The following is a 57,671-nucleotide window of genomic DNA, read 5'->3' on the forward strand; positions in this document are numbered from 1 at the left end:
CGCTGGCATCGCTCGTCGTGCGATGCAGGTCGTGATGGCGTTGGCGGCGGCTGCGATGCTGATGGCGGGCGTTCGTCCCGCGTTGGCGGCGCAGCAGATTCCGGAACTCGCGCCGATCGAAGTGGCGCAGGGTACGGCTGATCTGCCGATCTCGCTCAAGGGATTGCGTGGCGCGCACAGCGTGCGGGCCACGGTGCGGGTAACCACCGCCGATCCGGTCAATCCATTCTCGGTAGGGTCGTTCTCCTTCTCGGACGAGATGACCAAGCTCGCTACCGTGCGCGACGCGCAGGTGCAGAGCGAAGGCAATACCGATGTCTCCATTGTCGTATCGTCGGGCGATCAAGCGCTTGATGACGAAGGTGTGGTGACATTGGGTACCGTGCATCTGCTCGGTGACGCCAAGGATGCCGAGGTAACCGTGTCGATCACGGATCTGCAGGTGCTTGACGAGCGCTACGGCACGTTGGCGGAAGGGTCCACTGAGGACACCTTGCCCAAGCCGCAGGTGCTGAACGTCAATGTCACGAGCAACAACGACCAGGAGGAGGGCGGGCAGCAGCCTGACCCGGATCCCAATCCGAACCCCGGTCCGAACGACCCTGATGCGGGTGGCAACGGTGACTCTTCGTCCAAGGACAACGCATCGAAGTCCCAGCAGAGTGGCAAGGTGTCCGCAACTGGCGCTGCCGTAACTGCGGTGGTCGCCGTTGCTGCGTTCCTGGCGCTGCTGGGCGGTTCGGTGATGCTGACGAAGCGTCGCGGATAATGTCAGACGGTGTTGCCTGCACTGGCATGGTGCGGGCAACACCATGATTATGGTTAGAGGTGGCTCGTCGGTGCATCCGGCGGGCCACTTGCCGTTATGGAGCGCGATTTGGGCGGCGACACGCCGAAGCCACCATCGTCGCAGCCTACGAATACCATACCTATTCGTAAACCACAGACCGTTGGTTGAAGTCGCAAGGCTTCCGAAGTTTGGTTCGCCAAGCCAACGCAGGTTGCAGTATGAACCGTCGTTTGCGACGGATGCCCGTTACGGGTGTGTTGTGCTCTGCCTGCGTGCAGGGCTTTTTTGTTGCCCGGCGAATCTTTCTTGTCAACGGCCGACTTAGGAAGGAACGCCATGAAGAGGCCCGAAAAGGAAGCGGTGGTCGCCCAGCTTACGGCTCAGTTCCGTGAAGCCGACGCGATCTACCTCACCGAGTACCGCGGGCTTACCGTTCCGCAGATTTCCGATCTGCGTGAAAAGCTAGGCCGCGATACTTCCTACACTGTGGCGAAGAACACGCTGACTCGCATTGCCGCTAAGGAAGCTGGCATCGAGGGTCTCGACGAGATCCTCTCCGGCCCGACCGCGGTTACCTTCGTGAAGGGTGACTTCATCGAGGTGGCGAAGACCCTGCGTGATTTCGCCAAGGAAAACAAGGCACTCGTTGTCAAGGGCGGTTACGCTGATGGAACCGTCTACGACGCAGCCGGTGCCATGCAGCTCGCAGACCTCAAGTCTCGTCCGCAGCTGCTCTCCGAGATGGCTGGCGCGCTCAAGGGCACGATGGCCAAGGCCGCATACGTGTTCGTTGCGCTGCCGACCAAGGCGGTGCGCACGATGGACGCTCTGCGCGACAAGCAGGAGAAGGCTGCCTGATTGCGTGCGGCGTCAGCCGCGTCCGTAATCGACAACGTACCAATAAATCAATAAAAATTTCGGTAGCCGGCGCTCCAAGTCATCAGCCGGTTGCCACGAATGAAAGGAAGCCATCATGGCTAAGCTCACCAAGGACGAGCTCCTGGAAGCGTTCAAGGAAATGACCCTCGTCGAGCTCTCCGAGTTCGTGAAGGCGTTCGAAGAGGAATTCGACGTTGAGGCTGCCGCTCCGGTCGCCGCTGTCGCCGCTGCTCCGGCTGCTGGCGCTGCTGCCGCTGAGGAAGAGAAGGATGAGTTCGACGTCATCCTCGCTGCCGTCGGCGACAAGAAGATTCAGGTCATCAAGGCCGTGCGCGGCATCACCTCCTTGGGTCTGGCCGAAGCCAAGGCTCTGGTTGACGGTGCTCCGAAGCCGGTGCTCGAGCACGCCAAGAAGGAAGATGCCGAGAAGGCCAAGGCCGCTCTGGAAGAGGCTGGCGCCACCGTCGAGCTCAAGTAATGTGCGCGGCGTCAGCCGCACCCCATTACGTAGGGTGGGCCCCGTCATTGTTGTGACAATGACGGGGCCTTCCCATATTGCGACACGGCATATTGGCGAAGTCGCTATGATGATAGGGGGAATGGACCTCCGCATTGGTGGAGATTGTGTTCCGACGCGCGTTGTACAGCATTCATGGGTCAAACCATGACACAATGGCAGGTAATGCGTGTCCGTGAAAGGAAGGCCGGCATAGTGAGTGGTGAACGACAAACACAGCAGTGGGTGATTAAGGTCGATGGCGTTGATCTGACCAGCGTGCGTTCGGGAGAGCGCCTAGAGATTGGTCGTAAGCCGTTGCGTCCCTTGCTGTCCAACGGTATTGTGCGTTTGGAAGTTCCTGATGAGACACGCTCCATGTCGAAGCGTCACGCGCTGTTTTCGGTAAATGAGAGCGGTACGGCTACGTTGCGTGATTTGCATTCCACCAATGGCACGTATGTGGTGCAGGAACAAGGGGGGTTGGCGCGGTTGCCAATCGATGCGGATTTTGTGCTGCCTTCGTCATTGGTGCACGTGCAGTTCGGCGATGTGCCGGTTGATTTTATGCGTATGGATGTGGCACAGGACGTGCAGCCGAACGAATCGGTGACTGATTTGTTTGATTATGCGGCCAATGGCGCACGCCAGGAGCCGGATGCCTCGGATATGTCGGTGGATGAAATTCTTGACTTGCGTGCCGGTGAGCCGACCAGCATGTTCCGGGCTCAGGATGTGCGCCAGCAGGCGCAGCAGCTGCACGTGGATCCTTTGGATGCCGTGAAGCATGATTTGCCGGCTGATTTGCCCGATGCGGCCATTGCGTTGTTGCAGGCGCAGCAGCAGTCCGTAGAGGAATCGCTCAACGCCGCGCAGGATATGATTGCCGCCAGCGCTGTGGACGGTGATGTACACGCTCCGGTGGCTGAGCCGGAATCCCGAGCCTTGGATGTGGGCGAAGTGATGCCCAGCATCGATGTGCCGGTGGTGGCTCCGGCTGTCGAGGACGTGGCGGTTGATGATTTGTTTGAGACGGGTATGATTCAGCGGCAAGATACGGATGCGGCTACGGCTGCAGCCCCTCTGCCCGATGCGCCCATGACGAATGCGCCGATGGGCGTTCCTGTGGATGGATCCGGTATCTTGTCCACGCAGGAGTCCCCGATGTCGGAAGAGGACGTTGCCGTGTCTGACGGACCGGTGCTGGCTCAGGATTGGGTGGAGCGTCGCACGGGACCGTTGCCGGTATCGCAGGAAGCGACTCTTGCTGCGTCGTCCGTAACGTCGTCCTCGTCGAGTGCGTTGGCGCCGGTGGCGGCTGCTGCATCGGAGGGTATGACGGTGGAATCCGCGTCGCTTGCCGTATCGCAGCAAAACGACATGCAACCGCAGGCCATGGCGGAAGCGGCGAATCCGGTACCGGTGGAATCGGTTGCTTCGGTGTCCACAACGTCACTTGAAGATTTGCGTGGCGGTGAGCCGGTGTTTACAGCGTTGGACGATGCGCCACAAACGGATGACATGCAGGTTCCGCAGGATCATCAGGCGTATGTGCAGGGTCGAGGTCAGGTTTCTTCGGTATCTCAGGAGGAGACATATACCCCTGCGTTTGAGCCGGGTTCGGTATTCGAGCGTGTTTCCAAGGGCGAGTTCGCGGCGCAGGAGCCGGTGGTTGAGGTTGAGGGGCTTCACTCGGATGATGCCAAAACTACGACGGATTTCTCCACGCAGTTTGCCATGGCGCGTCATCCCGAACTGCTGCCGTTCCTGGCGATGAATCCGTCGTTGTATGACGATTTGTACGCGTGGCTGGCCGCGCAGGGCAATCAGGATATTGACGACGCCTTGTCACGCAATTCAGGATATGACCAGTATCGCAGATCAGTAGGGAAGTGAGCGCATTATGAGCGCACAGGCATCAGGGCAGAACGCGGCGTCGGGAGTGGATCGGCTGCGCGAATGGCGCGAGGAGTATCGCAAGGGGTTGGCACCGTCCGCCTTGCAGGACGTCGAGCAGCTTGGTGCACGGCTTGAGTTGACTCATGCGCATCCGTCGGGCATTGCGCGGCTGTTTGCCAGCGGTCAGGTGACGTTGAGCGCATTGTTCAGGGACAACGGCATGTTGCGTACCGCCGAACGTCGTTTGGACCGAGTGTTGGACGATCGTGCTGCCAAGGGGCGCATCGCCGGATTGGCGGAGCTGTCGCTGGTGGTGGGCGTGGCAACGTGGCGTCATCACCATATGCCGGTGCTGCTGTATCCAGTTGAGGCCAGTGGCAATTCCAAGGCGTCCGCGCATGATGCGTCGGTGACGTTTGTGGGACGTGTGCAATTGAATGCCGCGTTTGTCAGTGCTTTGCGCGAGCGTGGCGTGCGGCTTGATGAGCGCGCATTGTTTGACGGTTCGAATTATGCGTCCGGAACTCCGGAAACATCGGCGGTGTTCGCGGCTATTACCGAGCAGGCGTCGGGTGTGCTGGAGGATTTCTCGATCGAACGGCAGATTATTTTGGGCTGCTTCATGGATCCGGCCACACAACTGTTGGTGGAAAGCCAGACCTTGATTGCCGAATTGTCTGCCGGGGCTACGGGCAATACGTTAGTGGATGCCCTGGCTGGGTATGAGCAGGCCGATAAGGCGTTGCGTGAGGATGTGGTTGCCCAATACAGTCCTTTCGACGGCGATCCGCATGCCGAATACGCCGTGGGAGATGTGGACAACGCTGTGCGATATGCGGCGAATATAGCCGCGGCCGGGCACTCGCTGATGGTGGACTCATCACTGGGGGCCGATACCGCACAACAGGCGGCTGCCATTGCCTCCCGCTGTGTGATGGCGGGTAAGAGTGTGCTGTATGTGCCGGGTGTCGCCGATCAGCGCCGCAGGTTCACGCAGGTGATGAGCAAGCATGACTTGCAGGGATTGATACTGGATCTGTCTGAAGAGCAGATGGCGTCAAGTATTGATCGTCGGCTCATTGAGGCGGTGGGTTTCCGCGGCGGCAACGCCAAAGCCCGATTTGATCAGCTTTCCGATGAATTGGTAGGTGTACGTTCCCGTCTGACCCGCTATTTGGGCGACCTGCATGGGGTGAACGAGCGTTGGGGGGTATCGGCATATCAGACGATTCAGAATCTTGCCAATATTGCCAGCATGCCAACGCATCCGTGTACGCGCGTGCGGCTGACTCAGGATACTGCGCGTTCGATCGCCGGCCATATGGAAGATTGGGTTGGCAAACTGGAGCGTGCCGGCGAAGTTGGCGAATACACCATTACCGAGCAGGATACGGCATGGTTCAAAGCGTCGATTACCAGCGAGGATGAGGCGGTTGCCGTCTATCAGCGCGTGATGAATCTGTTGCAGCAGGTACTGCCTGCCACGCGCGAGCAAGTTACGTCCACGGTGCAGACGTGTGGCTTCTCCATTCCATCCACCGCGCAGGAGTGGGGACGTGAGGTTGCGGTATTGAAAAATCTTCGCCGTGTGCTGGATGTATTCCAGCCGGAGATTTTCGAACGCGACATTGCTGCCATGATCGAGGCCACACGATCCAAGGCCGATCGCAAGGCCAATGGTTCCTCCATGGGCTTCTGGGAACGTCGTCGCCATATGAAGGAAGCTCGCGGGTTGCTGCGCGTGGGCGCGCAGGTGGAGAACTTGCATGAGGCGCTGAAAGTGGTCGCAAAGCAGTCCGAGCAGTGGCATATGTTTGCGCCGCGTGGCGGCTGGCCGGTGTTACCGGGCAAGTTGGATGACATTGTGGCGACGCAGGAGGCGTTGTCCAGCAACATGACGGCGTTGAATGCGGTGTTGGCGACCACGCCGCAGGGCGGTAATTTGGAGACGGCGGACTTCAATGAGGTTGAGGCTCGTCTGAAACGGTTGTTGGATGACCATCGTTCGTTGGATACCTTACCGGAACGTTGTCGTTTGGAACGGGAATTCCAGACGGTGGGTTTGACCGCGTTGGTGGATGATTTGCGTGAGCGTGGCGTGAGCGTGGCTTCGGTGGGTGCCGAATTGCAGCTGGCATGGTGGACTACTGTGTTTGAGGATATCGTGCGCTCGTCGGCCATGATTTCCAATCAGGATGGGTCGGCGTTGCAAACTGCCGCCGATCGTTTCGCCCAAGTGGATGTGGAGCATGTGCGTTCGGTGGGTCCTATGGTGGCGCAGGAATCCATGCGTCGTCTGTGCGATATGCTGTTTGCGCATACGCAGGAAGCGAATGTGCTGCATACCGCGTTGGCGGGGCAGGGGCATGTCGCCTGGGCGCGGTTGCGTCGCGACCATCCGCAGATTATGGCGGCTGCCACACCGGTGTTGATGGCTACTCCCGCGACCTTAGCGGCATTGACCGAGCCTGCGATGATCGCGGATGTGGCGATTGTGGATGCGGGAGCGCATATGCCTTCCGTACAGTTGTTGGCCGTGTTGAGCCGTGTTCGTCACGTGGTGGTGCTGGGACATCGTGAAACGATGACGTGTGAGTCGTTGAAGACGTTGGTGGATATGCTGCCGCGTGTGCAGGTGGATGAGGGCATGGGCTTGCGTTCGCCGTTGGTCGGCGAGTTTTTGCAGGAGCATGGGTATGGTGCGGTGCGCTATGAGGTTGCTGTGGAAGGCAAGCGTGGCGCGGTGCGGTTCCATCAGGTGGAAGCGAATGGCATTCCGGTGATGTCCACTGGCTTGGTGGAAAGCAGCCAGCAGGAAGTCGACGAAGTGGTGCGCATCATTATGGCTCATGCCTCACGTTTCACCATTGTACCGGCGCAGTACACGCTGACGGTGGTGGCGTTGACCAGTGCTTTCCGTATGCGTTTGGGTGCTGATTTGAAGTCGTTGGCGGCGAAGAACCGTTCCATGGGCAAATTCTTACGGCATGTGCGTATTGTGGATATTGCCGATGTCGCCGGAGCATATGCCACTGATGTGATTATTGCTTGTAGCTATGCTAAGACGGCGCATGGTCGGCTGTTGCAACAGTTCGGTTCGATTGAGGGCGACTCAGGCTGCGGCATGCTGTTGGATGCGTTGGCTCTGGCACAGCGCCATGTCGATATTGTGGCGTCTTTCGATGCAGATGATATGGATGACGAGCGCATTCATCAACCCGGCCCGAAGCTGTTGAAGGATATGCTGCGTTGGGCGAAGCAGGCTGGCGAGACGAATGTTGAGGAACAGCTGTGTTCTCGCGGTGAGGATGATGTGCTATTTACGGATTTGGCACAGCGTTTGCGTGCGCGCGGCTTGTGCGCGCAGGTGGAGTATGGCTACGAGCACGGCGACCGGTTGGCGTTGGCGGTTGGTTTGCCGGATAAGCCGTTGATGTTGGCGGTGTTGACGGACAACGCCCAATTTATGGGCATGCAGTCGACACGTGAACGGCATCGTGTGGCGGCGGAGCGTTTGCATCGTTTGGGCTGGTCGGTGATGACGGTGTGGAGCGTTGGCTCGTTCGTCAATCCCGATAAGGAAGTTGATCGTATCGTGGCTCGGCTTGGCGAGCTGTATCGGGAAGCCTGAGGTGTGGAGGACGTTATGACTTCGTCGCATTATGATCCGAACCGGCGCACTGCGCGTGGGCATCGTCGTGTGGTGCGCCAAGGTACGGAGCGTTTTGATGCCGACGGTGTGAAATGGGAACCCTCGGATGTGCTGACCGCCGGTCAACGTGCGGCGGATGATGACCAGCGCATTTTAGGTGAGTTGCCTCCTCACTGGGCGCAGTTCAATTCACGGCGCTAGCCGTTGCCTAGTTGAGCGAACACATAGTGCACGTTACTGACGGCCGTCCTCAAGACGGCCGTTGTCATATTGACGGTCATCGTGGTGGTCGCTGGCGATAAACCAATGGGTGTCGCGTAACGATAGCGCGGTGACGGTGTCGTCGGCGGGCATGGCCAGGGTGAGTGTTGCTGATACATGCCAAGCATGCTCTGGCTCGGATGGCGAGTCATGGTCGTTGTGTGGGACGACGTGAATGCCGATGAGTATCGCATGGTCGCTGACGATACGTGTGTTGGCGTTTTCGTCATTGGTGTTCTCGCTGTGGGCGCGCTCTTCGTTGGTGCCCTCGTGGAGCTCTGCACTAGGGCCTGCGCTAGTGCCGGTCGATGCGTTGATATGAGGATGGGCACGGATGGTCAGCCTGCTGGCAATGGTAAGACCTTCGCTGGCGTTGGCGATGGGCAGATCAACGACGCTGTATCCTGTGGGAATGGCAGGCGCTGTGCTGACGGCACTATCGGGTATGGGGGTATTGGCGTACAATGTGATCAGTGCTGTGGTGCCTTGCGCCTGATCGGCGGAAACAAGCATATGTTTGCTGATGAGGCTGCGTGGCACATACATGGTGACGAGGTTGTCGGCGGTAAGTACATGGCCGCGTTCCACGGTGGTGCTGACGACGATGACGGGGGTGTTTTCTTGCGGCATGGCGATGACCTGCGCCAGCATGAGTGCGGATAATCCGGCAAGTACAGCGATGCAGAGTCGACGCGTGTTACGCCTGACTCGGCGTTGCCGCAAAGTGGCGGGTTCGCGGTAAGGGAAAATAAGCATGCGCTTATCCTGCCTTGGTGGCGCGAACCGTGGCAAGTATGATGGATGAATGTGGTCGAAGGCTTGTTGTTGGCGTGTCGCCGGTGGCGGCGGATGCGTTTATTGACGCATGTACGACCTTATTCCGACTTCGACGAGGACGACGAGGAATCCGTCCGATAGAAACCACTGCCCTTGAATGCGATCGGAACGGATGCATATACTTTGTGCACTTCCGGTTTGCCGCATTCGGGACACACGGTGATGGGAGCGTCATCAAACGACTGATGTTCGGTGAAATCGTATGCGCATTGCTTGCAACGGTAATGATAGGTAGGCAATGTTCTCCTCCGTGCATGTTCCTCGCGTGGCTGCGGGCTTATTCGTATAGTGACCGCTACATATCCTAGTCGGTGTCAAGACACGTGTGGCGGTGCGGTGCAAATGCCGCCCGCATGCGCAGCGTGGTGGCACAATGGAAGTCGTGTCTATGTTGCGTGGTTTGTGCTGGTCTCGTTCCTGTAGCGAGACATCATGGTCGTTGCCGCGGTCTTTGCGTACGTCGATGGGCGGACCTGCTGTTGTCTTACGCCCGCTGACGTTGGATGATGAGGATGAATGGTCGGCGGTACGATGGGATAATCGAGAGTGGTTGGCTCCGTGGGAATCTTCCGATCCGCAAGGTGGTGCCGGATTGTCGTATCGTGCGTGGATGCGCCGGCAGGAGATGATGGCGCGTACCGGGCAGGGCGCGGTGATGGCGATTACCTTGCAGGGACACATTGTGGGGCAGATTTCACTGGGCGCGGTTTCGTATGGTTCGTTGCGTTCCGGCATGGTGGGGTATTGGGTGGCGCAGGACTGCGCTGGGCAAGGGGTTGCCCCCATGGCGGTGGCGCTGATGGCCGATTGGGCGCTGCTTGATTCCAGAGGGCCGCAGTTGCATCGCATGGAAATCGCCATTATGCCGCATAATCTGCGCTCGCTGAGGGTGATGGATAAAGTGGGCGCGCATAGAGAAGGCGTAATGCGGCGCTATATGTACGTAGGTAATCAGTGGTGCGACCATGTGGTGTATACCATGATGTGTGAGGATGTTCCAGATGGTTTTGTCGCGCAATTATTGCTCCGACACGCCATAACACCAAGGACACGAAATATCCATAAAGTCCCCTATTCTTGTTGAATATGGATTACCAATCGCTCAGTACCCTCATTGTGCTGGCGATTGTTGTACTTGTTTTGGCTTGTTGGCTGCCCAATCGGACGGTGAACGGGATGAAACGGGTGATTCAACACCGTGAGGATCGATATTCTCCCTCGTTGCATCTTATTGATGCACACAGTGCGACTCGGTTCTCGGATGAGCGCACGCCGCGTGCGAAAGGGGCTATTATGCAGCCAACACAGTCATCTGCCACGTTGTCCCGTGCGCATATCGAGCATGTACGGCAGTTGCGTCGCTCGGCGGTTCGTCGCCGGCAGATGCTGGTGTTGTCATTGGCGCTGACGACATTGGCTGTGGTCGTCGCGGCGCTGGTATGGCATTTCTCTGCGTGGTTTGCACTGATTCCCGCGGTGTTGTTGGCGGTCGTGGTGACGTTGGGAATGCGCGCGTCGCGTCACGCGAGGGCGTGGGAGCGTCGTGTGGCTCAGCGGTCTCGTCTGTCGGCCCGTGGTCCAAAGGTTGCCGAACGATCCAAAGCCGGTCGGCAACCTCAAGTAGATGCTGTGACTACACATGGTGATGAGCGGGCGCAGCCGGTGGGGCCATTGAGCGAACCGGTAGCCACTTCTCGCGATGATACGCCGACGGATGTGATGGAACAGCGTGAGATTCGCCGTGCGTTACGCCAGGCGCGTGCCGAGGCTCAGGCTGCATTGGATCGTCGTCAGAGTTCGGCGTCCGATATGTCAGATGTGTGTGAAGATCAAGCGTTGCAAGCCCCGTTGGAGCAGGAGTCGACGACGCTGACGGTGCATGATGAAACGGTGGAGCGCGACGCCACCATTGAGCTTCACGAAGTGCATGCGGCTCGTGAGCTTGATGCGGTGGATATGACAAGCTGCCAAGATTTGATTTCGTTCTCGTTGGGAGCCCCGCGCGATGGCGTAGTGCCACAGGTTGCCGAGCCGCAGAGCTTGGAGATTCGCTCCTCTGCCAAGCAGGTAGCGCAGGCCGTGCCTGTGGAGGCCGAGGAAGCTCGTCGTATTGCCGAGTCGGTGCAGCGTGATGACGATTCGGATATGGTTGAGGATTGCGGTGAATTCCATGATCGTGAGACGCATGCGGATATCGACGCGCCGCAAGAGACTTCCGATTCGTTGGGGTCGGGGTTGGAAACCATTCTGGCACGTCGGAATTCCTGAGGTTTCACTCTCAGCGTTAGCACTCAAGTTGGCAGAGTGCTAACAATCGCGCTACGATGGTGTTTGGCGCGAGGGAACGGCGTGTTCGGTGTATACGTCAGCCGCCTGGCACATCGTTTCGTCGCGAATGGTATTGGTTCGTTTCTCTGAAGAAAGAGGAGGCACACCGTGTCGATCTCACTCACACCGTTGGAAGATAAGATTATCGTCAAGCAGGCGGAAGCCGAGACGCAGACCGCTTCCGGTCTGTTCATTCCGGACAATGCCAAGGAGAAGCCGCAGCAGGGTGAAGTCCTGGCGGTTGGCCCGGGTCGTCGTGACGACAAGGGCGAGCGCATCCCGATGGATGTCAAGGTTGGCGACAAGGTGCTGTATTCCAAGTATGGTGGTACCGAGGTGCGTTACGAAGGCGAGGACTACCTGATTGTCTCGTCTCGTGATGTGCTGGCCATTCTTGGCTGAGTGATTTATTCGCTGCATGCAGCGTAGACGGGGTCTGCCGGAGTCGGTAGGCCCCGTTTGTTATACGGTGATTTTGTTTTTTGTGCGGGGTGCTGCTCGCCGATACGGCGACGGTGCAAGAAGGGGAGTCGGGTCAATCCCGGGAAGCGGTCTTGCGTATCTGTAGCCGATGGGGTGCGCGGGGCGGAGGATGCGCTGCTCCGTCGATGCGGGTGTGTTGGGGCGTTGAAGGCGGCGTGTGTGTCGTAACGCCGTGGAGTGTTCGTCGTGGGAGGCGTCTCCGGCATCGGTAAGTGAGATGTATGCGGCGCGTTGCGGTTTTCCGCGCCTATGATGGCAGACATGACTTTCCGATATCGTTCCATCATCGACACTATTCCCTCCTACCGCCAGGGGCGTCCGGCGCCACAGCGCGAAGGGGTTCGCGCATACAAGATCTCCAGCAACGAAAATCCGTTCGCGCCGTTGCCGGGCGTGGTGGAGGCGATTGAAAACTCGGCGTTGGGCACCATCAACCGGTATCCCGACATGCGTGGCTGGGCGTTGGTGGAACGTTTGGCGGCGTTGCATGGTGTCGACCCAGAAGAAGTGGTGTTGGGCTGTGGATCTACGGAGGTCATCACCATGGTGGTGCGCTTGGTTGCCGGCCCCGGTGACGAGGTGGTGTATCCGTGGCGTAGTTTCGAGGCGTATCCGATTATTGTGGCTGACGCGGGGGCCACCAGTGTGCAGGTACCCAATCGTGCCGATGGCGGACATGATGTGGAGGGGATAATTGCCGCCTTGTCGCCGCGCACGCGATTGGTGGTGGTGAATAACCCCAATAATCCTACGTCGGTAAGCCTGACGCGACAGGAGATGGAGCGTATGGTGAGGGCGGTTCCCGAGGATGTGCTCATTGTGGTCGACGAGGCGTATGTACAGTTCAATACCGATCCGGACACCTGCGATGGTATGGCGTTGTTCGCCGAGCATCCGAACGTGGTGGTGGCGCGTACCTTCTCGAAGGCGTATGGTTTGGCTGGCTTGCGTGTCGGCTATGCCGTGGCTCGTCGGGAGATTATTGAGGGTATGCGTAAGGTGGCGTTGCCATTCGGCGTGTCTGATGTGGCGCAGTCAGCGGCCATCGCATCGTTGGATCAACAGGATGCCTTGAACGAGCGGGTTGAGGTCCTTGTACGTCGTCGGGAGTGGCTGGTGGACGAGCTGCGCCGTCAGGGGTGGACAGTGCCGCAGCCGTATGCGAACTTCGTCTGGCTGCCGGTGGGCGATCGCACCATGGATATGGCGGCTGCATGCGAGTGTCAAGGGTTGTCGGTTCGTGCGTTTGACGGTGAAGGCGTGCGCGTGTCCATTGGCGAAGTCGAGGCGTGCGAACGCTTTGTGTCAGTGTGTGCTGGGCTGCGCAGTCAATGGTATGGGGCGAGCGCATAATCGGGGATATGGTGATAGCCGACAGGTGAACCCCCTGCGATAGCAGGACTGTTTGGGGGGATTTGCGGGAGTTGTCATATCACGGCGTGTCGCAGGTTGCGTATGTCGCACTGCCGTGGCATGATAGCCAAGTTGCCGGTTGCGGCCTAGGTTGCACAGGTAACGCGGCGGATTTCCCAAGCGGTCAAAGGGACCTGACTGTAAATCAGGCGCTTCGTGCTTCAGTGGTTCGAATCCACTATCCGCCACGCCTCGATAGCTCAGTGGTAGAGCACTTCCTTGGTAAGGAAGAGGTCGTGAGTCCGATTCTCACTCGAGGCTCTCTGGCGGGATAGCTCAGCTGGCTAGAGCGTACGACTCATAATCGTAAGGTCAAGAGTTCGAGTCTCTTTCTCGCTACAAAGGTCGGCAACGGCCAATACACAACCAACAAGAGGTGAACGACATGGCAAGCAAGAGCGCCGACATCCGTCCGGGCATTACGCTCGCGTGCACTGAGTGCAAGGAGCGCAACTACATCACGACGAAGAACCGTCGCAATACGCCGGATCGTCTTGAGCTGAAGAAGTTCTGCTCCCGTTGTGGCAAGCAGACGCTCCACCGCGAGACTCGTTGATTGTTGCGTAGCGATACGCCGAAAACCCGACCAATCGGTCGGGTTTTTTGTTGTGCGATGCACGAGCTGTCCGCCATGATGGTGTAATGTCGTGTGGCGTGCGCGCGCCCGCTAGGGTGAACGTTTTACAATGGAGGAAGCGACGGCATGGTTGCCGCATTGGTGGGAGGTGCGATGTGTCGATGAAGGCGAATGAGATGCCGGACGAGGAGAATGTCCTGCTGCATACCGCGCTATTCAAACAAGTTTCGCCTGATCAGGCCGAGGAACTACTGCCTGCGTTGCAGCGTGCGGTGTTTGACAAGGGTGATTATATCTTCAGCGAAGGGGATACTGACCATCGTATCTATCTGCTGGAGGAGGGCAAAGTCAAGCTCATCCGCGAATCCAATGACAACCGTGTGCAGCTGATCAGCATCCACGCACGAGGCGAGGTGTTGGGTGAGATTCCGGTGTTCGATCCGCATGGCGGTCCTCGGACTGCGTCGGCGGTGGCGATGGGCAACGGCACCAGCGTGGTGTGGATGGAGCATCAGGCCTTGTTCGCCTGGTTGGATAAGTATCCGCGTGTGGCGGTGGACATGCTGCAGGTGCTGGCTAACCGTATGCGCGCCAATTACGAGCGCATCTCCGACTTGGTGTTCATGGATGTGCCGGCGCGTTTGGCAAAAACGTTGCTTAACCTTGCCGTACGATTTGGCGAACCGGTTGAGGAAGGCGTGAAGGTTCCCCATGATTTGACACAGGAGGAGATGGCGCAGTTGGTGGGCTCGTCGCGAGAGACCGTGAACAAGGCGTTGATGGATTTCGCCAATCGTGGCTGGATTGCCCGTCAGGGTCGTTCCATCATCATCTATCAGCCGGGCATGCTTATTCGGCGTTCTCGCCACTAAGTTTCAGCGAATATTCAGAGAAAATGGCTTTCTGTGGCGCTTCTGTAAGGAATATACGTGCTGATGGCGCAACGCGCCGGTTGGTAGACCCGCCCCTCTAGAATATTCAGCATGCCCAAGAAGAAGACCCTGCTTGTTCGACGTGTGTTTTCGCTCGTACTGTCTTACATCCTGCTGTGCGTCAGTGGCGGTGTGGTAGCCAGTCTGCTGGTAATGCCGGCGGTGCTGGGAATTAATAACGTGGTCAAGTCGGTGGCGCCGTCCTTACAGGTCCAGGGCGTGGATTTTGATGTGACGAATCTGCCGCAGCAGTCGCGGCTGTATGCCTCCGATGGGCAGACGGTAATTGCCACGTTCTATGCACAAAATCGTATCGTGGTGCCGCTTAAAGAGATTTCCAAGCCCATGCAGCACGCGGTGGTGGCGCGTGAGGACCGCCGTTTCTTCCAGCATTCCGGTGTGGATGTGCAAGGCGTGATGCGAGCGTTCGTGCAAACGTATATCAAGAAGGGCGATACGCAGGGTGGTTCGTCGCTTACGCAGCAGTATGTCAAGAACGTGCTGATGGTCAAGGCTCGGGAAGATAACGATCCCATTGCCGAATATCATGCTTCCGAAGACACCATCGCTCGTAAGCTGCGTGAGATGCTGATCGCCGTGCAGATGGAGAAGCAGTATTCCAAGCTGGAGATTTTGCAGGGTTATCTCAACATCGCGCAGTTCGGGAGCAATAATCTGTTTGGTGTGGAAATGGCGGCACGTCGCTATTTCAATACTAGCGCTGCTGACTTGAACATTGTGCAGGCAGCGACCATCGCGGCGATTACCAAGAACCCGGAACGCTACGATCCGTCCATCGAAGCCAATCGGAAGGAATCCGAAGAGCAGCGCAATATCGTGCTTGATCTGATGCTTGAGCAGGGGTATATCACTCAGGCCGAACATGACGAGGCGGTGAATACGCCTCTGGCCGATACCTTGAATATCCAGTCGGTGGAGGCTGGATGCCAGTCGGCGGGCGATGCGGCATTCTTCTGTGATTACGTCACCAACCAGATCCTTAACTCCAAGGAATTCGGTAAGAATGCCGAAGAGCGTGACAAGCTACTCAAAGAGGGTGGTCTTGATATCTACACCACGATGGATGTCAATGCTAATGCGGCTGCCATGAAAGCTGCCCGTGACACCATCCCGGAGAATGACCCATCGGGATTCGAGGTCATGATTGCTGCGATCAAACCGGGGACGGGCGAAGTGCTGGGGTTCGGTATCAACCGAACATATGATGCTACGTCTGCGGCGCAAAATGATCCGACGAAAACTTCCATGAATTATATGGTGGATGAGGCCGATGGCGGGGGAACGGGCTTCCCGACTGGATCGACCTGGAAGCCCATCAATTTAGTGGCGTGGATGCAGCAGGGACATTCCATCAACGAGGTGTTGAAAACCTCTACCCTCTACCAGCAGAGCAGTTTCAATTGCGCAGGTCATTCGTTTACGGGCAGTGCATGGTCGGTCCATAATTCCGAAGGTGGCACGGTGTATCAGGAAACTCCGTTGCAGGGTCTGGTGCGCTCGCACAACACCACGCAGGCGGCCATGGCCTCGCAGATTGGTCTGTGCGCGATTGCGGATGCGGCTAAAGAAGTGGGATACCATAATGCGGCCGCCAATGCGGAGGACGTGTATTCCACCAATTCCTTCCAGCCTCCGATGACCATTGGTACGGCGCAGGCTTCCCCGCTGACCATGGCGAATGTGTATGCCACTTTGGGTGCCAACGGTGTCGAATGCACTCCGGTTGCCATCACCAAGGTGACGAACCAGTCCGGTGAATCACTCAAGGTGCCGCAGGCGAACTGCCATCAGGCTATTGACCCGGACATCGCACAGACGGTGGCGTACGCGCTGAACCAAGGTGTGGTGCAGCCGAACGGCGAGGCGGCGGCCACCCAGTTGGACAATGGGCGCAAAACCTTTGCGAAGACGGGTACCAACGAGAACACCATGATGCTTACCGCCGGTTTCGTGCCGAATGAGGTGGCGGCGTTCGTGGCAGTCGGCGATGCCCAGAATCCGACCCGGAACACTTTTGACAACAAGACGATCAACGGGGTGTACCGTCGTTCGTGGTATGGCATGTATATTGCAACGCCGGCATGGAAAGAGTTTATGAACACGTATCTGGCTGCGGCGAACATACCGATTGACAATAGTTACGGTACGCCTGCCGAACAATATACGTCGACGTCCTCATCGCGTAGCAACGAGAATAAGAGCGATACGCAGAAGCAGGATAGTGGAGGCAATGACCAGCAAACGCAGGCTGACGCCGGGCAGGATGCCACGGATACCAGCCAGCAGCAGGCGACGGTACAACGAGACGAATAGCCTCCGCCTGGCTGTTTTCGCTACCTGATAATCATCGGTATATCGCGGTTGCGCAGCGCATGAGAGGTGCGTGGTATACACATGAACATTGGGCGAACGCTCGTCATGGTGGCGGGCGTTCGCGCATATGATGCGTAGAATTGCACTCGTGGCGGTTGCTGTGTAGGGCAGTAAGACGCCGTTCATCGATACAACAAGGAGGGGCGTGTGGCTGATCGTAATGGCGCGTTGTTATTCGAACCGATGACGTTGCGGGCGCTGACGGTGCGCAACCGTATCTGGTTGCCGCCTATGGATATGTATTCGGCGTATGACTGCGATGGCAAGCCCACGCCGTTCCATTACCAGCATTATGTGTCCCGTGCGCTTGGCGGGTTCGGCATGGTAATCGCCGAGGCGACTGCTGTCAGCGCCGAGGGGCGTATCTCGCCGCGCGATGTGGGGTTGTGGAACGATGATCAGGTTGAGGCATGGCGTTGGATTGTGCGCGATGTGCGGGCTGCCGGTGCGGCGATGGCAGTGCAGCTGAATCACGCCGGACGCAAGGCGTCTACGGGTTGCTTCGGCATCGGTTACGAGCAGGGGAGTGTGCCGCCGGAGGCGGGTGGCTGGCCTACGGTGGCGCCCAGCGCCGTACCGTTTGGCTCGCTGGCCATGCCGCGCGAGTTGCGCGGTGAAGAGATCGACGCTATTGTGTGTGATTTCGCCCAGGCCGCCGCCCGAGCGGTGGCTGCCGGTTTTGATGCGGTGCAGATTCACGCGGCGCATGGATATCTGCTGTCGCAGTTCCTTGACCCGTTGATCAACCAGCGTACGGATGACTATGGCGGCGATTTGCATGGGCGCATGCGCATGTTGGTGGACGTGGTGGATGCGGTGCGTGAGGCTATTGGACAAGATATGCCGTTGTTGGTACGCGTGTCGGCTACGGATTGGGCGGCTGGCGGCTGGGATGTGGATCAGACGGTGCAAACCGCGGTGACGCTCAAGGCGCATGGGGTAGATCTTATCGACGTGTCCACCGGTGGCATGGTGCCGAATGTGACCATACCGGTAAGGCCGGGATATCAGGTGCCGTTTGCGGCGCAGGTGCGCGAGCGCGCGCAGATTGCGACGACGGCGGTGGGACTGATTACCAAGCCTAAGCAGGCGGCGAAGATTCTTCGTTCTGGTGCCGCCGATGCGGTGGAGATTGGCCGTGCCGCGTTGCGCGAGCCGTCGTGGCCGATGCGTGCCGCGCATAAGTTGGGGGTGGCGAGCGAATCGATGCCATACCCGGACCAATACGTGCGCGGAGCATACTGATGCACGTGTGATGCAGCGGTGCGCCTGTCGTCTCGACCTAGCGTCACGTTGGCAGGCGCACCGTCGTAGGCGGACGTGATGTCCACCGGGGCGATTGCGTTAGGCGTCGATGCCGACGGCTTGGCTGACATGGTCGAAGCCGTCTCGTTTGAGCAGTTCGGCAAGACCTCGCTTCAATACGGTGATGTGCTGCGGTCCGCGATACATCAACGCACTGACGAACATGACCAGGCTTGCGCCGCTGCGAATTTTGGCGTAGGCCTGTTCGGGGGTGAAGATGCCGCCGATGCCGGCAATGGAGAATCGTTCGCCGAACTCGCGGTAAGCCTGTCGAATCATCGCGTTGCTGGCTCGGTAGGTTGGTCCCCCCGAGAGTCCACCTTCCCATGTTCGCGGAATGGTCAGTCCGGTGCGGTCCTTTTGCAGGTTGGCGATGCTTAGGCCTTGCACGTTGTGGTCGGCAAGCACGGCGAGCAGTGCACGCATCTCATCCCAAGACTTGTTCAGGGGCAGTTTGACGAGCGTGGGCTGCGGTCGTTGCACGGTGTCCAGTGCGGTGAACAGGCGGTCAAGGTTGGCCGGGTCATCGGTGAAAGGTTCGCCGGCGTGCGTGTTGGGGCAGGAGATGTTGATTTCCACCATGGCGCTGCGGCCTGCGGCGCGCTCCATGGAGATGCGGTAATCCTCGATGCCTTCGTCAAGATCGCCGACGAGCTCATCGTTGGTGCGGGCGATGGAGATGGACATTTGCATGGTAGAAGCGTTGGTCCAGGCGCGTTCGGTGCGGGGGATGACGTGTTCGGAACCGTCATTGGCCAAGCCGACGTGTACGAGCATGGAATCGTATTCGGGAAGCCGGTGGAACCACGGCTTGGGATTGCCGGCGCAAGGGCGTGTGGTGGTGGATCCCACGGTTTCAAAACCGAATCCGATGTGGTCGAGCAGCACTGGCATGTCGCAGTTCTTGTCGAGTCCTGCCGACAGGCCGAAGGGATTGGTGAAATCCACGCCCATGACAGTGGTTTCCAGCACGGGGTCGGTGTAGTCGAGCATGGAGCGCAGTAGCCACATCAGCGGCGGAATTCGCTTGGTGACGTTGCAGAAGCGGATCATGGCATCGTGTGCATCATCGGGCGCTTGGTTGAATACCATGTGCGGTTTGATGATGTGCTTGTATCCGAAGGTGAATAGATCTGTGGTGGCTTTGTTGATGGCGTCGTGCCAGAAGTTGTCGCAAACATAAGTCATGTTCCTATTGTCTCACCCTGTGCGGTCGTATGCCGGCATCTTGGGTTTTGGCATGTGGTTCGAGTGCATGAACCGTGCGCAGTTCGTGTGTGTGGAGATGGCTGGGGGATGGTATGAATGGGCGGTGTTTGACGCAGTTGTCATGATGTGTGTTTGTGCTGTTGGTGTGCGCAATGGTGCGCTATGGTGGTGTTTAGCTAGCGAAACGCTCACGGTAGTTGCTCTTTTGAGTGAATGTGTGCGATAATGTTCATATGATATCGTCGCAACGACAACATTTGATTTTGAGCAGATTGCGTACTCGTGGCGCGGTGCGTATCACCGCACTTTCCAAGGAATTGGGCGTGTCTGCGATGACCATTCGACGCGATATCGCGGAGCTTGCCGATAAAGGACTGCTTAAGCGTGTGCACGGCGGTGCCGTTACCACCAGTACGCTGCTGAGCGAACCGTTGTTCTCGGTTAAGTCGCAGATGGATATCGGCTTGAAGGACGCCATTGCTCAGGAAGCCATCAAGTATGTGGCTCCTGGTGATGTCATTGCCATCGGCGGCGGGACCACGGCGTATGTATTTGCCCAGCATCTCCTCGAATCGCAGCAGTCGTCTGGCATCACTATTTTGACCAACTCCATTCCGGTGGCCGAACTGGTACAAGCTTTGGAATCCAAGGATGTCGAAGTAATCGTCACCGGTGGTGTGATCACCCGTTCCAATTCTCTGGTCGGTCCCATAGCCGACAAGGTAGTGGCATCGCTACGCGTGAACACGGTGTTCTTGGGTACGCATTCCGTATCCATTCCACGTGGTTTCCTCATGCCGAACTCCTTGGAGGCGGCCACTGATATGGCGATGATGGAGATTGCGGACCGCACCATCATCTTGACGGACCACACCAAGTGGAGCTGCACGTCGCTGTCGCTGTTCGCTCGGTTCGACCAGGTGGACACGGTGATTACTGACGACGGGTTGGACGCTGATTCTGCAGCGAAAACCAAAGATTTGGTAACAGAACTCGTTCTGGCACACCAGAGCGAACAACCACAAGAAAGTGAGTGAACCAGTAATGAGCGAATTCGCGAATTACACCCCGGGCGCATATGCGCAGGAGCATATCCGCATCACGCCGACGACGCTGTCGGATGGGCGTGACTTCTTCTATCTGGATGATGACCCGGAATATGTCAGCGGTGCCAAGACGCGTGAAGTGAACGATCCGCGTCCGTTAGACTATCGCTTCGCCCCCCATCTGGATGCCGATGGCAATGAGGTGCCGTATGCGGCTCCCCAGATGCGCCGCGATCCGCTCACCGGCGACTGGATTCCGATGGCCACTGCCCGCATGAATCGTCCGATTACGGCTGGCCCTGGTGCGACGGCAACCGGCAACCCGCTGGCGGCCCGCAAACCCGGTGATCCGTATCAGGATGGCGAAGTGCCGGATACCGATTACAACGTCGTGGTGTTTGAAAACCGTTTCCCCTCCATGGTGCGTGTGCCGGGTGCGGATGATTCGGTGAGCTACGTGGATGGCAATCCGTTGTGGCAGAAGAAGCTGGCCGCGGGCCGTTGCGAAGTGATCTGCTTCGATCCCGATGAGGATGGCCTGCCGGCGAACCTGCCGGTGAGCCGTTTGCGTACGGTGGTTGAGGCGTGGGCGTTCCGTACTGCGGAAATCTCGAAGATGGACGGTATCGAGCATATTTTCCCGTTTGAGAATCACGGTCAGGAGATTGGTGTTTCCCTGGCGCATCCGCACGGCCAGGTGTACTGCTATCCGTTCATCGCGCCGAAGATGGAAACCGAATTGCAACACACCGAAGCGTATTTCGAGCGTACCGGCGGCAATCTGCTCAAGGACATTATGAACGCGGAAATCGAAGCGGCGCAGCGCATTGTCATGCGCAATCACAGCTGGGTGGCTTATGTGCCTGCCGCCGCCCGCTGGCCGCTGGAGGTGCATGTCGCTCCCGTGCGCGACGTGCTGACGCTTGATGAGCTCAACGACGACGAGCGTTGGGATCTGGCAAGCATGTATTCCACACTGCTCAAGCGCGGCAATGCGTTCTTCGACAAGGGAGACGGCAAGGGTATGGATCTGCCGTACATCGCCGCATGGCATCAGGCTCCGATCCATGACGCCCGCCGTGAACACTATCGCATGAACCTACAGTTCTTCTCCTTCCGTCGCGCGGCGAATAAGGTGAAGTATCTGGCTGGTTCGGAATCCGGCATGGCTGCCTGGATCTCCGACACCACGCCCGAGCTCATCGCGCAGCGTTTCCATGAGCTCGGTCCGATTGATATTGCCGACTGAACGGATGCCACTACGAGATAAGGAATGTAATCATGTCAGCTGTTGAATTTATCGAACCGTTGTCCGTCGACGATGGCGTGCGCATTGCCACCGAGCTGTTCCAGGCGACGTTCGGTGAGACGCCGATGGGTGTGTGGGCGGCTCCGGGACGTGTGAATCTGATTGGGGAGCACACTGACTACAACGCCGGTTTGTGCTTGCCTATCGCGTTGCCGCATCGCACCTTTGTGGCCTTGAGTCCCCGTGAGGACACCAAGGTGCGCGTGGTGTCCGATATGGCTCCGGGTGAAGTGAGGGAAGCCGATTTGGCGGGACTGCAGGCCCGTGGCGTCGATGTATGGGCCGCGTATCCGGTGGGTGTCGCGTGGGCTATGCGCGAAGCTGGTTTTGCAGCGGTGCGTGGTTTTGACGCTGCGTTTACCTCCTGTGTGCCGCTGGGGTCCGGACTCAGCTCTTCCGCCGCCATGACGTGTTCCACGGCTTTGGCGCTGGATGCAGCTTATGGTTTGGGCTATGGGGACACCGACGCTGGTCGCGTCACGCTGATTGATATGGCCATCACGTCCGAAAACGATATGGCCGGAGCCTCTACCGGCGGTCTCGATCAGAACGCTTCGATGCGCTGCAGCGCCGGGCATGCCATCCGTTTGGACTGCCGTCCGGGATTGAGTGCTGTGGAAAGCGTATCGCCACAGGAATTCGACCTCGACAAGTACGGTCTGGAATTGCTCGTGGTGGATACTCAGGCGCCTCATCAGTTGAATGATGGACAGTATGAGGCGCGTCGCTCCATGTGTGAGGAGGCCGCGCGTATGCTTGGCGTCGACAATCTGCGTGAGACCGCCGAGGCGGTGCAGGCGGCGACGGATAGCGAAGCCGCTTTGCGGCAAGTGCTTGACCGGTTGGATGACGAGACGATGAAGAAGCGTGTGCGTCATGTTGTCACTGAAATCGCCCGCGTGGACGAATTTGTGGAGGCCTTCGCCAATGGCGATATCGCCACGGCAGGCAAGTTGTTCAATGCTTCGCATGATTCGTTGCGCGATGATTATGAAGTCACTGTGGATGAGTTGGATGTGGCGGTTGACGTGGCTCGCGCCAACGGTGCGTATGGCGCTCGCATGACCGGTGGCGGTTTTGGTGGATCTATCATCGCCTTGGTGGATAAGGGGCGTGGCCATGAGGTTGCGCAGTTGATTGCTGACGAGTTTGAGCGTCGTGGATTCCATGCGCCGCGAGCATTGGCGGCGGTGGCTGCACCGGCAGCGTCGCGCGTGGCTTAGTCGGTGATGCGTTGCCGTACTAGGCTCGTAGGGTGAATCGATCGAATGGGGCGTCTGTCGTCGTACAGTGACGGCAGACGCCCCATCGTATTCTGGGGGATGTCGGGGCCATGGGGATGTGATAAGTTAATCAATTAACTTAAGACACGCCGAATATACTAAAAAAAGCAATGTAATTTCAACGGTTTTGATTATCTGGTATTAGTTATACGTTTAATGATGCTAGACTTGCCTATCGATGTTGCGATGGCCGATTGGTCCGATCGCACATCGGCGATGTATCGGAAGCAAAGGAAAGAAGCATACTGATGACACAACGAGGTGTGCGGCTCGCTGCGATGGCGGCTGCTGCGGCAATGATCGTTCCCCTGGCGGCGTGTGGCGGTGAGTCCACGGTGGATGCCAATGGCAAGCCGATCGTGACAATTATGGTTCGTCGTAACGTCACCGACAATCCCATGGCCCAGACATCATTCTCGAAGGATCTGGAGGCCGCTTGTGACTGTACCATTAACTGGCAGGAAGTTTCCGACAATGCGTGGGGCCAGCAGAAAAGCGCGAAGATGGCCGCGGGCGAGTTCCCCGATATCGGATTGTCGCTGTTCAGCACCACGGATGCAGTAAAATACAGTGATTCGTTCGAAGATCTCAAGCCGCATCTCAAGCAGATGCCGAACGTGGAAGAGTATTTCGAAGCCAACCCGGATGCGCTCAAGTACGTGCGGGTAGGAAAGAGCATTCCGTTGCTGCCCTCCGATCGTGGCAAGGGATATGAAGTGTCGGGAACTCACATGTTCATCAATAAGACCTGGCTCGACAAACTTGGATTGCAAATGCCGACCACGTGGGATGAACTGGAACAGGTGCTCAAGGCATTCAAGAATGAGGATCCCAATGGCAATGGCAAGGCCGATGAAGTGCCGATGAACATTCGCGGCCTCGGTTTTGGTTTGTGGAGTCCGCTGACGCTGATGAATTCCGAAGGTGTGGTGACGTCCTTCATGGGAGGCGGCGCTTCGGAGCAGGGATATTACGTGGATAACGGCAAGGTCAAAAGCTACATGACGTCGCCGGCGTTGAAGGATGTGCTTGCATACCTGCATGAGCTCATGTCGCAGGGGCTGATTCCTAAGGATGTACTTACCCGCGATGCCTCGCAGTACAATGCGCAGACCATTAGCGATGGCAAGACCGCAATTACCGGTGTGTCGTTCGGCTGGTCGAACTATTCCGAATTTGGCGATAGCTTGGGCGACCAGTATGTGACCTTGCCTCCGTTGAAGAAGGACGCCTCGACGCCGGACTCCCAGGTCAAGTGGGATTATTCGCAGGATGCGGCTCGTTGGGCGTATTCCGGTTCGGGTGTGACGGTAAGCAGCACGGCGGCGAACAAGGACGCCATCTTCAAAATCATCAACGCCATGTATGGCGAGCGTCTGTCGGTGGCGGGGTATTTCGGTTCGATTCCCGATATCGTTACGGATGACGGCAACCATACCTACACCATCAATAAGCAGAAGGCATATGCCGAGTATCCCGACACTCGTGCCGTGGCGTTGCAGGATCGTTTCGGCGGTTGGATTCGTGACGACGTGACTATTGTCAATGATACGAATGCCGATCAGGTGACGGCTTCCGATCTGGCGGTTCGTGATGCCCGTTCGCGTGTCGATCCCATCAAGGATGTGATTCCGATTTATGTGCGTCCTGATAGCGATGACACCGACACCTTGCAGAATAACAACACGGCGATTTTTAATTACGCCAATAATCAGTACGCCAAATGGGTGCAAAACGGTGGCATCGATAAGGAGTGGGATTCCTATCTGAAGAAGATCAGCGAACCAAGTCTTGGCTTGGAAAACAATATTGCGATTTGGCAGAAGTGGTACGACAAGTACACCAAGTAGTGGTGTGCCGCTTCTGAGGTAATCGATGTCCGGTGTGCGGCCGGAGTCCTGTACTAGGCGCTTATGCTTCGCTATAGGTTCGGCCGCGCGCGGGGCTGGTAGGGGAACGTCGTTCATAGCAGATATGGGAGAATATATGACATGGCGAACCGCCCGCAGGAGTGCGGGAATCGAGGATGGCATCGCGCGTCGGCGCGATCGTGGTGTGTGGCAACGATTGGTGGACCATGGCGTTCGCTATTGGCAATTATGGGTGTTATGCGCGCCGGCATTGGTGTTTGTGGCGCTATTCGCCTATGTGCCGATGTGGGGCATCATGTTGGCGTTCCGAGAGTTCAATCCACAGGCCGGATTGACGGGAGGGCGATTCGTAGGGCTGCAATACTTTGCGGATTTCTTCCATAATCCGTTGTTTGGCGAGATTATGGTCAATACCGTGCGCATTTCGTTGTGGACGCTGGTGATGGGATTTATCTTCCCGATTATTTTGGCGCTATTGATTAATCAGTTGCATTCCAAGCGGGTCAAAGGATTTGTGCAGACGATTACCTATATGCCGCATTTCATTTCGGTGGTGGTTATCGTTTCCATGCTGAATATCTTCCTGACCCCGAATTCCGGTATCATAGGGCGCTTCCTGGGGGACGAAAGTCTCATGGGCAGCACATCAGCGATTACGGCTGTGTACTGGATCTCGGAAGTGTGGCAGCATGTCGGATGGAATTCCATTATTTATCTGGCGGCGCTGAGCTCCGTGGATACGTCGCTGTACGAAGCGGCCCGCATTGACGGTGCTGGACGTATGCAACTGATTCGTTATGTGGATTTTCCTACGATTTTGCCTACGTGTTCGATTCTACTCATCATGACCATGGGATCGGTGCTCAACGTCGGTTTCGATAAGATTTATCTGATGCAGAATGCGCTGAATCTGCCGGCGACGGAAGTGATCTCGACATATGTGTACAAGATCGGTATTCTCAATGGCCAATATTCATACTCGACGGCCATTGGCCTGTTTAATACATTGGTGAATTTCGTGTTCCTGATTACGGCGAATGCGATTTCCAAGCGTGTGTCGAAGTCCAGTATTTTCTAGGAGGTTGGTGATGTCGGCAGTGCAGGCGAATAATGTGACGCCGAGAGTGGATGCGTCGCAGATTCCATGGAACAAGCATGTGCGTCAACGCCAGAAACCGGCGGATATGGTGGCGTCGTGCATTGTGTATGGGTTATTGATCGTGGTGGTGTTGGCGGTGTTGTATCCGCTATGGTTTGTGGTGATGGCATCATTTTCCTCGCCGAACGCGGTGGCTGCCGGTGACGTGACGTTGCTGCCTAAGGATATAACCTTCGCGGGCTATGCAAAGGTATTCGCCAACAACCGTATCTGGCAGGGGTATCTCAATACCATCATCTATTCGGTAGTGGGCACTGCGGTGAATATGGCGGTCACCATTCCTTGTGCGTTTGCGCTGAGCCGCCGTGAGTTCAAGCCGCGGCGTGTGATCATGTTTCTGTTCACGGTCACCATGTTCATTGGCGGCGGCCTGATTCCGAACTATCTGCTGTATAAGGCGTTGGGCATCAATAACACTATGTGGGTGTTTATTCTGCCGGGAGCGGTGAGCGTGTACAACGTGATTGTGGCGCGTTCCTTCTTCGACAGTTCCATTCCTGAGGAATTGCATGATGCCGCGCAGATTGATGGATTGGCGTATTTCGGATACTTCTTCCGTGTGGTGCTGCCGCTAAGCTCGGCCATTTTGGCGGTGATTGGCTTGTACTATTTCGTTGGCCATTGGAATGACTTCATGACCGGCTTGATTTACATTACCGACGATGGCAAGCAGCCGTTGCAGGTGGTGTTGCAGAATCTGCTGCTGGTTGCCCAAGGGACCGGTACGAATGTGAACGCGGCGGCGCAGCAGCAGGCTGCCGATCAGATTAAGTTCGGTATCATCATTGTGTCGACGTTGCCGTTGCTGATTGGGTATCCGTTCCTGCAAAAGTATTTTGACAAGGGCGTGATGCTCGGAGCGGTCAAGGGCTGATCGGCGATGTCGTGCCGCGTGGATGCGGGTTCGCGCGGCACGAATGCTTATCGGGGGTGCGTATGGCTGGATTTGCGGTCGCTTATGAGCGATGCTGCCGTGCGATACTGGTGGTATTGGTGGTCAATGTCGCCATTGTGATCCATACGATATGTGGTCTGGTGTTGCTGGGTTGGTTTCCGTCGATGACGGCGGCGTGCTCGGTGTATCGTTCGTGGATACTCAGCGAGGATCGCGGATGGGGCGTCGCGCAGACGTGGACGATGTTTCATCGGACGTGGCGTTGCGACATTGTCAAGGCCAACCAGCTGGGATGGTGCCAGGGGTTGGCCGGTGCGCTGCTGGCATATGCGCAGTGGCTGACGTGGCATAACGATATGGGAGTGTATGGCTATGCGTGTGGTGGTGTGCTCCTGCTCGCATCGCTGTGGTATGGCGTATGGTGTCTCGAGTCGTGGGTGATTCGGGCGCATTTTGAGGCAACGAACCGTTGGGTGGCTGTTATGGCATGGCGTATGGTGATGGCGCGTCCACTGTGTACGGTCGGTGTGCTGGGCGTGCTGTTGTTCACGGTATGCGTGTGGTGCACATGGCCTGGCATATTCATGGCCTTTGGCGTGTCTTTGCCGCTGGCGCTAACGGTGGTTCTGGTGTCCGTATGCGGTCGTCTGCCGGGATTGCGGCGTGATGATACGCAGACTGCCCGGCTGGCAAGAGTATGATGCTACCAGGATTATGCTGGTGGTGCGATTGCAGTGGACTACGGTGGTGAATTGTGGTTTCGATGAAGGACGTGGCTCGACAGGCGGGTGTATCGGTGTGTACGGTGTCGTTGGTGCTGAACGGCAAGTACGCGAATCGTGTGGCCGAAGCCACGGTACATAAGGTACGTCGTGCCGCCCAAGAATTGGGGTACGAGCAGAATTCCGTGGCGTTGACACTGAAGACGAAACGCTCGCATGTGTTGGGATTCGTTTCTGATGAAATTGCCATCACGCCATACGCCAGTCGAATTCTGTTGGGTGCTCAGGATGCCGCTCGTCGACTCGGATATATGTTGTTGACGGTCAACACCGGCAATGATGACGAGGTGCGTGACCGTGAGATCGCGATGTTGCGCCGGTACCGCGTTGACGGTTTTCTGTATGCGTTGATGTATCACAAGATTGTGGACGTGCCGCGTCGTTTGACTGATGTGCCGACGGTGGTGGTAGATGGTCAGGACGCCGCGCATATGGTGCCTTCGGCATTCCCCGATGATGAGACTGTTGGGTTTGATGCCACCAATAGGCTTATTGCGGCTGGGTGCGAGCGCATCGCTTATTGTGGGTCGGAGGCTCCCATCGTGGCGCAGGGTGAGCGGCTTGCCGGGTATCGTCGTGCGTTGTCGCAGTCCGGAATCGGAGTGGATGAGTCGCTGATTGTCAACGTGACGGAAGAGGTGAATGCCGTCGAGCGTATGGGACGGCTGTTTGATACGCATCGGCCCGATGCGGTGTTTTGCTTCAACGATAGGCGTGCCGCGGCGGTGTATCGTGCGGCGGCCGCATGCGGTCTGCGCGTTGGCGAGGATATTTCCGTGGTGAGCGTCGACAATCAGCCTTTTATCACGAACGTGCTGTCACCTGGGCTGACGACTGTGGAATTGCCGCACTATGACATGGGTTATGTTTCGGTGGTCAAATTGGTCGAGGCGTTGGATGGTCCTGAAGCTGTTGCTGAGGTGCTGGAAGAGAGTCCGCAGATGCGATGGCCTGACGATCGATGGGCCTATCGGATACGATGCCGCATTATCGAACGCCAATCGGTGAGACAGTGATGGGCGGCCGATAATCGAGGGTCTGATGTGTCGTTCCTCGGCGCGTTGAAAAGTTATACGTTTAATGTTTAAAGCAGTAGTGTCGTGAACATGGGGGATATTCCCCGGAAAGGAAAAGCAATGAACACGGCTCAGGAGCAGGGTGTGCACGCCCGTATATCGAGTGGTCCGTATCGGCTACTGGAGCTTTTCGTTGAGCGGGACGAGCATGCTTCGACATGCCGGGTGCGGGTTGGCTGGGCTGGCGGCGATCGATACCATGATCTGCCTTCGTATCGCAACCGTGAGCATATCGCTCTCGAAGTGCCGCAGCACACCGATCTGGAGGTGGACATCGACGGGGGTGTAGCACGGTTTGGCTATCTGAGCGAATGTGAGGACATCCTCGATCGTGGTATACGCTACGTCAACCTCAATCCCGACGATGCGCAGTGGGATACCATGCCGTCATGGCAGGACGTGTATGGGGGATCTGGTCGTTCCGGCGCGCACTTTGAACCTCCGGCGCGTTGGATGAACGACCCGAATGGATTGTGCCGTTTCCAGGGACGCTATCATCTGTTCTACCAGTTCAATCCGTACGGCTGGGGCTGGGACTGCATGCATTGGGGCCATGCGGTAAGCCATGACTTGGTGCATTGGACGCATCTGCCTGTGGCGTTGGACCCGCAGGAGGCGTTTGCCAAGGATCCGGCGTTGACGGGCGGTGCCTTCTCTGGATGCGCGGTGACGGTGGACGTTGAGGGCAACCCATGCAAGGGCGACGATGCATATGCCATACGGTTCTATCTGACCCGTCATGTGGAAACACGCGGCCATGAGGAGTCGGTGGAAGAATATCAGACAACATGCCTGAGTGTGGATGGCGTGCATATGGGTATCGAGACCCCCGCTGTGCTGCGGCCCGACGATACCTGTGGATTTGATATGCGTGACCCGAAGGTTGAGTGCGCCTTGCCTGAGACGGCTGTCGATTCGAAGCGCGCTTATATGGTGACTGCGACCAACATTGACGAAGATCGGCTTCCCCGTGGCGGTGAAATCGGCGCGGCGGTCGATGACACGCATGGGTGGTTCAGCGTATCACCACAGGGTAAGCCAGGTGAATGGGGCTCGGGGAATACGGAGCGTGTGCCGGCCATCGTGGCGTTTTCGGCGCCGCTGCCATTGCGGCGCAATACGGTATGGCGTTACGAAGGACCGGTTCTGGCCGATCGTGGTCACGCTATCTCGCGTACCTTCGAGTGTCCTGATGTGTTCGCACTGGATGGCCAGGTGGTGGCGGTGGGTGCGTTGATGCATTACCGTGACGAATATGGACGTTTCCAACAGGTGCGTTGGTATGCCGGACAATTGCAAGCAACAGATCAGGGGCCGCGTCTGAGCGTCGAATCGAGCGGATGGTGTGACTTTGGTTCTGGATACTATGCCACGCAGAGTATGTGCGATGACGACGGGCGCCGCATCGTATTCGGCTGGTATACCGATTTTCCGGGAGCTCGTACGGAACGTGGATGTCTGGCCAATGGCGCGATGTCCCTGCCTCGCGAGCTGCATATGAGGGAGGGGCGCTTGGTGAGCCGCCCGGTTCGGGAGGTCTACGAGCGGTTGATCGCAGAGGAATTGCCGGTGGCGCGCGAGCATAATATGTTGGTGGCACGGGCGCCGCGGCAAACGTATTATGCCGATATCCGATTTGATGATGACGCTGATTTCGCCGTGGAACTGGTGCATGGGGAGGTGCGCGACGGTGTGCAGACGGGCGTGTGGCTCAAGCGCGAACAAGGCGTTACGCGTTTGGTAACCCACGGGTTGCAGGTGGATGATGTCGATTTCGTTACGGCTGTGGAGCAAGTACGCCGCGTAGAGGTGTTCATGGACCGGACGATCATCGAGGTGTTCGTCAACGACGGCGAAGACGCGGGCAGCATGCTGTTCGATCCTCAGCAGGCAGAGGTTCGTTGTGCCCTTGACGCTCGCGGCGATGCTCGATTTGAACGGGTGTGCGCGCTGCGCGGCGCTTGGCATGAGGCATAGGCCGAGATAAGAGACGGCGAGGGCGCGTTCGGCATCGGACGCGCCCTCGCCGCTTGGTAGGGGGAGACGCTCGTCTACGGCTCCATGAGTGGTCGTATACTGGTGAGCGGAAGATCGAGGCTTACGCCGGCGTATGCGGGCTGCGGGGCCAACGGCAACCAGGAAGGGTGTTATGAACAAGGCAATCATTACGGTTGTCGGCCGCGATACGGTCGGCATTATTGCCCGTGTGTGCACGTATTTATCTGATCATCAGGTCAATGTGCTCGATATCTCACAGACCATCATCGATGGATTTTTCAATATGATGATGATCGTGGATTGCGCCGCCAATGATGATGACTTTGGTGCGATGGTGACTGATTTGGAAACGTTGGGCGAGGATATCGGCGTGCGTATTCGCTGCCAGCGCGAGGATATCTTCACCAAGATGCATCGTGTCTGAGGGGTGGGCATGCTCAACATCATGGAGGTCCACGAGACCAATCAGATGATCGAACAGGAACAGCTTGATGTGCGCACCATCACCATGGGCATCAGCCTGATGGATTGCGTCAGCGACGACCTGGATCGCTTGTGTGAGAACATTTATACGAAGATCACCACGGTGGCCAAGGATTTGGTGGCCACCGGCGAGGCGATTAGCCGCGACTATGGCATTCCCATCGTCAACAAGCGCATTACGGTGACTCCTATCGCCTTGGTGGGTGCCAAGGCGTGCGCCACGAGCGAGGATTTCGTGCGTATCGCGCATACGTTGGATCGTGCGGGTAAGCAGGTCGGTGTCGATTTGTTGGGTGGCTATTCGGCGTTGGTGAGCAAGGCGATGACTCCGGCCGAGGAGCGGCTGATTCGCTCCCTGCCGCAGGCGTTGGCGCAAACCGACATCGTATGCTCGTCGGTAAACGTCGGTTCGACCCGTACCGGCATCGATATGGATGCGGTGGCGTTGCTGGGTCATGTGATTAAGGACATCGCGGCCGCCACGGCTGATAACGACAGCTATGGTTGTGTGAAATTCGTCGCATTCTGCAACGCGCCTGACGACAATCCCTTTATGGCAGGCGGCTTCCACGGCGTCACTGAAGGCGATGTGGTGGTGCATGTGGGCGTATCCGGCCCGGGTGTGGTCTCGCGTGCGTTGGATGCGGCGCGGGGTCGTGATTTCACCTTCCTGTGCGAAACCATCAAGCGCACGGCGTTCAAGATTACGCGCGTCGGACAGTTGGTGGCGCAGGAGGCGGCCCGTCGTCTGGGCGTGCCGTTCGGCATCATCGATCTGTCGCTCGCTCCGACGCCGGCCGTGGGCGACTCGGTCGGTGAGGTGTTGGAGAAAATCGGCCTGTCTCAGGTGGGCGGCCCCGGCACGACCGCGGCGCTGGCCATGCTTAACGACCAGGTCAAGAAGGGCGGCATCATGGCGTCCTCCTCGGTTGGTGGTCTGTCGGGCGCGTTCATTCCGGTTTCCGAAGACAAGAACATGATCGATGCCGCCAGCTCCGGGTGTCTGACGTTGGAGAAGTTGGAAGCAATGACCTGCGTGTGTTCGGTCGGCTTGGACATGATCGCCATTCCGGGCGATACGTCCGCGGCGACGATTGCCGGCATTATCGCCGACGAAGCCGCCATCGGCATGGTGAATCAGAAGACTACCGCCGTGCGCATTATTCCGGTGGTGGGCAAAACTGTCGGCGAGATGGCGAACTTCGGCGGATTGATGGGATATGCGCCCATTATGCCGGTGAATCAGGCGAGTTGCGAGGCGTTTGTATCGCGTGGTGGGCGTATCCCCGCGCCGATTCACAGCTTCAAGAACTAGTCATGGCGCTTTCGGGCGCGACGTTTGGCGGCTTGAATCCTAAATAGCCGCCGTGGCGTTTCCTCATGTGCCGTTGCGCGATATGACATAGCCTCCCGTATGCGGCTGGCCGCCGAGCGGGAGGCTATGTCATAGAAGATGCTCTGCTTATTTGCCGCCTTGGAATCCGAGCTGGCGCCATGCTTCGTAAATGGCGATGGACGCGCAGTTGGTCAGATTCAGCGAACGCAGGCTTGGCCGCATGGGCAGGCGAACCTGTTCGGCGACGTGCGGTCCGGCCATAATGTCCATCGGGTCGGGAATATCGCCGGGTTCGGGGCCGAACAGCAAAATGTCGGTCGGCCGATATTCGATGTCGGTGTACAGCTTGGTGGCATGCGCCGTGAACGCGATGATGCGCGAATCCGGCATGGATTCAACCAGATGCTCGAAGTTGGGATGCAGCACCACATGCGCCATATCGTGATAATCCAGTCCGGCACGGCGCAGTTTGGTGTCGCGCAGGTTGAATCCCAAGGGCTCGACCAAATGCAAAATGGTGCCCGTGACGGCGCACAGGCGGATGGCCGAACCGGTGTTGCCGGGAATGCGCGGGGAGTAGTAGCACAGATGTGGCGTGACGGTTTGCGCCCTGCTGGCTTCGCTGGCCGACAGCATGGCATCCACCACACTGATGGGATTGCCGTGGGCGTCGGTGACCAACTCGTCCGGGCCATACCCTGATTTGCGGTACCCGTATTCGAACATGCTTTGCATTTGCGATTCGGGATTGGCGTTGTGCGCGTTGCTAGCTTCACTCATGACCCCTAACAATAGGAAGCGTGAGCGACACGGCATGCCCGGCACTATGGCACAATAAGGATGTGGCTCACCAGGAATCCGTTGACGAACGTAAGCAGGCCGAACAGGTCGCCGGGGCGCTGCGCCATTGGTGGCAGGGGCATGCGCGCGACTTGCCGTGGCGTTTCGGCAGGACGACGCCATGGGGCGTGCTGGTGTCCGAGGTGATGAGCCAGCAGACGCAGATGGGACGTGTGGTGCCGTATTGGTCGGAGTGGATGCGGCGCTGGCCTGATGCGGCGACGCTGGCGCAGGCGTCCACGGCGGAAGTGATCACCGCATGGGGGCGGCTTGGCTATCCGCGCAGGGCGCTGCGTTTGCAGGAGTGCGCTCGCGTGGTGCGTGACCAGTGGCAGGATGAACTTCCGCGCACGTATGAGGAATTGGTTGGCTTGCCTGGCGTGGGCGACTATACCGCCAGCGCGGTGTTGAGTTTTGCCTATGGCGTGCGGGTGGCGGTGATCGACACGAATATTCGCCGTGTGCTTAGCCGCGTGTTCGCGGGCGTCGAATCGTTGGGTGGCGCGGCGAGCAAAGAGGAGCGCGCGTTGGCGCAGCGGGTATTGCCGCAGGACGATGATGCGAGCGTGACGTGGAACCAGTCGGTGATGGAGCTTGGCGCCACCGTGTGCACGGCGAAGAAGCCGATATGTCAGGAATGTCCGGTGCGGCAGTGGTGCCGATTCGCGCAGGCTGGATATCCTGGGCTGGGGCAGGGGCGTACTCGGCCTCGGCAGCGGTTTGCCGGCACCGATAGGCAGGTGCGCGGTTTGGTGCTGCAGGCATTGCGCAAGCATCCGGCGGGAACCGTATTGTCCCGTGCGCAGCTGCGTGAGCTGTGGGAGGATGCGGCGCAGTTGGATGCCTGTGTGGCGTCGTTGGATGACGATGGTTTGCTGCATATCGTAGGCGATGGCGGTGTTCGGCTGCCGCAATAAGCAAAGCGCGAAGCCGTGTATGCGGGTCTGATGCCTTGCGTGTGTGTCGTGGCATGTGCGCGTGGCGTACATGTGAATGTGTCGGGTGCGCTCGCCGCGCGGAAGGGCGGTAGGGTGGCGCTGCCCGTAGACTGGGGGTATGCATCAACCCCGTCGTACTGTTCCCGCCAGCGTCGCTCGCCGGCGCATGTATCGTCGTCGCCGCATTGTGGTGGCGGTGGCGGCGCTGTTGGTGCTGTCGTTGACGATATGGTGTGCCTACAGTGTGGTGCGGGGGATTGCTGCGGTGGCGGCGCTTGCCGGAGGCGAGGGCAAGGTGTCGCTGGTGCGCAATCAGGTGCCGCAGCCCAGGCAGGGCGAGCTGATTGCCGATTGCAATGGCAAGACGACGAGTTTGCAGTTGACGGCGGCTGCGCAGTCGATGCCGGTGGGTGGGTCGATGGATTTTACGGCCACGATTGTGCATGAAGGCAACGGCAGTTGCTTGATTGATGCGGCTGATGACGAGCGTGTGCTGACGATTACGTCGGGCAATGACGTGGTGTGGAGTTCCGATGTGTGCCCGGTGGATTCTCGCATGTTGCTGATGGCCAAGGGCGATAAGGATTCGCAGACGATGACGTGGGCTGGCGTGCGCACAGGGGATTCGTGCCAGGACGTTGCTACCTTGCCGAAGGTGGATCGTGGAACGTATGTGGCGCAGTTGCATTTGCGCGAGTATCCCAAGGTGACCAGCCAGCCGGTGACGGTGGTGGTGGAATAGCCTGGCCGCGGCGACGTCGGCGCGAAGGGCGCGGTTGCTGTACGATCGTGTGCTGACAGCGTGTCGTTCTGCTGCATAGTCGAGACCTTGGGGTAACCTGTCTAGGTTACGTGAAGCATGTCATATTGCGGGCATGCCGAGTTGGAACGCCCGCATGGCATATGGTGGTCTGCGCGGTGTTCCCAGAGATTGTGAATCAAGCGAGCGATAAGGAACGTCCATTGGCTGCTACAAAAGCTACGACGAATACCACCACCATCGTCGCACGCGCCGACCAGCATGACATTGACTTGCACAAGGCGTCGGATCGTGTGAACTTCGGTTCCATCAAGGAACCCATTGACGTGCCCTACCTGTTGGGCGTGCAAACCGACAGCTTCGATTGGCTGATCGGCAACGAGCGCTGGAAGCAGCGTGTCGAAGAGGATATGGCGAACGGCACCAACACGGTACCGCACGTTTCCGGCTTGGAGGAAGTGTTCCAGGAGATTTCCCCCATCGAAAACTTCGCGCAGACCATGAGCCTGACGTTCTCCGACCCGTATTTCGAGGAGCCGCGCCACACCGTGCAGGAGTGCAAGGAGAAGGACTACACCTACTCCGCGCCGCTGTACGTGAACGCCGAGTTCGAAAACGGCGACACCGGCGAAATCAAGAGCCAGACGGTGTTCATGGGCGACTTCCCGCTGCAGACCCCGCACGGCACTTTCATCATCGGCGGCACCGAGCGTGTGATTGTTTCGCAGCTCGTGCGTTCGCCGGGCGTGTACTTCGACCGTACGCCGGATCGCACTTCGGACAAGGAAGTGTTCGGCGCGAAGATCATCCCGAGCCGTGGTGCATGGCTGGAGTTCGAGATCGACAAGCGTGATGTGCTCGGCGTGCGCGTGGACCGCAAGCGCAAGCAGTCCGCCATTGTGTTCCTCATGGCCATCGGTATGACCAAGCAGGAGATTCGCAAGGCGTTTGAAGGCTATCCGCTGGTGCTGGATGCCTTGGAGAAGGAAGCTGTGCAGTCGCAGGAAGAGGCGCTGACCGATCTGTACCGCAAGATTCGTCCTGCGGATACGGCGACGCCGGAAGCCGGCAAGAACCTGCTGGACTCCTTCTACTTCAACACCAAGCGGTACGACTTGGCTCGCGTCGGTCGCTACAAGATCAACCGCAAGCTCGGCCTGGAAGCGGATTACAACGATCGTTCGCTGCAGTTGGACGACATCATCGCCACCATCAAGTACCTGGTGACGCTGCACGCTGGCGACAAGACCTTCCCGGGCATGCGCGACGGCGAGGCCGTGGACCTGCGCGTGGATGTGGACGATATCGACCACTTCGGCAACCGTCGTATCCGCCAGGTCGGCGAGCTGATTCAAAACCAGCTGCGCACGGGCCTGAGCCGTATGGAGCGCGTGGTGCGCGAACGTATGACCACGCAGGACGCCGAGGCCATCACACCGCAGTCGCTGATCAACATCCGTCCGGTGAACGCCACCATCAAGGAGTTCTTCGGCACCTCGCAGCTGAGCCAGTTCATGGATCAGAACAACCCGCTGGCCGGTGTCACCAACAAGCGTCGTCTTTCGGCATTGGGACCCGGCGGTTTGAGCCGCGACCGCGCCTCCATGGAAGTGCGAGACGTGCATCCCAGCCACTTCGGCCGTATGTGCCCGATTGAGTCTCCTGAAGGCCCGAACATCGGTCTGATCGGTTCGTTGGCGACCTTCGGTCGCATCAACCCGTTCGGCTTCATCGAGACGCCGTACCGCAAGGTGGAGAACGGCCGCGTTACCGACGAAGTCGTGTACATGACCGCCGATCGTGAGATCGAGCACGTCATCGCGCAGGCCAACCAGGAGCTGGATGAAGACGGCAAGTTCGTAGCCAAGGAAGCCCTGGTACGAGACGCCGCCGGCGAGGCCGAGGACGTTCCGGTCGAGATGGTCGACTTCATGGATGTGTCCCCGCGTCAGATGGTGTCCGTCGGCGCTTCGCTGATTCCGTTCCTGGAGCACGATGAGGGTCACCGTGCGTTGATGGGTACGAACATGCAGCGTCAGGCCGTGCCGCTGATCAAGTCGGAGCGCCCGCTGGTGGGTACCGGCTCCGAATGGCGTGCCGCCGTGGATTCCGGCGACGTTATCGTGGCGGAGAAGCCGGGTGTGGTGACGTACGTGTCCGCGGACATCATCCGCGTGATGAACGACGATGGCACCCAGTCCAGCTACAAGCTGGCCAAGTTCCAGCGTTCCAACCAGACGACCTGCTACAACCAAGTGCCGATCATCAAGGATGGTGAGCGCGTGGAAGCCGGTTCGGTGCTGGCCGACGGCCCTGCCACCGAAAAGGGCGAGATGGCCTTGGGCAAGAACCTGCTTGTCGCCTTCATGCCGTGGAATGGCTACAACTACGAGGACGCCATCATCGTGTCCCAGCGCATCGTGCAGGACGATACCCTGAGCTCCATCCACATCGAGGAGTATGAGATCGACGCGCGCGAAACCAAGCTGGGTGCCGAGGAAATCACTCGCGATCTGCCGAACGTGGGCGAGGACGCGGTAGCTAACCTTGACGAGCGCGGCATCATTCGCATCGGTGCCGAGGTCGAGGCCGGCGACATTCTGGTCGGTAAGGTCACTCCGAAAGGTGAGACCGAGCTGACGCCGGAAGAGCGACTGCTGCGCGCCATCTTCGGCGAGAAGAGCCGCGAAGTGCGCGATACCTCGCTGCGTGTGCCTCACGGCGAGACCGGCACGGTTATCGCCGTCAAGGAAATCACCCGCGAGGATGCCGAAGAGGATGGCGACGAGCTGCCCAACGGCGTGAACCAGATGATCCGCGTGTACATCGCGCAGCATCGTAAGATCACGCAGGGCGATAAGCTTTCGGGCCGCCACGGCAACAAGGGCGTCATCTCCCGCATCCTACCCGAAGAGGATATGCCGTTCCTAGCGGACGGTACTCCGGTGGACATCATGCTCAACCCCTTGGGCGTGCCGTCTCGAATGAACTTGGGCCAGGTGCTGGAACTGCACTTGGGCTGGATCGCTCACTCCGGTTGGGATATCTCCCTCGACCCGGATTTGGAAGCCGAGTGGAAGAAGCATGTGCCGGCTGGTGCCGAAAAGGGCGAGCCGGGCACGCCGGTGGCCACTCCGGTATTCGATGGCGTGCGTCAGGACACCCTCAAGGGCCTGCTCAAGAGCACGCTGACCGATCGCGACGGCAACAAGCTCGTTGGCGACAACGGCAAGGCGGTGCTGTTCGACGGTCGTACCGGCGAGCCGTACACCAAGCCGATCTCCGTGGGCTACATGTACATGCTGAAGCTGCATCACTTGGTGGACGACAAGATCCATGCCCGTTCCACCGGCCCGTACTCGATGATTACGCAGCAGCCGCTGGGCGGTAAGGCCCAGTTCGGCGGCCAGCGTTTCGGCGAGATGGAGGTGTGGGCTCTGGAAGCTTACGGTGCCGCTTACACGCTGCATGAAATGATGACCACCAAGTCCGATGACGTCGACGGCCGCGTGCGTGTGTACGGTGCCATCGTCAAGGGCGATAACCTGCCGCCGGCGGGTATCCCCGAATCGTTCAAGGTGCTGCTGAAGGAAATGCAGTCCCTGTCCCTGAACGTCGAAGTGCTTAACGCCGAAGGCGTGGCCATCGACATGAAGGACGAGGACGACGATCCTGTGTCCTCCTCCGAGGATCTGGGCTTCAACATTGGCGCGCGCCCCGATGCGTCCGCCAAGGTCGACCAGATTGCCGAGGAGCCTGAATATCAGTGATGCCAAGGGCGGGCGTTGCCTGCGGTGACGCCCGCACCTTAGCCGAGACGTGAATGAACCAATTTTCAAAGACAGGACATAAACAGTGCTGGACGTCAACGCATTTGACAAATTGAGGATCGGCCTGGCCACCGCCGAGGATATCCGTAACTGGAGCCACGGTGAGGTCAAGAAGCCGGAAACCATCAACTACCGTACCCTCAAGCCGGAAAAGGACGGTCTGTTCGGCGAACAGATCTTTGGCCCCACCCGCGATTGGGAGTGCGCCTGCGGCAAGTACAAGCGCGTGCGCTTCAAAGGCATCGTGTGCGAGCGATGCGGTGTGGAAGTCACCCGTTCCCGTGTGCGTCGTGAGCGTATGGGCCACATCGAGTTGGCCGCGCCGGTAACGCACATCTGGTTCTTCAAGGGTGTGCCGAGCCGCTTGGGCTACCTGCTCGATATCGCGCCGAAGGATTTGGAAAAGGTCATCTACTTTGCCGCCTACATGGTTACCAAGGTGGATGACGAGCAGCGTCACCAGGACCTGCCCGATCTACAGGACGAGTTCGACACCGAAATCGCCAACCTGGAGAAGCGCCGCGACAATGAGATCGAAGAGCGTGCCAAGAAGGTGGAAGCCGATTTGGCCCAGCTCGAAGCCGAAGGCGAAGTCAAAGGTAGCACACGCTCCAAGCTGCGCAACGGCGCCGAGCGCGATATGGCGGCCATCCGCCAGCGCTTCGACGACCAGATTCAGCGTCTGAGCGCGGTGTTCGACCGCTTCAAGACGCTGCGCCCCGGCGACATGGAAGGCGACGTCGACCTGTGGCGTGAGATGGAAGATCGTTACGGCGATTACTTCGAGGGCTGCATGGGTGCCGAAGCCATCAAGAAGCGTTTGCAGGACTTCGACTTGGAGGAAGCCTCCAAGCAGCTGCGTGAGGAAATCGACACTGGCTCCGGCCAGCGCAAGGCTCGCGCTCTGAAGCGTTTGAAGGTGGTGAATGCCTTCCTGACCACCGGCAACAAGCCGGAAGCCATGGTACTGGACGTCATCCCGGTGATTCCGCCGGATCTGCGTCCGATGGTCCAGTTGGACGGTGGCCGTTTCGCCACCTCCGATCTGAACGATCTGTACCGCCGCGTTATCAACCGTAACAACCGTTTGAAGCGACTGATCGAGCTGGGCGCTCCTGAAATCATGCTCAACAATGAGAAGCGCATGCTGCAGGAGGCCGTGGATTCCCTGTTCGACAACGGCCGCCGTGGTCGTCCGGTAACGGGTGCCTCCAACCGTCCGCTCAAGTCCTTGTCCGATATGCTCAAGGGCAAGCAGGGCCGTTTCCGTCAGAACCTGCTGGGCAAGCGCGTCGACTATTCCGGCCGTTCCGTAATCGTCGTCGGCCCGAGTCTGCGCATGCATCAGTGCGGTCTGCCCAAGCCGATGGCGTTGGAGCTGTTCAAGCCCTTCGTCATCAAGCGTTTGGTTGATTTGAACTACGCGCAGAACATGAAGAGCGCCAAGCGTCTGGTCGATCGCGGCGACTCCGAAGTGTGGGGCGTGCTCGAAGAGGTTATCGCCGAGCATCCTGTGCTGCTCAACCGTGCGCCTACGCTGCACCGTCTGGGCATCCAGGCCTTCGAGCCGATTCTGGTCGAAGGTAAGGCCATCCACCTGCCGCCGTTGGCTTGTGCCGCGTTCAACGCCGACTTCGACGGCGACCAGATGGCAGTCCATCTGCCGCTGTCCGCCGAGGCCCAGGCCGAAGCCCGTACCTTGATGATGGCCTCGGACAACATCCTCAAGCCGGCCGATGGCCACACCGTGACCATGCCGTCGCAGGACATGATTCTGGGTCTGTACTACCTGTCCACCGTGGTGGAGGGCGCCAAGGGCCAGGGCCGCGTGTTCGGCTCGCTGGAAGAAGCCGAAATGGCGTTGGACAAGCATGAGATCGACATGCAGGCCAAGGTGCTGATCCGTTTGCCGGAAGACTTCGTGCTGCCCAAGGATTGGGAACCGGGCGAGGTGGACGTGGTCGATCCGCGTGAGGGTGCCGCGCCAACGGTCAAGGAAATGCGCTTCAAGGATGGTTCGACGCTGTTCGCGACCTCCTATGGCCGTATCCTGTTCAACGAGACGCTGCCGGTGGACTACCCGTTCATCAACGAGCAGGTGCCGAAGGGCAAGCTGTCCAAGATCGTCGACGACATCGCGACGCGCTATTCCACCGCGCAGGTGGCCGCTTCGCTGGATGCCTTGAAGGATCTGGGCTTCACCCGCGCACCGTGGTCGGGCGTGACCATGGCGTTCTCCGATATCGTGGCTCCCGACGAGCGCAACGAAATCGTCGCCGGTTACGAAGATCAGGCCGCCAAGGTGAACTCGCAGTATGACATGGGTCTGCTTACCGATGAGGAACGTCGTCAGGAGCTGATCAACCTGTGGACCGAATGCACCGACAAGGTGGCGGACGCCATGCGTGAGAACTTCCATGATGACAACAACGTGAACATCATGGTGCAGTCCGGAGCGCGAGGCAACTGGATGCAGATCCGTCAGATCGCTGGTATGCGAGGCCTGGTGGCCAACCCGAAGGGTGAGATTATCCCGCGTCCGGTCAAGTCCAACTACCGTGACGGTCTGTCCGTGCTGGAGTACTTCATCTCGCAGCACGGTGCGCGTAAGGGTCTGGCCGATACCGCATTGCGTACGGCAGAGTCGGGTTACCTGACCCGTCGTCTGGTCGACGTGTCCCAGGAAGTCATCGTGCGCGAAGAGGACTGCGGCACCAAGCGTGGGTTGCCGATGGCTGTCGCCGAGCGTGATGATCAGGGCAACCTGGTGCTGGTCAAGGCTGCCGACGGTGGCCCGTACTCGCGTCTGCTCGCTTCCGATGTCGTTGACCCGTCCGATGGCTCCACTGTGCTGTACCACGCCGGTGATGCGCTGTCCATGGACGTGCTCAATGACTTGGTTGCTCACGGCGTTGAGGAAGTCAAGGCCCGCTCCGTGCTGACCTGCGACTCCAAGCGCGGCGTGTGCGCCAAGTGCTACGGTTGGTCGCTGGCCACCAACAAGCTGGTGGATGTCGGCGAAGCGGTCGGTATCGTCGCCGCGCAGTCCATTGGTGAGCCTGGTACCCAGCTGACGCTGCGTTCCTTCCACTCCGGCGGTGTTGCTTCGGCTTCCGATATCACGCAGGGTCTGCCTCGTGTTACCGAGTTGTTCGAAGCCCGTACGCCGAAGGGTGAGGCGCCGATCGCCGAGTTCGCCGGCACGGTTAAGGTGGAGGACACCGAGCGTGGCCGCCAGGTGACGCTGACGCCGGATGATGGCACGGTTGAGCCGATTACCTATCCGGTAACCCGTCGTGCGCCGATGCTGGTCAAGGATGGCGAGCATGTCTCCGCGGGTACGCAGCTGATCGAAGGTTCGGTCGATCCGAAGAAGATCCTGCGCATTCTCGGCCCGCGTGCGGCCCAGGTCAACATTGTGGAGGAAGTCCACAATGTATACCGTTCGCAGGGTGTGGATATCCACGACAAGCACATTGAGGTCATCGTGCACCAGATGCTGCGTCGTATCACCGTGATCGACTCCGGCGACACCACGTTGCTGCCGGGCGAACTGGTGGATCAGGCACGCTTCAAGGAAGCCAACATGGAAGCGGTGAAGAATGGCGGCAAGCCCGCTGCCGGACGTCCTGAGCTCATGGGTATCACCAAGGCTTCGCTGGCCACCGACTCGTGGCTGTCCGCTGCCTCCTTCCAGGAGACGACGCGCGTGCTCACCGAAGCGGCGCTGAGCCAGAAGGAAGACGACCTCAAGGGCCTTAAGGAGAACGTCATTATCGGTAAGCTCATCCCGGCTGGTACCGGTTTGGCGCGTTATCGCAATGCGACGGTTGAACCGGACAAGGCAATCCGTGACACCATTTATCCGAACTTCGGTTTGGGCGGTGATTTGGACGGCGTTGCTGACTTCTCCGACGCGGATATGAGCGATGTCGACTTCTCCAGCCTGGACTTCGGTGATCTGAAGCTGGGCGACGACTTCAACCCGGATGATTTCCTGGACGATCAAGGCGGACAAAGCGACCTTGACAACCTGGGCGATTTGGGTGACGAAGGTCTCGACATGATGTAAACCGACCGGTGCTTCATGCACCGGTATGGTCAACGGCCGGCTGTCGGTATCCACGGATACAAGCAGCCGGCCGTTCTCATATGCCAAGGGGGCTGTGTTCCTGTGCGGAAACACAGCCCCCCCCCCTTATCGGCTGGTCAGCTATTGCCGGCGTGCCAGCATGCTGGCGAATGCGTCAACGAGCATGTCATACGAAGGTTGCCGATCGTCGCCATGTACCTGCCGAAGGCATGGCCTTGCATGACTTGATGCCAGCGAAATACGGGCATCGATGGTAATGGCGTACTCATAGACTCGATGCCCGCAATGGATTATTCGAAGGGATAGCGTAGCCCCCAGCGTTCGCGCAGGGAATCCATCAGTTCCATAATGCGCAAGGTATCGGCATGGGGCATGGCCTCGCATTCGCTTTGGCCGTCCAAAATCGCATTGGCGGCGTCGGCGACCTGATACTCATACCCCGTGAGCTGTTCGGGAACGTCGTGGTGCGCCACCAACGCGTGATTGGCGTCATACACATCAATGCTTTCGACATTGTTGATGTTCTGACACACCAGATAGCCCTTGGTGCCCCACACGGCGCCGCTGCGGTCGGAGGCGGTGAGTATGGAACTGGTGGATACCGCCATCGTGCCGTCGGCATAGTACAGGGTGGTGGAGTTGTGCGCGTCCACGCCGGTGTCGAATGGGCGCATCGAGGTGGTGATGCTGGCGATGTCGCGCGGGCCAAGCACCATGTCGATGAAGTTCAACGGGTAGACGCCGACATCGAGCAGCGCGCCGCCCGCCATGGCCGGGTCGGTCATGCGCGCCTTGCCGCTGACGGGGTAGCACAGGTTCGCGTTGACGGCCTGCACCTCGCCGAGACGGCCGGAGGCGATGATGTCGTCGATGATGCGGCGCGACGGCATATAGCGGGTCCAGATGGCTTCGGTGCACAGCAAGCCCGTTTCATGGGCGACGTCCAGCAGCGCGCGTGCCTGTTCGGCGTTGCCGGTGAAGGATTTCTCCACCAAAATGTTCTTGCCGGCGCGCAGGCAGGCGATGCCTTGTTCGGCATGCAGGGCGTGCGGGGTGGCGATGTACACCAAATCCACGTTCGGGTCGGCCAGAAGTTCCTCATATGACCCGTAGGAAACCGGGAACCCATATTGCGCGGCGAATTGCGAGGCGCGCTGCGCGTCACGGGAGGCCACCGCATAAGGGGCTACCAGCGAGGAATACCGGTCGTCTTGGGACATGCGCACCAGCGTGTCCGCCATGGAATGGGCGATCCGTCCGGCACCGAGAATGGCGACGTTCACGCGGGTGCCGTCGGCTTCGGCCTGTGCGCGCGCTCCGTTGAGTCGGCTCATGACATCCTCCTTAAGGATGGGAAACAATGCGGTCGCATCCAGTCTACGGTCATATGGGGTGTCGTGTCGTCGGCACGCCGTGGCTGTGTGGTGTGCGGATAAAGCCTTGTGCGGGTGAGGGAACAGCCAAACGGCGATGCGTGGAAGTGGGTTTTCGGATGGTCGGCGTTGTACAGGCGCGTCGTCGGTTGGGCAGGATATGGGATAGGCTCGCCTCATGGTGAATTTGCATACGCACACGACAAGGCTGGGTGTGCTGGATATTGGTTCGAATACGATTCATATGCTCATCGTCGATGCGGCTCCGGGCGCTCGCCCCGATCCCGAGGCGAGTGTGAAGTCGACGGTACGGCTGATGCAGTATCTCAAGGACGACGGCTCGATTCGCAAAGCTGGTGTGGAGGCCATTCTCGAAGGCGTGGATAAGGCGATGAAGCTTGCCGAAGAGTATGAGATTTCCCAGTTGCTGGTGATGGCGACGTCCGCCTTGCGTGAGGCCACCAATGGCGGCAAGGTGCTGCGTCGGATTGAGGAACGTATCGACCAGCCGGTGACGGTGTTGTCGGGCAATGATGAGGCGCGGCTGACGTTCCTGGCGGCAAGGCGTTGGTACGGTTGGGATTCCGGCCGTTTGCTGGTATTGGATATCGGCGGTGGGTCGTTGGAAGTGGCGATGGGTTCGGATGAGGAGCCGACGGTGGCGTTGAGTGTGCCTGCGGGAGCGGGGCGGGTCACCCATGAGTTCCTGCCGTCGGGCACAGCTACGGAGGGTGAACTGGATGAGGTGCATCATCAGGTGCGGCGTATTATTGAGCCGATGGTGAAGGCGTTTCCTACGACGAAGCGTCCCAATCATGCCGTGGCCACGTCGAAGACTTTCCGTTCGCTGGCCCGGTTGGCCGGCACGTTGGTGCGCCAGCCCGGACGTGAGGATGCCTGGGTGATGACGCGCGACCAGTTGGAGGATTGGCTGCCGCGGCTTGCGGCCATTGCGCCTGACCAGCGTGCTGCGTTGCCGGGCATTACGCCGGAACGCGCCACGCAGATTGTCGGCGGCGGTGTGGTGGCCGATGAGATTATGAAGGCGTTGGACGTCGACGAGGTGGAGATTTGCCCGTGGGCGTTGCGCGAGGGGGCGATTTTGCGTTGGCTTGACCAGTTCGGTCGCACGCGCATCGGTTTTTAGCTCCGGCTTGTAGCAGCCGGGGTAGTGGTGGCCGTGTATTGGCGCCGGCGTAGGTCAGTCGGTGCCAATATCGGCGGTGATGGCGTCCAACACGGCGATCAAATCGTGAGGATTGATGCCGATGGACAGTCCTCGTTTGCCGCCGGAGACCAGAATGGTGTCGTATGGCAAAGCGCTGGCATCCACTACGGTGCGATGTGCGGTGCGTTGGCCGAGCGGCGATATGCCACCCACCACGTAGCCGGTTTCGCGCATGGCCACGCGAGGGTCAGCCATGGTGGCTTTTTTGACGCCTAGCGCGCTTGCCAGTGCTTTGAGATCCATATGCCCGCTGACGGGCACCACGCCTACGACGCGTTCGTCTCCGGTGTCCGCCATGAGTGTTTTGAAGACTTGGCTGCGGTCGAAGCCAAGTTTGGTGGCCGCTTCCACGCCGTAGCCGTCGTCCATGTGATCGTTGGAATGCTCATAAGGGTGCAGTGTGAAAGCGACGCCGGCCTGTTCGAGTTGCACGGTGGCCGGTGTGCTGGCGTGGCCGGTGTCGTGTCGTGTGCGTTTGCTCATGGCAGTTATCATAGGCCGCGGTGTGGCTGGCGGCGTGTTGGTTTATCGGATGCGGCGGATGGGATACGTTGCGCCAGGCGTTGGATGATCGACGTATCGCGTGCGTGGCGCGGGAGAGCCGCACGGTTGGTACAGGTACAGTGGGTGGTATGGCGGATTGGGATAGGGCATATGCCGTAATTGACGAATGGTTGGCCGACTCGCTGCATGATGGGCAGGGCAAGCCGTGCCACACGGTGGTGATGACGGGTGACCCGGGCAGCGGCAAGACAACCGTGGCGGTGCAGGCGTTGATGCGGGCATTGCGCAGGTTCGGCTCGCAACGTGCGGTGATGGTGGTATCTGGACGTGTCGCTGCCGATCGGCTGGGGAGTGAGGTGATACGCGAACTGGGGGTGTTGGCTGCCGCAAGACCGGTGACGACCTTGTCCGCCGTGGCGTTTCGTCTGGTGACCGCGGCCAGCGTCGCGCAGGATGGGATGCCACCCAAGCTGCTCAACGGCGCCGAGCAGGATGCCGTGTTGCGCGAGGTGTTGGCGGTGCACGTCATGCATGCGCGGCAGGGAGAGTGGTGCGACACCTGCATGATGCTGCGCGAGTATTTTGCCGATGAGGACTGGATGTCCCTGATGGTGTCGCAACGCGGCGCGGTTGAGCTGGATGCGTGTACGCCGGAGCATATGGCGTCGGTGGTGGCGCGCGGCATCAACGACGCGCTGGTCGTGCAGCTGCGCGACATGTTGGCCAGATTGTATGAGCTGGCGGTGGATGCGCCGCGCGAAGCACAATTGCTGCAGGCGGTGGAAGGGCAGGCCTCGTCGGACAGGCTGCGGGTGCAATGGCGTGTGGCGTTCGCCATACGGCGCGAATATGAGGAACTGCTGTCCCGTGAATATACGCATGAGCGGCGGCTGGATGCGTCACGGTTGATTGCCGAGGCATGGCGGGCCGTGGGGCAGGTGCCCGCCGAAGCGGTGCCCGCAGTGCTGGTGGTTGACGACGGTCAGGACGTGACGCTTGCCCAATTGGCGCTTATCGAACGGTTGCGGGACGCCGGTACGCGGGTGCTGTTCGTCGCCAACCCGGACGAATCCGTGCAGACCTTCCGAGGTGCGTATCCGGATTATGTGCTGCGCCGCATGGCGGGCGACGGTGCGGCGACGGCATGGGTGACGTTGCCGTCGCGTTGCGACGAGTCGCATCGCTATATCGATGTGGTGGCGTCCCGTGTGTCGTTGAGCATTGCGTCGGCCACGGACGCGGATGTGCCAGTGGCCGACCGGCCTGGCAAAATGCCGAAACTGCCCGGAAGCTGGCCGCCAATGCCATTGCCGTTTGAAACCGAAGCTGGCGGCGGCGATGGCAGCGTGCGCACGGCATTGTATCGTTCGGACGCCGAAGAGATGGATCAGGTGGTGTGGCGTATCAAGCGCATGCGCTTGGACGGTCAGGCCGCGTGGAATGATATGGCGATCATCGCGCACGACAATACGATGGTGCGCGCGTATGGCGAACGGCTGCGCAGTGAAGGCGTGCCCGTGCGGTACTCCTCGGTGACCCGCCCGCTGCGCGACGAGCCGACGGTACAGGGATTGTTCGCCTTGGTGGAGCTGGCACAGATGCGGCAATCCATCATGGATGAGGGGCGTCAGGCATCATGGGCGTCCATGGCGCGTGAGGTGCGCTCGCGGGTGAGCGCGGTGATGAACAGTCCGTTGGTGGCGTTGCCCGATGTGGGCGGCAATGGCTGGCATCGTGCGCAGTTGTCGGTGGTGCATACGGCTATGGCGGCGGTGTGCGCTATGGCGGCGCTGGTCGGCCGCGAATCAGTTGCGGACGGGGAAGTGGCGCCGGTGGAACGCCTGGTGCGTGGCTGGGATCGGTTGCGTAGCGTGCCGCGCCGTGAGTCGGCGAGCGGCATACGGGTGGATGACAGCGTGATGAGTCCGCAGGGGGGCGATGGCGAGGAACTGCGGGACTTCGATATGGATGCCTGCTATCTGATGCTGGCTTATGGCGATGTGCTGGTGCCGCCGCAGGAGGAATCGGCAAGCGAGCCATGCGGCGAAGACTGCGGGAGGGTGGAAGAGCTATCCGCCCAATGTCTGCAGGTATTGGAGGCCATGTGCGCCAATAGGCGGCAGATGCAGGTGTTCCGTCGTGTGTGGTCACTGGTGGAACAGGTGCGTCAGGCGTTGCAAGCCTTGCCGGAGCGTACCGCGCAATATGCGCTGATGGCGGCATGGCAGGCGTGCGATGTGGCGAGGCAGTGGCAGCGTGAGGCTTTGTTCGATACGGCGCAGGGGCGTGCTGCCAACGATCGGCTGGATGCGGTGATGCGGCTGTTCGATTATGCATCCGGGTCGATGGAACGTCAGCCGATCGGCGCGTTTATCGCGCAGGTGCAGCATATGACCATTGAGGCGGATTCACTGGCCAAAGTCGCGCCTGCGGAGGATGCGGTGACGCTGACCACGCCTTCGGGCGCTGCGGGACGGCACTGGCCGATGGTGTGGATTGTTGCGGTGCAGCAGGATGTGTGGCCCAATCTCATGCCGCGAGGCGTATTGTTCGGCGGCACGGATATGGCGTCGATGATGATGTCCGGAAGGTTGCCCGACTCACGGCGAACGCCGCAGGGCATGCCGGACGAACGTTTGGCTGTGGTGTTGGCGGATGAACAGAAGAGCTGGCTGGTGGCGTTGACCCGTGCCACGCAGACGGTGTGGATTTCGGCCACGGCCAATGATGACACCGTGCCGTCGGATTTTCTGTATACCTATCTGCCGGAGCGGTATTCGCGCACGGGTGCTTGTGCTGCCACGGATACGGGCGTGGTCTCGGGCTTGCATGGCGCCGGTGATGCGGAGCGTTGGCGGAGCATGGGGCTTGATGCCGATCCGCGAGGCGTGGCCACGTTGGCGAAGATGACGCTGTTCGAACGCGATCTCACCGGCGATCGCGCCCGGGATGCGGCGCGGGCGTTGGCGGTGTTGGCCGATCGTGGCGTGTCGGCGGCGACGAGCTGGCAGTGGGCGTATGTCGATCCGGGCACATCGCTGCAGGTGCGGCGGCTGCAATCGGATAAAGCGAGTACGCAGGATACGCCAGTCGTGCAGGCTATGTCAGTCTCGCCGGATGCGCCGGATACGCCAGGCGTGTCGTGGGATGCAGGAGAATCCCGTGATTCTGGTGGTTCTGGGGACGTTGGCGATGCTGGTGATTCGTCGCAGTCGCAGCTGCGCGATCATACGGTGTTGTTGTCGCCCTCGTCGGTGGACTCGTTGTGGCAGTGCCCCGTGTGTTGGAAGCTGGAGAAACAGTGTCTTGGTCCGCAGCCAAGCGGTGCGCAGATGAGCATCGGCTCCTTGGTGCATGAGGTGTTGCAGTGGGCCAGCGAGCAAGGATTGGACCGTATCGACGAGTCCATGCTTGCCAACGGCGGCGAACGGCTGATCGATAAGCTTGCGAAGACGTTGTACACGCAGTATGAGGAGCGGGCTGCGTCTCATCGCGCGGCATGGGCCGCTGATATGAACGCCGAACAGCGGTATGGTCTCGCTGCGAAGCAGTCCAACGTGGAAGCGATGATGCGTCGCGCGGCATGCTACATGGTCAACAGTGCCCGACCTGACTACGGTGGCAAGCTTGGCCCGATCGGCCGTGTGCTCGACGTGCAATGCGAAGTGCCGTTTGCCGCGCAATTCGGTTGGGAACAGATGGTGCAGGCGATGAATGCCGTGGAGGGTATGCCGCAGTGCACCGTGCCCGAATTGATGACGCTGATGGGGGTGTTGGTGGGCGGCTGGCCCGAGGGCATGGACGAGCGGCTGCGTATCCGGATCAGCGGCCGACTCGACCGTTTGGAAGTGCGGCAGATGCCGGACGGACAGCGGCATTGCCGCATCATCGATTGGAAAACCGGCAGCAAACGCAATTCCTTCGACGACCTGCAGTTGGCGTGCTACCAGTTGGGATGGCATTTCCCGGTGCCGGGTGAGCCTGACGCGCTGGCTGATCTGCCGCCGTTATCGCGTTGCATGCTGTTCCATGTGGGCAAGTGTGAGGCGCCCGCATCGTCGCGTGCTGCGGAAACACTGTATCAGCCTGCGATGCTGGTGGACGGGCATATCGACGTGCGGGCCTATGAGCCGCGTCCCTATTTTCCTACCGTGCACAAGCTGATGCCGGGGATGGCGGCTATGCCGTCCCAGGCGCCGGAAGGTATCCGTGACGAACTGTGGCAGGCGTGGCGCGTACTGTGGAACACGCAAGGGCTGTGGGCCCTCACCATGCTGGCGCGTATCTGGTATGCCGCGGCGGCCAGTGTCAGCGACCAGGTGGTCGGCCATCCCGATGGCAAGCACCGCAGCTATTGCCGGTATAAGGAGGTCTGTCCGGCTTGTGGCGAGGGCGTGGCGACGATATTGGAACGGCGGTAAGTGACATGGACGAGCAGGAACATGGCATGGCGTCGGCGCCCGTCGAGGCGTCGATAAGCGAGGTATGTATGGAACAGACGGCGGTTAAGCGCACCGACAGCGTACAGCAGGCGCGGATCATCGACGCGCCCACGGATGACGATGTGCTCGTGGTGGCGGGTGCCGGTTCGGGCAAAACCTACACGATGCAACGGCGCATTACGACGCTCATCGAACGTGGCGTACCTGCCGAGCGCATTGCCGGATTGACGTTCACCCGTAAGGCTGCCGGCGAATTGCAGCAGCGCGTAAGCCAAGCCGTGGCGGATATGGGATCGGCATCCTGGCTCAAACCCACCATCTGCACGTACGATTCGTTTTTCCGCGCGCTGGTCAGTCAATACGGCTTGCTGGTCGGCATGGATCCGAATCTGCAGCCGTTGAGCGCGGCCGGTGCTCGCCAGTTGATGAGCGATGTGTTGGCGGACACCATCGACGACATGATTGCCGGCGGCTATCTCGGCGGCGTAGGCGGCGATGGTTCCGGCGGCAGCGACGACGCTAGTGGCGAGGGCGACGGGCAGCGCAGGTATCCTTCCTGGTCTGGTCTGTGCGCCGACGCATTGCAGTTGGCTGCGGACATGGCCTCGAACATGATCGGCGAAGGCTGTGAGGATATGCGTGCCGCCGTGACCCGGTTGCGCGCGTGGAACGACACGTATCTCGCGTGGCTGAACCAAGCCATCGGCAGCCAAGTGCCGTCCGGCAGCAGTCGCGATATCGGCCCCATGCTGTTGGCAAAGCACGACGCATTGCTAGAAGTGCTGCATGATAAGCGCGTGGAACAATGCGTGAATCTACGGCAGACAGCGCAATATCGGCAGGCATTGCTCATACTGGTGGAAGCGTTCGAACAGCGCAAACGCGAACGCGGCGTCGCGCAATTCAGCGACTTCACCATCGCCGCATACCAGCTGGTGACCCGCCTGCCCGCCATCGGCCAAACCTACCGGGAACGCTACAGCCACGTATTTCTCGACGAATACCAAGACACCTCCACCACGCAGGCCACCGTACTGTCCAAGCTGTTCCACGTGCCCGGCAACCGTGAGACAAGCAGCGCCGTCACGGCGGTGGGTGATCCCTTCCAAGCGATCTACGCATGGCGAGGCGCCAGCCCCGGAGCGTTCCGCATGTTCCTGCGCGACTTCGAGATGCCGCACGCCCGCCCATACTCGTTAAGTCAAACGCGCCGCAACGATCACATGGTGCTCGATGTCGCCAACGCCGTCACCGCCGTCCTGCGGTCCACGCCGTCGCGCGCCTCCAGCGCCGCCTTGAAGGAAGTCGACGTTCCGGAACTCTCCGTATGGCAGGAAGGTGACTTCCAAGCGGGACAAGGCAGCGTCGGCGTGCTGCGCTACAGCACGCTTGGCCAGCAAATCGACGGTGTGGTGCGATTCGCCTGCGATGTCGTGGCGCGTTACCATACGGACGACGAGGGCGGACAGGCGGCACAAGCAGGGTCGGGAGAGCCGGCGGTGGCGATACTGTTCCGTTCCAAAACCGATATGCAACGTTACGCGGATGCCTTGGAGCTGGCGGGGCTGCGCACCACGGTGGTCGGGCGCTCGCAGCTGCTCGAACAGCCTTCGGTGCGTGATGTGCTGGCCTTGCTGCGTATGGTGAGCGACCATACGAACAGTGCCGCGGCGCTGCGGCTGTTGGCCACACCGCGGTTTGCGATGAACGGTGACGATCTGCGCATTGTGGCCGATACGGCACGGCGGCTTGATCTCGAACGACGTTTCCAAGGCCTGGTGGATGCGGGGTTGGTGAGTGCCGCTGATGGTCGGGAGTATTCCTGGAGCGAACGCAAGGCCGCGGTGCGCGAACATGCCCAATCCGTACCGCCGGTGGTACTGCTTACCGATGTGCTGCTGCGTGACGACGTGGACGAGCTGCTTGCCCATACCGCGATGAGTCCGGCTGGGCGGCAGGCCGTCGTTCGGGCGGCGTCCATGATCCGCCGCGTGCACGACGTGGTGGGCCGTCCTGTTGGGCAGGTGATGCGCGAGGCCATTGCCGCGCTGGACGCGGATGTGGATGTTATGGTGGCACAGGCGGTGCAATCGCCTGGGACGCTGCACGATCCGCTGCAGGCGCAGGCGGCGTTGCGGTCGCTGCTGGCGTTGGTCGACACGTATGGCAATGAGCTGTCTGGACAGGGCTTGTCGGTCAGTCTGGCAGGGTTCTTGGCATGGTTGGATGCCGACGACGCGTTGTCCCAAGATGAAGTGCCGACGTTGGACGGCTCTACGGATGTGGTGCTGATGACCGTCCACCAGTCCAAAGGATTGGAATGGAACGCGGTGGCGGTGGTGGATATGGACAAGGACCATTTCCCGCCGAAACGATCGGGGACGCGGATCGACATGGACGAGAACCATCCTGGGGGATGGCGTGACGGTCGCTGGGAGGCACCACGATACCGCGAGCTGGCACAGCATAGTTGGATCAGTGATGCGGTGCTGGTGCCGACTCCAGTGCGGGTGGATGCGGGGATTCTTCCCGCGTTGCCGCCCACCTTCCTCGATAGCGGCGATGCGCGGGTCGATGAGATCGGTGCGATGATGTTCGGTCCGATCCGTACCAAGGATGGCGTGCCGTTGGATGAGGACGGCGAGGCGGTGAATGAGGATGCGTGCGCGCTGTCGCAGGCGGAGGAATATGGCCGTCGTGCGCATGCCGACGAGCGTCGTTTGTTGTATGTGGCGTTGACGCGCGCTCGCCATGAGGTGTTGGTTACATGCTGTGCTTCGCGTTCCTTGCAGCTGACGCCGCAGTCGAGGGGCAAGACGCAACCGTCGGTGTTTTGGCAGGAAATCAACGATATTGTGCGCGGTGTGCAGGGTGTCATGTGTGATTGTCAGGGCGTCGACGTGGCGCGGGAGCCTGACGCCGATGCGCCAAGTTTGTGCGGACGGGGCGTGGCCTTGCCCAGTATGGCGTTGGTGGGACAGCAGGCTCAGCATTGGGCGCAGTGTTTGGTGGAGGACGCGTGGGTCGGGCCGATGGGTACGGTGGCGCGGGCGTGTGAGGAACTGCCGTGGCCATGTCCTATGAGCGATGCCGTTGGCACGTTGCTGCGTGATGCCGCCATGGCGGTTGGCAGGGCGTCGTCGCAGGGCAATGCCGCGGCGGATGGCGGCGGTGATGCGGATGATATGGATAATGCCGGGCCGTTGACCTCCTTGGCGTTGCGGTTGTGCGCCAACGATGACGTGATGGATGCGTATGGCGACGAGGCAAGCGTGCGTCGGCGTGTGCGCGAACGTGGCTTGCATATCGTATCGGCGGGCAGGCAGAATGTGACCGCCTTGCAGGCGCGCACCGGGCAATTGTCCGACGAGCAAAGCGACGAGTATTGGCGTGCGGTGGTGCGTCCGATTCCGCGTATCGCGTCGCCGTTGGCGCAGGCGGGCACGCGTTTTCATGATTGGGCGGAGCGGTTCGTATTGGCGGATTGCGACGCTGGGGAACAGACGGAAGGAGGCGTGGGGACGGTAAGCCGTGCATCGATGCTGGCACAGTTGCAGGCCGACGAGGAGGCTGCGGCGCAGGGGCAGACGACAGTGCAGCCACGGGAGCTTGCATGGCGGCGGCGTTTGGCGCAATCGCGCTGGGCGCGGCGTGTGCCGGTGTGGGCGGAGCGACAGATCGTCACCTGCGTGCGCGAATTGGACGATGCCGTAGTCGTCGGCAAACTGGACGCTGTATTCGCCGGCGGTCTGGGAGAACACACGACCGACGACGAACATGGGGCGCTGTACACAATTGTGGATTGGAAAACCGGACGCAAGCCTCGGGACCCGGAGGATGTGGCGCGCAAATTGGCTCAGTTGGACTGGTATCGGCTGTTGCTGGCACGCATGGAAGGTGTTCCTTTGCATCGGATCGACGCCACACTTTATTATGTAAGCGAAGAGCGCGAGGCGGATCGTGAGCTGCACGCGCTGGCAAAAACCGAGCGGGAAATTCTCGACGAGTTGGCCGATGGCATCGCCGCCCCCGACGACAACGATTGACGGGGCGCAGAGCGCCGCTGTGGTTGGAACGCACCACAGATAGACCGAATGCATGGTGATTCGGCGTATCGGCGGCTGGGAACTGTGTGGGCGGGCGCACGTAGCTGAGAATCCGTAAAACCCTGAGGTACAAGGCTGTCGGGGTGTAGCGATGAATGAATGGAGTAGGTATGGTGCCCGTCGAAACGACACCGAACGAGCAATCGCGCGCGGTGGAGTACCGCGCTGTGCAATGGAGTGACCTGGAGGATATGGTCACGATATTTGACGAGGCGTGGGGGCTTGGCGGAGCGGCGCAGGAGCCAGTGAACAAGGCGTTCTGCCGACGTTTCGTGTTGCATTATCTGGAAGGGGCCACGCATGCGCGCGCGGCCGTCGTCAATGGGGGACTGGTGGGCGTGCTGTTGCTGCGTGTGCCGGGGAAACCGGTGTTGTTCGAGCAAGTGCATCAGGAACTGGCACATGAGGATGCGGTGCTGGCCGGTCTGGGCGAGCCTGGCAAGGTCGCGTTGGCGTCGATGGAATGCCGTCATGCGGCGGAAAACGATATACTGCGCTCCAGCGATATGCAAGGTTCGGATGCCGAAGTGGCGTTGTTCATGGTATCGGCCAAAGCCCGCGGTCGCGGTGTGGGCGGTAGTCTGTGGCGTTGGGCGATGGCAAGTCTGGTCGAGCAGGGATGTAAGCGGTTCTTCCTGTACACGGATTCCAGCTGTGATGTGGGCTTCTACGATCACCACGGTTTGCAATGCGCGGTGAGCCGTTGGGCCGCCGATCATCCTGAGGATGTGGTGGTGCCGGGATGCGACGCGGACGATATTTTCCTGTATGTGGGCAATGCGCCCGAGCTTGCGGAACGGGGTCGCTGATGACGGAGCACAAAACGGCGGGTGCCTCGCAGGGCTCGGTATACGGCAGGCTGATGCGCATTCGTGGAGCCAAGGCGTTTTGTGCCTCCGCCGCATTGGCGCGCCTGCCGATGTCGATGATGAGTTTGGGCATTGTGCTGGCGTTGAACCACGTGTATAACAATTGGACCATTGCCGGTTCGATGAGCGCGGCGTATATTCTTTCCGTCGCCGTGGTCACGCCCGTGTACGCGCGGTTGTTCGATCGGTTTGGACAGCGCGTGGTCGGCAAGGTGGCGCTGACGATGCAGGTGGTGGCGATGCTGGCGTTTGCCTGTGGCGCGTTGGTGCGTGTGCCGCTGCCGGTATTGTTCACCTTGGCGGTGGCTATGGGACTGACCCAGTTCTCGTATGGTGCGTTGGTGCGTACCCGTTGGGCGTATGCCTTGCGCGATGATGAGACGGGTTTGCTCAATACTGCGTATGCGTTGGAGGCGGCCATCGACGAGGTGGTGTTTATCCTCGGGCCGATTCTGGCGGCGTTTTTGGCGACTTCCGTGCATCCGGTGTCGCAGTTGTTCGTGCCGACGTGTGCCACGGCGATTGGTGGCACGACCTTCTTCTCCCTGAGGCAGACCCAGCCGCCGGTGGTACGTGAGGTGGCCGTGCGTTCGGCGGATGCGCGCGACGGCGATGTGCGCAACGCATTGGAGCAGCAGGGCGCGGCGCAGGGCTTGTTCGCTCGTCGCGGCAACAATGGACGCAAAAGCCGCAGTGCGTTGCTGTATCCCGGTATTCTGCCGCTGCTGGTGGTGTTCCTGGTGTTTAACATGAGCTTTACGGCGTTCGACGTGTCGATTACCGCCAGCATGAAGGCAATGGGCTTGGAGCAATTGCTGGGCATTCAGCTTGCGATGTTTGCGGTCGGCTCGTGCGTGGGCGCGCTGCTGTTCGGCTCGCGGGAATTGTCCGGTTCGCACTGGCGTCATATGGTGATGTTCCTGTGCGCCCTCACCGTGGGATTCGTGATGTTCCGCGTCACGATGGACAATTTGGTGCTGTTGGGCTGTATGGAGGTGCTCGCTGGTTTGGCGGTATCGCCGATCTTCGCCACGGGCAATCTGATTGTCAAGGATATTGTGCCGGCGCGTTCGCTCACCGAGGGTTTGTCGTGGGTGACGACCGCGGGAACGGTGGGCGCTTCCTTCGGGTCGACCGTTGCGGGACTGGTATTGGACCGTTTTGATCCGCATATCGGACTGATGGTGCCGTGGATATGTACGGCATGCGCGGTGCCGTTGGCGTTATTGGGATGGACACTGGCCCGCAAATCGGGCGCAATGCGCTAGGCTTGGCACGGAACGCTATCCGTAAATCGTATTCAGAAGGAGCATATGGTGACGCAGCAGACAGCAATCCGAGTGTCGGTGGTGGGTGCGCACGGGCGCATGGGCTCGCATGTGGTGCAGGCGGTGCAGACGGCCGACGATATGCAGTTGGCGTTGACGTTGGATTCCGGCGATGACCTGACGGTGATTTCGCCTGAGAATACGGATGTGGTGGTGGAGTTTACGGTGCCGTCGGCCACCCGATCGAATGTGGCGACGCTGGTGGCGCAAGGCGTCGACGTGGTGGTGGGCACCACGGGCTGGGATGATGCGGGTTACGAGCAGGTGCGCGAAGCGTTGCGCCATGCGCCGCGTGAAGGACAAAGTGTCTTCATCGCGCCGAATTTTGCGATTTCCGCCGTGCTGGCCGATTATTTCGCCACGGTGGCGGCGCGATATTTTGCCTCTGCGGAAATTATCGAGATGCATCATCCGGACAAGGTCGACGCGCCTTCGGGCACGGCGTTGCATACGGCTCATGCCATCGCGCGGACCCGTCGCGAGGCGGGGTGCGCCCCCATGCCGGATGCTACGGCCAGCGACGGCGGTTCACGCGGGCAGAATGTGGAAGGCGTGCACGTGCATGCGGTGCGTTTGCGTGGTTTGAACGCTCATGAAGAGATCTTGTTGGGCAATGCCGGCGAGCAGCTGGTGATTCGCGCCGACAGTTTCGACCGTGTTTCGTTCA

General features: G+C 59.5%; 41 protein-coding genes and 3 tRNA genes (2 of these 44 cut by a window edge). 38 read left to right on the forward strand and 6 right to left on the reverse strand.

Annotated features, from left to right (window positions below):
• The 6 genes from AC1AWK_RS01250 to AC1AWK_RS01275 form a co-directional block, all read left to right on the forward strand.
• A protein-coding gene (locus tag AC1AWK_RS01250; RefSeq protein WP_476567500.1) for a hypothetical protein crosses the window boundary here: on the forward strand, positions 1–769 show its 3' portion. The gene continues 35 nt to the left of window position 1, outside the view; 769 of the gene's 804 nt are visible here — the last part of the coding sequence; its start codon lies beyond the left edge, outside the window; its stop codon occupies positions 767–769.
• Between the two features lie 357 nt (positions 770–1,126).
• Positions 1,127–1,648 carry a 50S ribosomal protein L10 gene (gene rplJ / locus AC1AWK_RS01255; RefSeq protein WP_476567501.1) on the forward strand — a complete coding sequence of 174 codons (522 nt, stop codon included), beginning with the start codon at positions 1,127–1,129 and terminating at the stop codon, positions 1,646–1,648.
• A 115-nt stretch (positions 1,649–1,763) separates the two neighbouring features.
• Positions 1,764–2,147, forward strand: a complete 384-nt coding sequence (gene rplL, locus AC1AWK_RS01260; RefSeq protein ID WP_476567502.1) for a 50S ribosomal protein L7/L12 — start codon at positions 1,764–1,766, stop codon at positions 2,145–2,147.
• A gap of 234 nt (positions 2,148–2,381) precedes the next feature.
• Positions 2,382–4,061 (forward strand): variant leucine-rich repeat-containing protein, encoded by a 1,680-nt coding sequence (locus AC1AWK_RS01265; RefSeq protein WP_476567503.1) that lies wholly within the window; start codon positions 2,382–2,384, stop codon positions 4,059–4,061.
• Between the two features lie 7 nt (positions 4,062–4,068).
• Entirely contained in the window at positions 4,069–7,695 is a 3,627-nt protein-coding gene (locus AC1AWK_RS01270; RefSeq protein ID WP_476567504.1) for a helicase, read from the forward strand.
• 15 nt (positions 7,696–7,710) lie between these two features.
• Positions 7,711–7,917 (forward strand): hypothetical protein, encoded by a 207-nt coding sequence (locus AC1AWK_RS01275; protein ID WP_476567505.1) that lies wholly within the window; start codon positions 7,711–7,713, stop codon positions 7,915–7,917.
• Positions 7,918–7,950: 33 nt separating this feature from the next.
• Here AC1AWK_RS01275 and AC1AWK_RS01280 read toward each other — a convergent pair whose 3' ends face one another.
• Positions 7,951–8,733: an SAF domain-containing protein gene (locus tag AC1AWK_RS01280; RefSeq protein ID WP_476567506.1), complete on the reverse strand. Its 783-nt coding sequence runs from the start codon at positions 8,731–8,733 to the stop codon at positions 7,951–7,953.
• Between the two features lie 119 nt (positions 8,734–8,852).
• On the reverse strand, positions 8,853–9,053 hold the full coding sequence (locus tag AC1AWK_RS01285) for an FmdB family zinc ribbon protein (RefSeq protein ID WP_476567507.1): 201 nt from the start codon (positions 9,051–9,053) through the stop codon (positions 8,853–8,855).
• A 149-nt stretch (positions 9,054–9,202) separates the two neighbouring features.
• On the opposite strand from AC1AWK_RS01285, the gene AC1AWK_RS01290 reads away from it, so the two are divergent.
• The 11 genes from AC1AWK_RS01290 (at position 9,203) to AC1AWK_RS01340 (ending at position 18,186) form a co-directional block, all read left to right on the forward strand.
• Complete coding sequence (locus AC1AWK_RS01290) at positions 9,203–9,898, forward strand: GNAT family N-acetyltransferase (protein ID WP_476569510.1); 696 nt, start codon at positions 9,203–9,205, stop codon at positions 9,896–9,898.
• A 209-nt stretch (positions 9,899–10,107) separates the two neighbouring features.
• Positions 10,108–11,082, forward strand: a complete 975-nt coding sequence (locus AC1AWK_RS01295) for a hypothetical protein (RefSeq protein WP_476567508.1) — start codon at positions 10,108–10,110, stop codon at positions 11,080–11,082.
• A gap of 168 nt (positions 11,083–11,250) precedes the next feature.
• The gene (gene groES / locus AC1AWK_RS01300; RefSeq protein WP_476567509.1) at positions 11,251–11,544 is read left to right on the forward strand and encodes a co-chaperone GroES; all 294 of its coding nucleotides are present in this window, start codon (positions 11,251–11,253) and stop codon (positions 11,542–11,544) included.
• 342 nt (positions 11,545–11,886) lie between these two features.
• Complete coding sequence (locus tag AC1AWK_RS01305) at positions 11,887–12,978, forward strand: histidinol-phosphate transaminase (protein WP_476567510.1); 1,092 nt, start codon at positions 11,887–11,889, stop codon at positions 12,976–12,978.
• A 166-nt stretch (positions 12,979–13,144) separates the two neighbouring features.
• Positions 13,145–13,226, forward strand: a tRNA-Tyr gene (locus AC1AWK_RS01310).
• 1 nt (position 13,227) lies between these two features.
• Positions 13,228–13,299: transfer RNA gene (locus AC1AWK_RS01315), tRNA-Thr, on the forward strand.
• Positions 13,300–13,303: 4 nt separating this feature from the next.
• Positions 13,304–13,377: transfer RNA gene (locus AC1AWK_RS01320), tRNA-Met, on the forward strand.
• A gap of 46 nt (positions 13,378–13,423) precedes the next feature.
• Positions 13,424–13,594, forward strand: coding sequence for a 50S ribosomal protein L33 (rpmG, locus tag AC1AWK_RS01325; protein WP_033514989.1), 171 nt, complete (start codon positions 13,424–13,426; stop codon positions 13,592–13,594).
• 182 nt (positions 13,595–13,776) lie between these two features.
• Entirely contained in the window at positions 13,777–14,487 is a 711-nt protein-coding gene (locus AC1AWK_RS01330; protein WP_476567511.1) for a Crp/Fnr family transcriptional regulator, read from the forward strand.
• Between the two features lie 111 nt (positions 14,488–14,598).
• Entirely contained in the window at positions 14,599–16,881 is a 2,283-nt protein-coding gene (locus AC1AWK_RS01335) for a transglycosylase domain-containing protein (protein WP_476567512.1), read from the forward strand.
• A gap of 243 nt (positions 16,882–17,124) precedes the next feature.
• Positions 17,125–18,186 carry an NADH:flavin oxidoreductase/NADH oxidase gene (locus AC1AWK_RS01340; protein ID WP_476569512.1) on the forward strand — a complete coding sequence of 354 codons (1,062 nt, stop codon included), beginning with the start codon at positions 17,125–17,127 and terminating at the stop codon, positions 18,184–18,186.
• Between the two features lie 99 nt (positions 18,187–18,285).
• On the opposite strand, the gene AC1AWK_RS01345 is transcribed toward AC1AWK_RS01340, so the two are convergent.
• Positions 18,286–19,434 carry a quinone-dependent dihydroorotate dehydrogenase gene (locus tag AC1AWK_RS01345; protein WP_476567513.1) on the reverse strand — a complete coding sequence of 383 codons (1,149 nt, stop codon included), beginning with the start codon at positions 19,432–19,434 and terminating at the stop codon, positions 18,286–18,288.
• A gap of 254 nt (positions 19,435–19,688) precedes the next feature.
• Between AC1AWK_RS01345 and AC1AWK_RS01350 the strand changes: the two genes are divergently transcribed.
• From AC1AWK_RS01350 to AC1AWK_RS01400, 11 genes are all read left to right on the forward strand, one after another.
• Positions 19,689–20,492, forward strand: coding sequence for a DeoR/GlpR family DNA-binding transcription regulator (locus tag AC1AWK_RS01350; protein WP_476567514.1), 804 nt, complete (start codon positions 19,689–19,691; stop codon positions 20,490–20,492).
• Positions 20,493–20,499: 7 nt separating this feature from the next.
• A complete protein-coding gene (gene galT, locus AC1AWK_RS01355) occupies positions 20,500–21,750 on the forward strand; it encodes a galactose-1-phosphate uridylyltransferase (RefSeq protein WP_476569514.1) in 1,251 nt (416 codons plus the stop codon).
• A gap of 32 nt (positions 21,751–21,782) precedes the next feature.
• Positions 21,783–23,033 (forward strand): galactokinase, encoded by a 1,251-nt coding sequence (galK, locus tag AC1AWK_RS01360; RefSeq protein WP_476567515.1) that lies wholly within the window; start codon positions 21,783–21,785, stop codon positions 23,031–23,033.
• A 308-nt stretch (positions 23,034–23,341) separates the two neighbouring features.
• The gene (locus AC1AWK_RS01365; protein WP_476567516.1) at positions 23,342–24,943 is read left to right on the forward strand and encodes an extracellular solute-binding protein; all 1,602 of its coding nucleotides are present in this window, start codon (positions 23,342–23,344) and stop codon (positions 24,941–24,943) included.
• 136 nt (positions 24,944–25,079) lie between these two features.
• Complete coding sequence (locus AC1AWK_RS01370) at positions 25,080–26,042, forward strand: ABC transporter permease (RefSeq protein WP_476567517.1); 963 nt, start codon at positions 25,080–25,082, stop codon at positions 26,040–26,042.
• 10 nt (positions 26,043–26,052) lie between these two features.
• Complete coding sequence (locus tag AC1AWK_RS01375; protein WP_476567518.1) at positions 26,053–26,997, forward strand: carbohydrate ABC transporter permease; 945 nt, start codon at positions 26,053–26,055, stop codon at positions 26,995–26,997.
• Between the two features lie 62 nt (positions 26,998–27,059).
• Positions 27,060–27,719, forward strand: coding sequence for a YesL family protein (locus AC1AWK_RS01380; RefSeq protein ID WP_476567519.1), 660 nt, complete (start codon positions 27,060–27,062; stop codon positions 27,717–27,719).
• Positions 27,720–27,781: 62 nt separating this feature from the next.
• Positions 27,782–28,816, forward strand: coding sequence for a LacI family DNA-binding transcriptional regulator (locus tag AC1AWK_RS01385; protein WP_476569516.1), 1,035 nt, complete (start codon positions 27,782–27,784; stop codon positions 28,814–28,816).
• A gap of 120 nt (positions 28,817–28,936) precedes the next feature.
• Positions 28,937–30,853, forward strand: coding sequence for a glycoside hydrolase family protein (locus AC1AWK_RS01390; protein ID WP_476567520.1), 1,917 nt, complete (start codon positions 28,937–28,939; stop codon positions 30,851–30,853).
• A gap of 172 nt (positions 30,854–31,025) precedes the next feature.
• Positions 31,026–31,298 (forward strand): ACT domain-containing protein, encoded by a 273-nt coding sequence (locus AC1AWK_RS01395; RefSeq protein WP_476567521.1) that lies wholly within the window; start codon positions 31,026–31,028, stop codon positions 31,296–31,298.
• A 9-nt stretch (positions 31,299–31,307) separates the two neighbouring features.
• Positions 31,308–32,672, forward strand: coding sequence for a DUF711 family protein (locus tag AC1AWK_RS01400; protein ID WP_476567522.1), 1,365 nt, complete (start codon positions 31,308–31,310; stop codon positions 32,670–32,672).
• Between the two features lie 147 nt (positions 32,673–32,819).
• Here AC1AWK_RS01400 and AC1AWK_RS01405 read toward each other — a convergent pair whose 3' ends face one another.
• Positions 32,820–33,473 carry a tRNA (cytidine(34)-2'-O)-methyltransferase gene (locus tag AC1AWK_RS01405; protein WP_476567523.1) on the reverse strand — a complete coding sequence of 218 codons (654 nt, stop codon included), beginning with the start codon at positions 33,471–33,473 and terminating at the stop codon, positions 32,820–32,822.
• A 119-nt stretch (positions 33,474–33,592) separates the two neighbouring features.
• On the opposite strand from AC1AWK_RS01405, the gene AC1AWK_RS01410 reads away from it, so the two are divergent.
• The 4 genes from AC1AWK_RS01410 to AC1AWK_RS01425 all read left to right on the forward strand — a co-directional run bounded on the left by AC1AWK_RS01410 (position 33,593) and on the right by AC1AWK_RS01425 (position 43,133).
• Entirely contained in the window at positions 33,593–34,450 is an 858-nt protein-coding gene (locus AC1AWK_RS01410) for an HhH-GPD family protein (RefSeq protein ID WP_476569518.1), read from the forward strand.
• Between the two features lie 139 nt (positions 34,451–34,589).
• The gene (locus AC1AWK_RS01415; protein ID WP_476567524.1) at positions 34,590–35,213 is read left to right on the forward strand and encodes a hypothetical protein; all 624 of its coding nucleotides are present in this window, start codon (positions 34,590–34,592) and stop codon (positions 35,211–35,213) included.
• A gap of 221 nt (positions 35,214–35,434) precedes the next feature.
• The gene (gene rpoB, locus AC1AWK_RS01420; RefSeq protein WP_476567525.1) at positions 35,435–39,001 is read left to right on the forward strand and encodes a DNA-directed RNA polymerase subunit beta; all 3,567 of its coding nucleotides are present in this window, start codon (positions 35,435–35,437) and stop codon (positions 38,999–39,001) included.
• An 85-nt stretch (positions 39,002–39,086) separates the two neighbouring features.
• Positions 39,087–43,133, forward strand: coding sequence for a DNA-directed RNA polymerase subunit beta' (locus tag AC1AWK_RS01425; RefSeq protein WP_476567526.1), 4,047 nt, complete (start codon positions 39,087–39,089; stop codon positions 43,131–43,133).
• A 311-nt stretch (positions 43,134–43,444) separates the two neighbouring features.
• On the opposite strand, the gene AC1AWK_RS01430 is transcribed toward AC1AWK_RS01425, so the two are convergent.
• The gene (locus AC1AWK_RS01430) at positions 43,445–44,488 is read right to left on the reverse strand and encodes a Gfo/Idh/MocA family protein (RefSeq protein WP_476567527.1); all 1,044 of its coding nucleotides are present in this window, start codon (positions 44,486–44,488) and stop codon (positions 43,445–43,447) included.
• Positions 44,489–44,705: 217 nt separating this feature from the next.
• Here AC1AWK_RS01430 and AC1AWK_RS01435 point away from each other — a divergent pair, with 217 nt between their 5' ends.
• Positions 44,706–45,674: a Ppx/GppA phosphatase family protein gene (locus AC1AWK_RS01435; protein ID WP_476567528.1), complete on the forward strand. Its 969-nt coding sequence runs from the start codon at positions 44,706–44,708 to the stop codon at positions 45,672–45,674.
• Between the two features lie 54 nt (positions 45,675–45,728).
• Here AC1AWK_RS01435 and ybaK read toward each other — a convergent pair whose 3' ends face one another.
• A complete protein-coding gene (gene ybaK / locus AC1AWK_RS01440; RefSeq protein ID WP_476567529.1) occupies positions 45,729–46,238 on the reverse strand; it encodes a Cys-tRNA(Pro) deacylase in 510 nt (169 codons plus the stop codon).
• Between the two features lie 149 nt (positions 46,239–46,387).
• On the opposite strand from ybaK, the gene AC1AWK_RS01445 reads away from it, so the two are divergent.
• From AC1AWK_RS01445 to dapB, 5 genes are all read left to right on the forward strand, one after another.
• Positions 46,388–50,680 (forward strand): PD-(D/E)XK nuclease family protein, encoded by a 4,293-nt coding sequence (locus tag AC1AWK_RS01445; RefSeq protein ID WP_476567530.1) that lies wholly within the window; start codon positions 46,388–46,390, stop codon positions 50,678–50,680.
• A 5-nt stretch (positions 50,681–50,685) separates the two neighbouring features.
• Positions 50,686–54,747 carry an ATP-dependent DNA helicase gene (locus AC1AWK_RS01450; RefSeq protein WP_476567531.1) on the forward strand — a complete coding sequence of 1,354 codons (4,062 nt, stop codon included), beginning with the start codon at positions 50,686–50,688 and terminating at the stop codon, positions 54,745–54,747.
• 170 nt (positions 54,748–54,917) lie between these two features.
• Positions 54,918–55,616, forward strand: coding sequence for a GNAT family N-acetyltransferase (locus tag AC1AWK_RS01455; protein WP_476567532.1), 699 nt, complete (start codon positions 54,918–54,920; stop codon positions 55,614–55,616).
• Entirely contained in the window at positions 55,616–56,944 is a 1,329-nt protein-coding gene (locus AC1AWK_RS01460; protein WP_476567533.1) for an MFS transporter, read from the forward strand. The genes AC1AWK_RS01455 and AC1AWK_RS01460 overlap by 1 nt, the downstream gene beginning before the upstream one ends.
• Before the next feature lie 45 nt (positions 56,945–56,989).
• On the forward strand, positions 56,990–57,671 hold the 5' portion of the coding sequence (gene dapB / locus AC1AWK_RS01465; protein ID WP_476567534.1) for a 4-hydroxy-tetrahydrodipicolinate reductase. Its footprint extends 92 nt past the window's final position; only the first 682 of its 774 coding nucleotides appear in the window; its start codon is at positions 56,990–56,992; the stop codon falls past the right edge of the window.

The sequence above is a fragment of the Bifidobacterium sp. LH_491 genome (assembly GCF_056356495.1).

Coding starts and splice junctions, on each gene's coding strand:
- rplJ (WP_476567501.1), top strand. CDS start 1,127: ATGAAGAGGCCCGAAAAGGAAGCGGTGGTCGCCCAGCTTACGGCTCAG.
- rplL (WP_476567502.1), top strand. CDS start 1,764: ATGGCTAAGCTCACCAAGGACGAGCTCCTGGAAGCGTTCAAGGAAATG.
- AC1AWK_RS01270 (WP_476567504.1), top strand. CDS start 4,069: ATGAGCGCACAGGCATCAGGGCAGAACGCGGCGTCGGGAGTGGATCGG.
- AC1AWK_RS01275 (WP_476567505.1), top strand. CDS start 7,711: ATGACTTCGTCGCATTATGATCCGAACCGGCGCACTGCGCGTGGGCAT.
- AC1AWK_RS01280 (WP_476567506.1), bottom strand. CDS start 8,733: ATGCTTATTTTCCCTTACCGCGAACCCGCCACTTTGCGGCAACGCCGA.
- AC1AWK_RS01290 (WP_476569510.1), top strand. CDS start 9,203: ATGTTGCGTGGTTTGTGCTGGTCTCGTTCCTGTAGCGAGACATCATGG.
- AC1AWK_RS01295 (WP_476567508.1), top strand. CDS start 10,108: ATGCAGCCAACACAGTCATCTGCCACGTTGTCCCGTGCGCATATCGAG.
- AC1AWK_RS01305 (WP_476567510.1), top strand. CDS start 11,887: ATGACTTTCCGATATCGTTCCATCATCGACACTATTCCCTCCTACCGC.
- rpmG (WP_033514989.1), top strand. CDS start 13,424: ATGGCAAGCAAGAGCGCCGACATCCGTCCGGGCATTACGCTCGCGTGC.
- AC1AWK_RS01330 (WP_476567511.1), top strand. CDS start 13,777: ATGAAGGCGAATGAGATGCCGGACGAGGAGAATGTCCTGCTGCATACC.
- AC1AWK_RS01335 (WP_476567512.1), top strand. CDS start 14,599: ATGCCCAAGAAGAAGACCCTGCTTGTTCGACGTGTGTTTTCGCTCGTA.
- AC1AWK_RS01340 (WP_476569512.1), top strand. CDS start 17,125: ATGACGTTGCGGGCGCTGACGGTGCGCAACCGTATCTGGTTGCCGCCT.
- AC1AWK_RS01345 (WP_476567513.1), bottom strand. CDS start 19,434: ATGACTTATGTTTGCGACAACTTCTGGCACGACGCCATCAACAAAGCC.
- AC1AWK_RS01350 (WP_476567514.1), top strand. CDS start 19,689: ATGATATCGTCGCAACGACAACATTTGATTTTGAGCAGATTGCGTACT.
- galT (WP_476569514.1), top strand. CDS start 20,500: ATGAGCGAATTCGCGAATTACACCCCGGGCGCATATGCGCAGGAGCAT.
- galK (WP_476567515.1), top strand. CDS start 21,783: ATGTCAGCTGTTGAATTTATCGAACCGTTGTCCGTCGACGATGGCGTG.
- AC1AWK_RS01365 (WP_476567516.1), top strand. CDS start 23,342: ATGACACAACGAGGTGTGCGGCTCGCTGCGATGGCGGCTGCTGCGGCA.
- AC1AWK_RS01370 (WP_476567517.1), top strand. CDS start 25,080: ATGACATGGCGAACCGCCCGCAGGAGTGCGGGAATCGAGGATGGCATC.
- AC1AWK_RS01375 (WP_476567518.1), top strand. CDS start 26,053: ATGTCGGCAGTGCAGGCGAATAATGTGACGCCGAGAGTGGATGCGTCG.
- AC1AWK_RS01380 (WP_476567519.1), top strand. CDS start 27,060: ATGGCTGGATTTGCGGTCGCTTATGAGCGATGCTGCCGTGCGATACTG.
- AC1AWK_RS01385 (WP_476569516.1), top strand. CDS start 27,782: ATGAAGGACGTGGCTCGACAGGCGGGTGTATCGGTGTGTACGGTGTCG.
- AC1AWK_RS01390 (WP_476567520.1), top strand. CDS start 28,937: ATGAACACGGCTCAGGAGCAGGGTGTGCACGCCCGTATATCGAGTGGT.
- AC1AWK_RS01395 (WP_476567521.1), top strand. CDS start 31,026: ATGAACAAGGCAATCATTACGGTTGTCGGCCGCGATACGGTCGGCATT.
- AC1AWK_RS01400 (WP_476567522.1), top strand. CDS start 31,308: ATGCTCAACATCATGGAGGTCCACGAGACCAATCAGATGATCGAACAG.
- AC1AWK_RS01405 (WP_476567523.1), bottom strand. CDS start 33,473: ATGAGTGAAGCTAGCAACGCGCACAACGCCAATCCCGAATCGCAAATG.
- AC1AWK_RS01415 (WP_476567524.1), top strand. CDS start 34,590: ATGCATCAACCCCGTCGTACTGTTCCCGCCAGCGTCGCTCGCCGGCGC.
- AC1AWK_RS01430 (WP_476567527.1), bottom strand. CDS start 44,488: ATGAGCCGACTCAACGGAGCGCGCGCACAGGCCGAAGCCGACGGCACC.
- AC1AWK_RS01435 (WP_476567528.1), top strand. CDS start 44,706: ATGGTGAATTTGCATACGCACACGACAAGGCTGGGTGTGCTGGATATT.
- ybaK (WP_476567529.1), bottom strand. CDS start 46,238: ATGAGCAAACGCACACGACACGACACCGGCCACGCCAGCACACCGGCC.
- AC1AWK_RS01445 (WP_476567530.1), top strand. CDS start 46,388: ATGGCGGATTGGGATAGGGCATATGCCGTAATTGACGAATGGTTGGCC.
- AC1AWK_RS01450 (WP_476567531.1), top strand. CDS start 50,686: ATGGACGAGCAGGAACATGGCATGGCGTCGGCGCCCGTCGAGGCGTCG.
- AC1AWK_RS01455 (WP_476567532.1), top strand. CDS start 54,918: ATGGTGCCCGTCGAAACGACACCGAACGAGCAATCGCGCGCGGTGGAG.
- AC1AWK_RS01460 (WP_476567533.1), top strand. CDS start 55,616: ATGACGGAGCACAAAACGGCGGGTGCCTCGCAGGGCTCGGTATACGGC.